General features: G+C 62.4%; 51 protein-coding genes, 1 tRNA gene and 1 pseudogene (1 of these 53 running past the window's edge). 33 read left to right on the forward strand and 20 right to left on the reverse strand.

Annotation, left to right across the window (positions count from 1 at the left end; all coding sequences use genetic code 11):
- Window positions 1-309 precede the first annotated feature (309 nt).
- Window positions 310-1254, reverse strand: coding sequence for a LysR family transcriptional regulator (locus tag ASD03_RS32510; RefSeq protein WP_057218331.1), 945 nt, complete (start codon window positions 1252-1254; stop codon window positions 310-312).
- A gap of 236 nt (window positions 1255-1490) precedes the next feature.
- Between ASD03_RS32510 and ASD03_RS32515 the strand changes: the two genes are divergently transcribed.
- From ASD03_RS32515 to ASD03_RS32545, 7 genes are all read left to right on the forward strand, one after another.
- On the forward strand, window positions 1491-2696 hold the full coding sequence (locus tag ASD03_RS32515; protein ID WP_025424978.1) for an ABC transporter substrate-binding protein: 1206 nt from the start codon (window positions 1491-1493) through the stop codon (window positions 2694-2696).
- A 14-nt stretch (window positions 2697-2710) separates the two neighbouring features.
- Complete coding sequence (locus tag ASD03_RS32520) at window positions 2711-3493, forward strand: ABC transporter ATP-binding protein (protein WP_025424979.1); 783 nt, start codon at window positions 2711-2713, stop codon at window positions 3491-3493.
- Window position 3494: 1 nt separating this feature from the next.
- Entirely contained in the window at window positions 3495-4196 is a 702-nt protein-coding gene (locus ASD03_RS32525) for an ABC transporter ATP-binding protein (protein WP_025424980.1), read from the forward strand.
- Window positions 4197-4199: 3 nt separating this feature from the next.
- Entirely contained in the window at window positions 4200-5087 is an 888-nt protein-coding gene (locus tag ASD03_RS32530) for a branched-chain amino acid ABC transporter permease (RefSeq protein WP_025424981.1), read from the forward strand.
- On the forward strand, window positions 5080-6075 hold the full coding sequence (locus ASD03_RS32535) for a branched-chain amino acid ABC transporter permease (protein ID WP_025424982.1): 996 nt from the start codon (window positions 5080-5082) through the stop codon (window positions 6073-6075). Before ASD03_RS32530 ends, ASD03_RS32535 begins: the two co-directional genes overlap by 8 nt.
- A 161-nt stretch (window positions 6076-6236) precedes the next feature.
- Window positions 6237-7832 carry a GMC family oxidoreductase N-terminal domain-containing protein gene (locus ASD03_RS32540; RefSeq protein ID WP_057218333.1) on the forward strand — a complete coding sequence of 532 codons (1596 nt, stop codon included), beginning with the start codon at window positions 6237-6239 and terminating at the stop codon, window positions 7830-7832.
- A 147-nt stretch (window positions 7833-7979) separates the two neighbouring features.
- The gene (locus ASD03_RS32545; protein ID WP_144239159.1) at window positions 7980-9014 is read left to right on the forward strand and encodes a Tim44 domain-containing protein; all 1035 of its coding nucleotides are present in this window, start codon (window positions 7980-7982) and stop codon (window positions 9012-9014) included.
- Between the two features lie 153 nt (window positions 9015-9167).
- On the opposite strand, the gene ASD03_RS32550 is transcribed toward ASD03_RS32545, so the two are convergent.
- Complete coding sequence (locus tag ASD03_RS32550; protein ID WP_025424985.1) at window positions 9168-10085, reverse strand: LysR family transcriptional regulator; 918 nt, start codon at window positions 10083-10085, stop codon at window positions 9168-9170.
- Window positions 10086-10174: 89 nt separating this feature from the next.
- Between ASD03_RS32550 and ASD03_RS32555 the strand changes: the two are divergent.
- From ASD03_RS32555 to ASD03_RS32595, 9 genes and pseudogenes are all read left to right on the forward strand, one after another.
- Window positions 10175-10655: pseudogene (locus ASD03_RS32555) on the forward strand (DMT family transporter).
- 262 nt (window positions 10656-10917) lie between these two features.
- Window positions 10918-12123, forward strand: a complete 1206-nt coding sequence (locus ASD03_RS32560; RefSeq protein WP_057218335.1) for an MFS transporter — start codon at window positions 10918-10920, stop codon at window positions 12121-12123.
- A gap of 105 nt (window positions 12124-12228) precedes the next feature.
- Window positions 12229-13707 (forward strand): aldehyde dehydrogenase family protein, encoded by a 1479-nt coding sequence (locus tag ASD03_RS32565; RefSeq protein ID WP_025424987.1) that lies wholly within the window; start codon window positions 12229-12231, stop codon window positions 13705-13707.
- 135 nt (window positions 13708-13842) lie between these two features.
- A complete protein-coding gene (ppk2, locus tag ASD03_RS32570) occupies window positions 13843-14763 on the forward strand; it encodes a polyphosphate kinase 2 (protein ID WP_025424988.1) in 921 nt (306 codons plus the stop codon).
- Between the two features lie 109 nt (window positions 14764-14872).
- Entirely contained in the window at window positions 14873-15715 is an 843-nt protein-coding gene (locus ASD03_RS32575; RefSeq protein WP_025424989.1) for a MurR/RpiR family transcriptional regulator, read from the forward strand.
- Window positions 15716-16042: 327 nt separating this feature from the next.
- Window positions 16043-17506: an MFS transporter gene (locus tag ASD03_RS32580; RefSeq protein ID WP_057210807.1), complete on the forward strand. Its 1464-nt coding sequence runs from the start codon at window positions 16043-16045 to the stop codon at window positions 17504-17506.
- Window positions 17503-18162 (forward strand): aspartate/glutamate racemase family protein, encoded by a 660-nt coding sequence (locus ASD03_RS32585; protein ID WP_057210809.1) that lies wholly within the window; start codon window positions 17503-17505, stop codon window positions 18160-18162. The genes ASD03_RS32580 and ASD03_RS32585 overlap by 4 nt, the downstream gene beginning before the upstream one ends.
- Before the next feature lie 187 nt (window positions 18163-18349).
- Window positions 18350-18940: an ankyrin repeat domain-containing protein gene (locus tag ASD03_RS32590; protein ID WP_025424990.1), complete on the forward strand. Its 591-nt coding sequence runs from the start codon at window positions 18350-18352 to the stop codon at window positions 18938-18940.
- Between the two features lie 115 nt (window positions 18941-19055).
- Entirely contained in the window at window positions 19056-19487 is a 432-nt protein-coding gene (locus tag ASD03_RS32595; RefSeq protein ID WP_107027573.1) for a YHS domain-containing (seleno)protein, read from the forward strand.
- An 11-nt stretch (window positions 19488-19498) separates the two neighbouring features.
- On the opposite strand, the gene ASD03_RS32600 is transcribed toward ASD03_RS32595, so the two are convergent.
- Together ASD03_RS32600 and ASD03_RS41200 are read right to left on the reverse strand one after the other, a co-directional pair.
- A complete protein-coding gene (locus ASD03_RS32600) occupies window positions 19499-21715 on the reverse strand; it encodes an adenylate/guanylate cyclase domain-containing protein (RefSeq protein ID WP_057218337.1) in 2217 nt (738 codons plus the stop codon).
- A gap of 39 nt (window positions 21716-21754) precedes the next feature.
- Window positions 21755-21889, reverse strand: a complete 135-nt coding sequence (locus ASD03_RS41200) for a hypothetical protein (protein ID WP_255569867.1) — start codon at window positions 21887-21889, stop codon at window positions 21755-21757.
- 80 nt (window positions 21890-21969) lie between these two features.
- Here ASD03_RS41200 and ASD03_RS32605 point away from each other — a divergent pair, with 80 nt between their 5' ends.
- Together ASD03_RS32605 and ASD03_RS32610 are read left to right on the forward strand one after the other, a co-directional pair.
- A complete protein-coding gene (locus ASD03_RS32605) occupies window positions 21970-23364 on the forward strand; it encodes a DUF1254 domain-containing protein (protein WP_057210812.1) in 1395 nt (464 codons plus the stop codon).
- An 18-nt stretch (window positions 23365-23382) separates the two neighbouring features.
- A complete protein-coding gene (locus tag ASD03_RS32610; RefSeq protein ID WP_025424994.1) occupies window positions 23383-24408 on the forward strand; it encodes a DUF1254 domain-containing protein in 1026 nt (341 codons plus the stop codon).
- Between the two features lie 147 nt (window positions 24409-24555).
- Here ASD03_RS32610 and ASD03_RS32615 read toward each other — a convergent pair whose 3' ends face one another.
- The 8 genes from ASD03_RS32615 to ASD03_RS32650 all read right to left on the reverse strand — a co-directional run bounded on the left by ASD03_RS32615 (window position 24556) and on the right by ASD03_RS32650 (window position 32960).
- Window positions 24556-24780 carry a hypothetical protein gene (locus tag ASD03_RS32615; RefSeq protein WP_025424995.1) on the reverse strand — a complete coding sequence of 75 codons (225 nt, stop codon included), beginning with the start codon at window positions 24778-24780 and terminating at the stop codon, window positions 24556-24558.
- A gap of 57 nt (window positions 24781-24837) precedes the next feature.
- Complete coding sequence (rpsU, locus tag ASD03_RS32620) at window positions 24838-25074, reverse strand: 30S ribosomal protein S21 (protein ID WP_025424996.1); 237 nt, start codon at window positions 25072-25074, stop codon at window positions 24838-24840.
- A gap of 55 nt (window positions 25075-25129) precedes the next feature.
- Window positions 25130-25414, reverse strand: a complete 285-nt coding sequence (locus ASD03_RS32625; RefSeq protein WP_025424997.1) for a hypothetical protein — start codon at window positions 25412-25414, stop codon at window positions 25130-25132.
- Window positions 25415-25538: 124 nt separating this feature from the next.
- A complete protein-coding gene (locus ASD03_RS32630; protein ID WP_025424998.1) occupies window positions 25539-25748 on the reverse strand; it encodes a cold-shock protein in 210 nt (69 codons plus the stop codon).
- A gap of 518 nt (window positions 25749-26266) precedes the next feature.
- Entirely contained in the window at window positions 26267-30040 is a 3774-nt protein-coding gene (metH, locus tag ASD03_RS32635) for a methionine synthase (RefSeq protein WP_025424999.1), read from the reverse strand.
- Window positions 30041-30389: 349 nt separating this feature from the next.
- Complete coding sequence (locus tag ASD03_RS32640) at window positions 30390-31553, reverse strand: AGE family epimerase/isomerase (protein ID WP_025425000.1); 1164 nt, start codon at window positions 31551-31553, stop codon at window positions 30390-30392.
- A gap of 4 nt (window positions 31554-31557) precedes the next feature.
- On the reverse strand, window positions 31558-32052 hold the full coding sequence (locus ASD03_RS32645) for a heme-degrading domain-containing protein (protein ID WP_025425001.1): 495 nt from the start codon (window positions 32050-32052) through the stop codon (window positions 31558-31560).
- 11 nt (window positions 32053-32063) lie between these two features.
- Window positions 32064-32960, reverse strand: coding sequence for an ROK family protein (locus ASD03_RS32650; RefSeq protein ID WP_025425002.1), 897 nt, complete (start codon window positions 32958-32960; stop codon window positions 32064-32066).
- Between the two features lie 264 nt (window positions 32961-33224).
- On the opposite strand from ASD03_RS32650, the gene ASD03_RS32655 reads away from it, so the two are divergent.
- From ASD03_RS32655 to ASD03_RS32690, 8 genes are all read left to right on the forward strand, one after another.
- Window positions 33225-33301 (forward strand) — tRNA-Arg (locus ASD03_RS32655).
- 91 nt (window positions 33302-33392) lie between these two features.
- Window positions 33393-33893, forward strand: a complete 501-nt coding sequence (locus ASD03_RS32660) for a GNAT family N-acetyltransferase (RefSeq protein WP_025425003.1) — start codon at window positions 33393-33395, stop codon at window positions 33891-33893.
- Window positions 33894-33996: 103 nt separating this feature from the next.
- Window positions 33997-34416, forward strand: a complete 420-nt coding sequence (locus ASD03_RS32665) for a BA14K family protein (protein WP_038576546.1) — start codon at window positions 33997-33999, stop codon at window positions 34414-34416.
- Window positions 34417-34744: 328 nt separating this feature from the next.
- Entirely contained in the window at window positions 34745-36274 is a 1530-nt protein-coding gene (locus tag ASD03_RS32670; protein ID WP_025425005.1) for an ABC transporter substrate-binding protein, read from the forward strand.
- 114 nt (window positions 36275-36388) lie between these two features.
- On the forward strand, window positions 36389-37330 hold the full coding sequence (locus ASD03_RS32675) for an ABC transporter permease (RefSeq protein WP_025425006.1): 942 nt from the start codon (window positions 36389-36391) through the stop codon (window positions 37328-37330).
- Window positions 37330-38199: an ABC transporter permease gene (locus ASD03_RS32680; RefSeq protein ID WP_025425007.1), complete on the forward strand. Its 870-nt coding sequence runs from the start codon at window positions 37330-37332 to the stop codon at window positions 38197-38199. Before ASD03_RS32675 ends, ASD03_RS32680 begins: the two co-directional genes overlap by 1 nt.
- 3 nt (window positions 38200-38202) lie before the next feature.
- Complete coding sequence (locus tag ASD03_RS32685) at window positions 38203-39414, forward strand: amidohydrolase/deacetylase family metallohydrolase (RefSeq protein ID WP_025425008.1); 1212 nt, start codon at window positions 38203-38205, stop codon at window positions 39412-39414.
- A gap of 44 nt (window positions 39415-39458) precedes the next feature.
- Entirely contained in the window at window positions 39459-39950 is a 492-nt protein-coding gene (locus ASD03_RS32690; protein ID WP_025425009.1) for a RidA family protein, read from the forward strand.
- A 19-nt stretch (window positions 39951-39969) separates the two neighbouring features.
- Here the strand turns inward: ASD03_RS32690 and ASD03_RS32695 are convergent, their stop codons facing one another.
- Complete coding sequence (locus ASD03_RS32695) at window positions 39970-40749, reverse strand: IclR family transcriptional regulator (protein ID WP_051509186.1); 780 nt, start codon at window positions 40747-40749, stop codon at window positions 39970-39972.
- 230 nt (window positions 40750-40979) lie between these two features.
- Here ASD03_RS32695 and ASD03_RS32700 point away from each other — a divergent pair, with 230 nt between their 5' ends.
- Window positions 40980-42179, forward strand: a complete 1200-nt coding sequence (locus ASD03_RS32700) for an aminotransferase class V-fold PLP-dependent enzyme (protein WP_025425011.1) — start codon at window positions 40980-40982, stop codon at window positions 42177-42179.
- 44 nt (window positions 42180-42223) lie between these two features.
- Window positions 42224-44053 (forward strand): ABC transporter ATP-binding protein, encoded by a 1830-nt coding sequence (locus tag ASD03_RS32705; RefSeq protein ID WP_025425012.1) that lies wholly within the window; start codon window positions 42224-42226, stop codon window positions 44051-44053.
- 25 nt (window positions 44054-44078) lie between these two features.
- Here ASD03_RS32705 and ASD03_RS32710 read toward each other — a convergent pair whose 3' ends face one another.
- The 3 genes from ASD03_RS32710 to ASD03_RS32715 all read right to left on the reverse strand — a co-directional run bounded on the left by ASD03_RS32710 (window position 44079) and on the right by ASD03_RS32715 (window position 45720).
- On the reverse strand, window positions 44079-44447 hold the full coding sequence (locus tag ASD03_RS32710) for a VOC family protein (protein ID WP_025425013.1): 369 nt from the start codon (window positions 44445-44447) through the stop codon (window positions 44079-44081).
- Window positions 44448-44605: 158 nt separating this feature from the next.
- Window positions 44606-44767: a Thivi_2564 family membrane protein gene (locus ASD03_RS40095; RefSeq protein WP_107027568.1), complete on the reverse strand. Its 162-nt coding sequence runs from the start codon at window positions 44765-44767 to the stop codon at window positions 44606-44608.
- 227 nt (window positions 44768-44994) lie between these two features.
- Window positions 44995-45720, reverse strand: coding sequence for an META domain-containing protein (locus ASD03_RS32715; RefSeq protein ID WP_025425014.1), 726 nt, complete (start codon window positions 45718-45720; stop codon window positions 44995-44997).
- A 252-nt stretch (window positions 45721-45972) separates the two neighbouring features.
- On the opposite strand from ASD03_RS32715, the gene dxr reads away from it, so the two are divergent.
- A complete protein-coding gene (gene dxr / locus ASD03_RS32720; protein WP_025425015.1) occupies window positions 45973-47148 on the forward strand; it encodes a 1-deoxy-D-xylulose-5-phosphate reductoisomerase in 1176 nt (391 codons plus the stop codon).
- A gap of 102 nt (window positions 47149-47250) precedes the next feature.
- Here the strand turns inward: dxr and hemA are convergent, their stop codons facing one another.
- The 4 genes from hemA to ASD03_RS32740 form a co-directional block, all read right to left on the reverse strand.
- A complete protein-coding gene (gene hemA / locus ASD03_RS32725; RefSeq protein WP_025425016.1) occupies window positions 47251-48465 on the reverse strand; it encodes a 5-aminolevulinate synthase in 1215 nt (404 codons plus the stop codon).
- 225 nt (window positions 48466-48690) lie between these two features.
- A complete protein-coding gene (locus tag ASD03_RS32730; protein ID WP_025425017.1) occupies window positions 48691-49488 on the reverse strand; it encodes a xanthine dehydrogenase family protein subunit M in 798 nt (265 codons plus the stop codon).
- 15 nt (window positions 49489-49503) lie between these two features.
- Window positions 49504-51852 carry a xanthine dehydrogenase family protein molybdopterin-binding subunit gene (locus tag ASD03_RS32735; protein WP_025425018.1) on the reverse strand — a complete coding sequence of 783 codons (2349 nt, stop codon included), beginning with the start codon at window positions 51850-51852 and terminating at the stop codon, window positions 49504-49506.
- 83 nt (window positions 51853-51935) lie between these two features.
- Window positions 51936-52424 (reverse strand): (2Fe-2S)-binding protein, encoded by a 489-nt coding sequence (locus ASD03_RS32740; protein WP_025425019.1) that lies wholly within the window; start codon window positions 52422-52424, stop codon window positions 51936-51938.
- 432 nt (window positions 52425-52856) lie between these two features.
- Between ASD03_RS32740 and ASD03_RS32745 the strand changes: the two genes are divergently transcribed.
- From ASD03_RS32745 to ASD03_RS32760, 4 genes are all read left to right on the forward strand, one after another.
- The gene (locus tag ASD03_RS32745; RefSeq protein ID WP_025425020.1) at window positions 52857-53114 is read left to right on the forward strand and encodes a glycine zipper domain-containing protein; all 258 of its coding nucleotides are present in this window, start codon (window positions 52857-52859) and stop codon (window positions 53112-53114) included.
- Window positions 53115-53350: 236 nt separating this feature from the next.
- Window positions 53351-54580 (forward strand): MFS transporter, encoded by a 1230-nt coding sequence (locus tag ASD03_RS32750; RefSeq protein WP_025425021.1) that lies wholly within the window; start codon window positions 53351-53353, stop codon window positions 54578-54580.
- A gap of 278 nt (window positions 54581-54858) precedes the next feature.
- Window positions 54859-56772, forward strand: coding sequence for an autotransporter assembly complex family protein (locus tag ASD03_RS32755; RefSeq protein WP_057218339.1), 1914 nt, complete (start codon window positions 54859-54861; stop codon window positions 56770-56772).
- Between the two features lie 113 nt (window positions 56773-56885).
- Window positions 56886-57671, forward strand: partial view of a translocation/assembly module TamB domain-containing protein gene (locus ASD03_RS32760; RefSeq protein WP_025425023.1) — the 5' end (the start) only. 3390 nt of this gene lie beyond the right edge of the window; the window shows 786 of its 4176 coding nt (coding positions 1-786); its start codon is at window positions 56886-56888; its stop codon lies beyond the right edge, outside the window.

The following is a 57671-nucleotide window of genomic DNA, read 5'->3' on the forward strand; positions in this document are numbered from 1 at the left end:
TCCCGACCAATCAGCATCCGCCAATCAAGGAAACCTTAAAACGAAGGACATCGTCGCCAGCAGCGCCGCCGCCCTCGTTCAGTGATCGGGCTTATAGACCCCACTCACCGAACACGTCAACAGGCATTCGCAAAAAATCGACAAGATCGAACAACACATTGAAAATACAAACGAATTGGAAGCGAGAGTTATCAACAGCCCGCTCCGCATCACCAGACCAGCAAAACCAAAACCAGAATCATTGGCCAATCGGTCAAAAAGCGTTGCCAAGAGCCAGGGAACCGCGGAAGGGATCTGGCCGGCAGCCGATTATGGCCGCAGCGCCAGACCACCTGGCACCACCGCCAACACTCGCTCGCGGCTGAAACACCCCCGGTTCTCCCGCACGATCTGCGTCAGAAACTCGCGCACCGCCCTCACCCGCGGCACGGCAATCAAGTCGCGGTGGCAGATCATCCAATAGGTCCGCTTCAACTCGATCTCGTCGGGCAGCACGATCTCAATGTCCTTTTCGTCGCGCGCCATAAAATGCGGCAGCACACAGAGGCCAAGCCCTTGGCGTACGGCCTTCAGCTGCGTGAGGATGCTGGAACTCTGAAAATGCGCCCTGAGGCCCGGCTGGATCTCGCCGAGATAATCGAGCCCGGGCGCGAAGATCATGTCTTCGATGTAACCCACGAAACGATGGGCAGCGAGATCGTTGCGGCTCCTGATCGGCGGATGACTGGCGAGATAGCTGCGGGAACCATAGACATGCAGCGTATAGGGTGTCAGCACCTCTGAATGGTAAGGGCCGGCCTTTGGCGCCGTCAGCGCCACCGACAGATCCGCCTCCTTGCGCGACAGCGACATGATCTGCTGGATCGCCACCAGCTCCAGCGAAATGTTGGGGTAGGTCGCGGCGAAGCTCGAAAGCCTGTCCGACAGGAAGAAGTTACCGAAACCTTCGAGTGTGCTCAGCTTGACGACGCCGCGCTGCGCCGTCAGGCCGTCGCTGATATCGAGCTGCAGCTGCTCGGTCTCGCGCTCGATGCGCTCGGCGGTCTCGACGAACCGCTGGCCGATCGCCGTCAGCACGTAGCCGCGCGGATTGCGCTCGAACAGCTTGACCTTGAGCGCAAATTCCAGCCGGTCGATCCGACGGGAAACCGTCGCGTGGCTGGTGCGCAACCGCCTTGCCGCGGTCGACAATTGCCCGGTGCGGGCGACCGCCAGAAAGAACTGCAGGTCGTCCCAGGTGAAGTTCGGATTCATCTCGCTGCCCCCATCTGTTCGAAAATGAACAGACCCTGTTTGCAATTTACGGGCAGCAGCGCTTGCGTCCAAGCGAATTTTTCCGGATTGTATCGTCGGAGCCGACATCTGAGGAGCATGTCTGGCCAAATTTGAACAGAACGGGACCGATGGTCCGGCAACGCCATGCGCTTGCCGGAGCCGAGCGGGATTTCGCATGGTTTGTGCCGGACTGATGACCCTTGGAGGAGGACACGATGACGAAGAAACTGCTTACCGCATTTGCCATGATGCTTGCCAGCAGCACCGCGGCGCTCGCCGATGCATCCGACGGCAAGGTCAAGATCGGCATCTTGAACGACCAGTCCGGCGTCTATGCCGATTTCGGCGGCAAATCCTCCTACGAGGCAGCGCTGATGGCGGTCGAGGATTTCGGCGGCAAGGTTCTGGGTGTGCCGGTGGAAGTGATTACCGCCGACCACCAGAACAAGGCCGACATCGCCTCCAACATCGCCCGGCAATGGTACGACACCGAGCAGGTCGACAGCATCATGGAGCTGACGAGTTCTTCGGTCGGCCTCGCCGTCCAGGCACTGTCGAAGGAAAAGAAGAAGATCACCATCAATACCGGCGCTGCCACCACAGAGCTTACCGGCAAGCAATGCTCGCCCTATGGTTTCCACTGGGCCTATGACACCCATGCGCTTGCGGTCGGCACCGGTGGCGCGCTGGTCAAGCAGGGCGGCGACAGCTGGTTCTTCCTGACCGCCGACTACGCCTTCGGTTACTCGCTCGAGGAAAACACCGGCAACTACGTCAAGGAAAACGGCGGCACCGTCGTCGGCTCGGTTCGCCATCCGCTGGCGACCACCGACTTCTCATCCTTCCTGTTGCAGGCGCAGTCTTCCGGCGCCAAGGTCATCGGCCTCGCCAATGCCGGCCTCGATACCTCCAACGCCATCAAGCAGGCCGCCGAATTCGGCATCGTCCAGGGCGGCCAGCGCCTGGCGGCCTTGCTCTTCACGCTCGCGGAAGTCCATGGCCTCGGCCTTGAAGCGGCACAGGGGTTGACGCTGACCGAAGGCTTCTACTGGAACCGCAACGAGGAAACGGCAAAATTCGGCAAGCGCTTCATGGAGCGCACCGGCAAGATGCCGAACATGGTCCATGCCGGCACCTATTCCGCCGTGCTTTCCTATCTGAAGGCGATCGAAAAGGCCGGCAGCGATGACGGCGATGCCGTTTCGAAGGAACTGCGTGCGCTGCCCGTCAACGACGTCTTTGCCGAAAACGGCAAGGTCGCCGAGAACGGCCGCATGATCCACGACATGTATCTCTTGGAAGTGAAAAAGCCGGACGAAAGCAAGGAGCCCTGGGACTATTTCAAAGTGCTCGCCACCATCCCCGGTTCCGACGCCTTCATCGATCCGGCCAAGAGCGGCTGCGACCTCGTGAAGTCGTGAGCGGTCGGATCGCGATGACCGCTGTCTTGCCAGAACAGAATGGAGCGCCGCGGGTGGTTTTGTCCGCCCGCGGTCTCCGTCGCGATTTCGGCGGTTTCACCGCCGTCAACAACGTCAACCTCGACGTCCACGATGCACGGGTCCACGCACTGATCGGTCCGAACGGCGCCGGCAAGACGACCGTCTTCAACCTTCTGACCAAGTTCCTGCAGCCGACCGACGGCACGATCACGCTGCTCGGCGAAGACATCACCCGCATGGCGCCGGACAAGGTGGCGCGCATGGGGCTGGTGCGCTCGTTCCAGATCTCGGCGGTGTTTCCGCATATGAGCGTGCTCGAAAATGTGCGGGTGGCGCTGCAGCGGCCGAACGGACTTGCCACCCAGTTCTGGAAGCCGATGTCGGCGCTCGACGGGCTGACGGCAAAGGCCGATCATCTCATCCGCTCCGTTGGTCTCGATAAGGAAAGAAACGCGGTTGCCGCCGATCTTTCCTATGGCCGCAAGCGGGTGCTGGAGATCGCCACCACGCTGGCGCTCGACCCGAAGGTTCTCTTGCTCGACGAGCCGATGGCCGGCATGGGCCACGAGGATGTCGGCATGGTGGCCGAGATCATCCGCGAGGTGGCGCGCGAACGCGCCGTGCTGATGGTCGAGCACAATCTTTCCGTCGTCTCGACCCTTTGCCACCACGTCACCGTGCTGCAGCGGGGAGAAATCCTCGCCGAGGGCGACTATGCAGAAGTGTCGGCCGACCCGCGGGTGCGCACCGCCTACATGGGCACCGAGGAGGCTTGAGATGAAACCGCTGCTGAAAGTCTCCGGCCTCAACGCCTGGTACGGCGAAAGCCACATCCTGCACGGCGTCGACATGACGGTCGGCGAAGGCGAGATGGTCACCCTGCTCGGGCGCAACGGCGTCGGCAAGACCACCACCCTGCGCTCGATCATGGGAATCGTGCGCAATCGCAAGGGCGCGATCGATTTTTCTGGCGAGGACCTGATCAAGGTTCCGCTGCACCGGGTCGCCCATCGCGGCCTCGGCTTCATCCCCGAGGAGCGCGGCATCTTCTCGACGCTCTCGGTCTATGAAAACCTGCTGCTGCCGCCGGCCGTGGCCAAGGGCGGCATGACGGTCGACGAAATCTTCGAGCTTTTTCCCAATCTGCACGAGCGCCGCAACAGCCCGGGCACCAAGCTTTCCGGCGGCGAACAGCAGATGCTGGCGATTGCCCGGATCTTGAGAACCGGCGTGCGCATGATGCTGCTCGACGAACCGACCGAGGGACTCGCCCCGGTCATCGTCCAGCGCATCGGCGACGTGCTCAAGACATTGAAGGAGCGCGGCATGACCGTTCTTCTGGTCGAACAGAACTTCCGCTTCGCCAGCAAGGTTGCCGACCGTTTCTACCTGATGGATCATGGCCGCATGGTCGGCGAGTTTCCGGTCTCGGAGCTCTCCGATCGCATGGGCATGCTGCATGACGTGCTGGGGGTCTGAGCCATGACCATGATCTTTGGAATTCCACTGCAAGCCTTCCTCGGCCAACTGCTGATCGGCCTGATCAACGGCTCGTTCTATGCACTCCTGAGCCTCGGCCTTGCGATCATCTTCGGCCTCTTGCGCGTCATCAACTTCGCTCACGGCGCGCAATACATGCTCGGCGCCTTCTTCGCCTGGATGCTGCTTTCCTATTTCGGCATCGGCTACTGGCCGGCGCTGATCGTGGCACCGCTTGCCGTCGGGCTTGTCGGCGCCGTCATCGAGCGCACGATGCTGAGAAGGCTCTACACGCTCGATCCGCTTTATGGCCTGCTCTTCACCTTCGGCCTGGCGCTGACGATCGAAGGCACCTTTCGCTATCTCTATGGCGCTTCGGGCCAGCCCTATGCCACGCCGGCAGCCCTTGCCGGCGGCACCAATCTCGGCTTCATGTTCCTGCCCGTCTATCGCGGCTGGGTGATCGCCTTCTCGCTCGTCGTCTGCATCGGCACCTGGCTGGTGATCGAAAAGACCAAGCTCGGCTCCTATCTGCGGGCGGCGACAGAAAACCCTATTCTCGTCCAGTCCTTCGGCATCAACGTGCCGTTCCTGTTGACGCTCACCTACGCGCTGGGGGCTGCACTTGCCGCCCTTGCCGGGGTGCTTGCGGCGCCGATCTACCAGGTCTCGCCGTTGATGGGATCGAACATCATTATCGTCGTCTTCGCCGTGGTGGTGGTCGGCGGTATGGGCTCGATCATGGGAGCAATCATCACCGGCTATCTGCTTGGCGTTGCCGAGGGGTTGACCAAGGTGTTCTACCCCGAAGCCTCCAACATCGTGATCTTCGTGATCATGGCCATCGTTCTCCTGATACGGCCGGCAGGCCTCTTCGGCCGGGATGTTTGATATGACACTGACACTCGATATCGATAAGCCCAGGGAAAAGAAGCCGGTCGTCGCACAAACGATCTTCCTGGCGGCGGGTCTTGCGCTGCTGGTGCTCGCCCCTCTGTTCTTCTATCCCGTATTCCTGATGAAGCTGCTGTGCTTCGCGCTCTTTGCCTGCGCCTTCAACCTGCTGCTCGGTTACACCGGCCTCTTGTCCTTCGGACACGCGGCCTTCTTCGGCGGCGCCGCCTATTTCACCGCCCATGCGGTGAAGGAATGGGGGCTGCCGCCGGAACTCGGCATTCTCGTCGGTGTCGCAGGAGCCGCGTTTCTTGGCGCGATCATCGGTTTCCTCGCTATCCGCAGGCAGGGCATCTACTTCGCCATGATCACGCTGGCGCTGGCGCAGATGTTCTATTTCTTCTGCCTGCAGGCCGAGTTTACCAAGGGCGAGGACGGCATCCAGTCCGTGCCGCGCGGCCATCTCTTCGGCTTCATCGATCTCAGCCAGTCGGCGAACATGTATTACTTCGTGCTCGGAGTCTTCATCATCGGCGTGGCGATCATCTGGCGGATCATTCACTCGCCCTTCGGCATGATCCTGAAATCGATCAGGGAGAACGAGACGCGCGCCGTGTCGCTCGGCTACTCCGTGCGCAACTACAAGCTTGCGGCCTTCGTCATGTCGGCGGCACTCACCGGCCTTGCCGGCGGCGTGAAGGCGCTGGTCTTCCAGTTCGCGACGCTGACCGACGTCAGCTGGCAGATGTCCGGTGAGGTCATCCTCATGACGCTGCTCGGCGGTATCGGCACGCTGATCGGACCGCTGTTCGGCGCCGGCCTGGTCGTGACCTTGCAGAACTATCTCGCGACCTCCGAATTCCCGGTCACCATCATTACCGGCCTGGTCTTCATGGTCTGCGTGCTGCTCTTCCGGCGCGGTATCGTCGGCGAGTTCTATAATTCGAGGCTCGGCCGCAAGCTCGGCTTTGAACATCGACACTGAGCATTTCCAGGAAAAGTGCGAAGCGGTTTTCCGTCAGGAAATGCGTAAAAACAGAGAGCTAGAGCGTTTCCGCGACGCCGTTTAACCGGAAACGCTCTCTAGACAGGTCGGAGACATTGGCTCACGGCCGGACCGGGCATCGACAAGAGAGTGATGAGCCCATGGACACGTTCGACTATATCGTCGTCGGAGCGGGTAGCGCCGGTTGCGTTCTGGCCAACCGCCTTTCCGAAAACCCGGATCGCCGCGTCCTGCTGCTCGAGGCCGGCGGCAGCGACAACTATCACTGGATCCACATTCCGGTCGGCTATCTCTATTGCATCAACAACCCCCGCACCGACTGGTGTTTCACCACAGCTGCAGAGGAAGGGTTGAACGGTCGTGCTCTCGGCTACCCGCGTGGCAAGGCGCTCGGCGGCTGCTCGTCGATCAACGGCATGATCTACATGCGTGGCCAGGCGCGCGACTACGATCACTGGCGCCAGCTCCGGTGCACCGGTTGGGGCTGGGATGACGTCCTTCCGCACTTCCGCAAATCGGAAGACCACTATCGCGGCGCCGACGAAATGCATGGCGCCGGCGGCGAGTGGCGGGTAGAGAAGGCGCGCGTTCGCTGGGCCGTGCTTGACGCTTTCCAGAAGGCAGCGACCGAGGCCGGCATCCCGGAAACGCCCGATTTCAACCGCGGCAATAATGAAGGCTCCGGCTATTTCGACGTCAACCAGCGTTCCGGCATCCGCTGGAACACGGCAAAGGCGTTTCTGCGGCCCGCACGCGGCCGGAGCAATCTCACCATTCTGACCAAGGCGCATGTCCGGCGGCTGGTGATCGAGGAAGGTCGCATCGCCGGCGTCGAATTCCAGCACGATGGTTTGGTCAAGCGTGTTCGTTGTCGCCGCGAAACCGTTCTTTCGGCGGGCGCCATCGGCTCGCCGCAGATCTTGGAGCTTTCCGGTGTTGGCCGGGGCAATGTCCTGAGGGATAATGGGATCGAGGTCCGGCACGAGTTGGCCGGCGTCGGCGAAAACCTGCAGGATCATCTGCAACTGCGCCTCGCCTACAAGGTGACCGGGGTGCCGACCCTGAACGAGAAGGCAAGCACGTTTCTCGGCAAGGCGGCGATCGGCCTCGAATATCTCGCCAGGCGCTCAGGCCCGATGGCCATGGCACCGAGCCAGCTCGGCATCTTCACCCGTTCCGGCCCCGAGAAGGAAACGCCGGACCTGCAATATCACGTCCAGCCGGTGACGCTCGAAAAGTTCGGCGAGCCGGTTCATCCCTTTCCGGCGATTACCGCCAGCGTCTGCAATCTTCGCCCCGAAAGCCGGGGGTCGGTGCATCTCAAAGGGCCCGATTTCGCCGCAGCACCCGACATTCGCCCGCGCTATCTGACGGCAGAGGCCGACCGCGATGTCGCGGTCCGTTCCATTCGCCTGACGCGTCGCATCGTCAGCCAGCCATCCTTCGCCCGTTTCAACCCGACCGAGTTCAAGCCGGGACCTTCCTATGAGAGCGACGAGGATCTGCGGCGTGCTGCCGGCGATATCGGCACGACGATCTTCCACCCGGTCGGCACCTGCCGGATGGGCGCGGATCCGGAAAGCGTCGTCGACCCGGAATTGCGGCTGCGTGGCCTGCAAGGCCTGCGGATTGCCGATGCCTCGATCATGCCGACAATCACCTCGGGCAACACCAATTCGCCGACGATCATGATCGCCGAAAAAGCGGCGACGATGATCCTGGAAGCCAACCGCTGAGGGCTTTTCCGGGCCGATTTCACCGTCGGGATTACGGTAAACCAGGCCAAAAGCGACTCGAAAACCTTAAATTCCGGGACCGGAACCTCTATATGAGCCCGTGAAGGCCTCATGGGCCCAAGCACAATACAAGGGGTTTGAATGGCAATGCAGCGTTTTGGACGAGCTCTGGCGATGATGGCGATCGGTCTCACTGTCGCGCTCACGGTTGTGGATGTCGCCGAGGCCCGGCGCTCGGGCGGCGGCTTCGGCAGCCGTGGCACGCGCACCTTTTCGCAGCCGCCAGCCACCCGCACCGCGCCGACAAACGCGGCACCGATCGACCGCACGATGACGCCGCGCCAGGACGCCGGCCCAACGACGACCAATCCCGGGGCAGCTCAGACGCGCCCCGCCGGCGCCAACACGCCCAACGCACGGCCCGGCTTCTTCAGCGGCTTCGGTGGTTCGCTCCTCGGTGGCCTCATGGTCGGCGGCCTGATCGGCATGCTGATGGGCGGCGGCTTCGGCGGTGCTGCCGGCTTCCTCGGCCTGATCGTGCAGATGCTGTTGATCGGTGGCGTGATCATGCTCGCTATGCGCTTCTTCGGCCGCAACCGCCAGCCGGCCTATGCCGGTCCGTCCGAGCGTTCGTCGGCCCACTCGCCTTCGACTGGCGTACCGTCGTTCAAGATCCCGAGCATCGGCGGTGGCCAGGCAGGCGGCCAATCGAATGCACGCCCGACCGTCGTACCGACACCAGCCCCCGTCACCGACGGCCCGGCCGATGAAATCGGTGTCGGCCAGTCCGATCTCGAACAGTTCGAGAAGATGCTGAAGGACGTTCAAGCAGCCTATGCGGCAGAGGACTACGGCACCCTGCGTCGTTTGACGACGCCGGAAGCCATGTCCTACCTGGCCGAAGAACTCAGCGACAACGCCACCAGCGGCGTCAAGAACGACGTCACCGAAGTCCATCTCGTCCAGGGCGATGTCGCCGAGGCCTGGTCGGAAAACGGCACCGACTTCGCGACCGTCGCCATGCGCTACGAGAGCATCGACGTCATGCGCGACCGTACGACCGGCAAGGTGATCAGCGGCGATCCGGACAACCTGACCGAAGCCGTCGAGCTTTGGACCTTCGTACGCAAGCCCGAAGGCGAATGGCAGGTGTCGGCGATCCAGGGCGTCGGGCACGCCTGATAGCGCCAACAATCCAAAACCTTTGAGACCCGGCCGGCCCATCCGACCGGGTCTTTTTTTGCGCTTGCGACACCGCCCGACTCTAGCGCGCGACGGGGTGAAGCGCAGGCCCACCTGGTTCGTGCAAGGACGCAGACGAGTGATAACTCCGCATCAGCCCGCAACCGGCTCCTCATCGCCGAGAAGGCGCTCGATCAGCGTCCGCAACCAGCGATGCCCCAGATCGCCGTCGCGACGACGATGCCAGATCTGCTCGAAGTCGAACAGCGGAATGGCAAAGGGCGGCTCGAAGACGACCAGCCCGTGACCGTCCCCCTGTGGAAGGATGCGGCGCGCCACGGTCAGGACAAGATCCGTGCCGCGCACCAAGCCCGGTGCGACGCTCCAATGCGGAACCGCAAGACAGATGCGGCGCGTCTTGCCGGTCGCCGCGAGCGCAAGATCGATCTCGTTGCCGGCGTCGCCACGCAATGACACCAGCACATGCGGTCGGGCGAGATAGTCACCAAGATCGATGGCCAGCGATCCGCCAAGCTGTGACGCGTCGGCAAGGCAGGCAAAGCTTTCCCGAAAGAGCAACGATGATCGGATGCCTCCGCCGTGCGTCGGGAACACGCCCAGCGCCAGATCGATCTCGCCGTCCACCACCTGCGACGCCATGACCTCGCGGCTCGCCTGGCTGACGATCAGATCGATATATGGTGCCTCGGCCCGCAGGGTCGCCATCAGCTTCGGCAGCAGAACGGCAGCCCCGTAATCCGACATTGCCAATCGGAACACATGCCGCTCCGTTGCGGGATCAAAACCTGCGGGCGCAAGCAACGACCGCACGCGACCCATGGCCTCCACGAGCCGTGGCGCGAGCTCAAGCGCCCGTATGGTCGGCTCCAGCCGCCCGCCGTGGCGCACCAGCAGGGGATCATCGAAGAGTTCGCGCAAGCGCGCCAGCGCATGGCTGACCGCAGGCTGGCTCTTGTTCAGACGGACTGCCGCACGCGAGACATGGCGCTCAGTCAGCAACGCATCGAGCACGACCAGCAGGTTCAGATCGATTCCAGTCAGATTATTCATTCAACGAATATAGATCGTGCGAACTGCGAATTTCCATTCTTCATTTGGATGATGAACCATCGGGCGGTCAAACAGATCGGAATATTGTCATGCCAAATGCCGGATCACTCCTCCTCATCCTCGCCGCTGTCTTCGCCGGAGCCGTCGTGCCGTTCCAGCCCGGCGCCAACGCCATGCTTGGCCGGTTAATCGGTCATCCCCTCTGGGCGACGGTCGTTTCGCTCGGCGCCAGCCTCGCCCTCATCATTCCCATCATGATCGCCGTTCGCGTACCGATGCCAACGCTCGGTGAGACACTGAAGGGTCCCTGGTGGATCTGGATCGGCGGCCGTCATCTACATCACTGCCGCACTGCTGCTCGCCCCAAAACTCGGCGCCGCCAGTTTCATTGTCGCGGTGATCGCCGGACAGATGGCGGTCTCTGTCGTCATCGATCATTTCGGCCTGATGGGCTTTCCGGAAAAGCCGGTCAGCCTCGCCCGCCTCGTCGGCGTTGCGCTGATCATCGGCGGTATGGTCATCACGCAAATTGCAAGCACCATGCCCGCGCTGGCAAGCCAGGCCCGGTGAGCATGCACGCCTCCAACCACAATTCTTGTCGCTGACCCCGCAAGCATGTTAACACACGGTCATGTCGACCGAACCACACCTGATGGCGTGACGAGCCCCGCAAGGCGGGGCTTGCAGCAGCGAGCCCAAAGTCGCCCGCGTCTCACGGGCTGGTCTTCGTTGATTCGATTGATCTCCTTCTCCTAGATCGACGGCACGGCCCAACGACAGGTCGCCACGATGATCGGGAGCGCGAGGCAATCGACTGCCATTCGGGCTCGTTATGACATCGCCATCCCCCTGGAAATCGGCCGACTTCCGGCGCGTCGGGTTCGCTCTCGCCTTTTATTCCTTCTGCTCGTGGATGCTGGTCGCAGCACTGCCACTTCTCGTCGCCCAACGGTTCGGCACCGGCACAGACCTTGTCGGCAGCCTTGCGCTGCGGCTCGCACCGCGCATCCTGTTTGCCCCGGCTGCCGCCAGCCTGATCCGCCGCGCGGGCTCTCGGCTGCCCGTTGGTGCGGGGCTGATCGTCACTGCATTGTGCCTCTTCGCCCTTGCCGGCGTCGAACACGCAGGCACGCTTCAGATGGTGGTTCTGACAATCGGCTTTGCAGACACGATTGTCGTTCCAGGCCTGCTGGCGTTGCGCGCCGCCGCCGTGCCTTCCGGCCGCAATATGGAAGCCAACACGACGTTTCAGACGATCGATCGTCTCGCCAAAATCTTTGGCCCGCCGACGGCAGGTCTCATGCTGACGGTTATATCCCCTGCCCTCACCTTCCTTGCGCTTGCAGCCGGCCACCTCGTGGCCGCGTTCGCCCTTTGCCGGGGCGTTGCAACACCGGAGCAGATGCGGGTCAAACGGGAGCCAGCCGCTCGATCCGGTCTTTTCCGAGAGGCCGCGGCGACCATGCGCGAGAACCCGGTTCTTTGGGTACTCGTCCTGCCTGCTCTCGGCTACATGATTTCTCTCGGCGCGCTGCAGCCCTTCCTGTTCTGGCTCAATCACGACCAGTTCGGGCTTGGCGCCGCCACGTGGACCGTGCTGCTTGCAGCGCAAGGGACGGGTGCCGTCATCGGCGCGCTGGTCTCAAACCGCCTGGCGCGAACGCTGATCGATACACACTCGCTGCTGATGGCCTATCTCGTCGCAAGCCTTCTCGAAGGCGTGACGACGCTTGCGCTGGTCTTCGCCCCGACCCATGCGTTGGCGACGGTGGTGCTGATCATCGGCGGCATACCGGAGATGGTGGCTTTTGCCGCCTATTTCACGCTGCTCCAGCAGCGGCTGAACCTTGAGCGCCAGGCCGTCTTCTATGCGCTGAGCCTGCCGTTGATGGATCTGTTCATGGTGGCGGGCGTCCTCGCCGGCACCTTGCACAGCGGCGGCTGGATGACGCTTCGGCAGTTCTGGTTCGTCGCCAGTGCCGGCGCTATCCTTCCCGTTCTTCCGTTTCTTGCCTTCAGACCTTGCCGAAGATCGTAAGGGCCTGAACCGAAAGCGACATGGCCCAGAAAAAGTATGGCCGGCGGCTGGCGCGATCGCCACCGTGCGGGTCATACTCTCCCGGGCTGAAATGAGGGCACGGGCATGCGAGACAAACTATTCATTGACGGAAAATGGGAGAAACCCCGCCGCGGCGGTATGCTCGACGTGATCGATCCGGCAACGGAGGAGGTCATCCACCGCGTGCCGGCCGCCACCTACGACGATATCGACCGCGCCGTCAAAGCTGCCCGCATCGCCTTCGACAGCGGCCCATGGCCGAAGCTTACCGGCACGGAGCGGGCCGTCTATCTCCGCGCGATTGCCGAGAAGATCGAGGAAAGACGCCATGCGCTGGCGCATCTCGAAGTCACCGATAACGGCAAGCCGCTGCCGGAAGCACTGTGGGATATCGACGATGCCGCCGGGTGCTTCCGCTACTATGCCGGGCTTGCCGAGGAACTCGACGCCAACCCGGAGGAAACGATCGCCGTCGGCGACACCAGGTTCAGAGCCCGTGCCATCCGCGAACCCCTCGGCATCGTCGGCGCGATCACGCCCTGGAACTATCCGTTGCTGATGGTTTCCTGGAAGGTGGCGCCGGCGCTTGCCGCCGGCTGCACCATGGTGCTGAAACCGTCCGAGCTGACGCCGCTGACGGCTCTGGAACTGGGCGCAATCGCCGAGGAGGTCGAGCTTCCGCCCGGCGTGCTCAACATCGTCACCGGCACCGGCCAGGATGCCGGCCAGCCGCTGACCGAGCACCCGCTGGTCGACAAACTCGCCTTTACCGGCTCGGTACCGACAGGGCGAAAGGTGATGATGGCCGGCGCCCAGGACATCAAGAACATCAGCCTCGAGCTTGGCGGCAAATCGCCCTTCGTGGTCTTTGCCGACAGCGATATCGAAAAGGCCGTCGAATGGATCATGTTCGGCATCTTTTGGAACCAGGGGCAGGTCTGCTCGGCAACCTCGCGCGTGCTCATCGAGGAACCGATCTACGATACCGTCGTCAAAAGGCTCTGCGAAGAGGCGGGCAAGATCACCATCGGCAACGGCCTCGACGAGGGCACATTGCTCGGGCCAATCGTTTCCAAGGGACAATATGACAAGATCCTGACCGCGATCGACCGCGCCCGCCAGGACGGCGCCACCATCGCGGCGGGCGGCGGCAGGCCCGCCGGTTTCAACAGCGGTTACTTCATCGAGCCGACCGTTTTGACCGACATGAGCGAAGACAGCTATGTCTGGCGCGAGGAGATCTTCGGGCCTGTCGTCTGCGTCAAGCCGTTCGCGGACGAGGCCGATGCGGTGCGCATGGCCAACGACAGCCGCTTCGGCCTTGCCGCGGCGGTCATGTCCGAGGACAAGGAGCGCTGCGAACGCGTCGCCCGGGCGCTACGCGCTGGCATCATCTGGATCAACTGCTCGCAACCGACCTTCCCCGAGGCGCCCTGGGGCGGCTACAAGCAATCGGGTATCGGTCGCGAACTCGGTCGCTGGGGCCTTTCCAACTATCTGGAGACCAAGCAGATCACCAGCTTCGATACCGACGAGCCGTGGGGCTGGTACATCAAGGCGTAGAGCGCCCCGCAGCACGGCGTCGGCCGCCAAGGACAGCGTCAAATTCCCTTCATGCGGCTATGGAATAAGCCAGATGACGGCAGCATCATGCCGCGGGGCTGCCGCATTGCGCGATTTGCGCGCTGGAGGGATGCGATGAACAGATCAACTGGCGACTTCGAAGGACAGGATTGGCTCGAGGCGGAACTCGCCGATACGCTCGATGAAGACTATGAACTCGAGCTTTCCGAGCCGGCGCTTTCGGAAGAGATCCGCAAGATCTACCGCAAGAGCCACCCGCCGTCGCTGCCACGCATCGACTATTTCCGCGCTCTGATCGCGCTGCAGTCCGAGCTGATCAAGCTGCAGGACTGGGTCGTGCACCACAAGGAAAAGGTCGTGGTGATCTTCGAGGGGCGCGATTCCGCCGGCAAGGGCGGCGTGATCAAGCGCATCACCCAGCGGCTCAATCCGCGTGTCGTCAGGGTCGCGGCCTTGCCCGCCCCATCGGACCGCGAAAAGACCCAGTGGTATTTCCAGCGCTACGTGCCGCATCTACCGGCCGGCGGCGAGATCGTGCTGTTCGACCGCTCCTGGTACAATCGCTCCGGCGTCGAGCGCGTCATGGGCTTTGCCAGCGAAGACCAGGTCGAGCAGTTCTTCAACGACGTGCCGGAGTTCGAGCGCATGCTGGTGCGCTCCGGCATCCGGCTGGTCAAATACTGGTTCTCGATCACCGACGAGGAGCAGCAGATGCGCTTCCTGGTGCGCATCCACGACCCGCTGAAGCAGTGGAAGCTGTCACCGATGGATCTGCAATCGCGCGTGCGCTGGGAGGCCTATACCAAGGCCAAGGAAGAGACCTTCGCCAGAACGAACATCCCCGAGGCGCCGTGGCACATCGTCGAAGGCAACGACAAGAAGCGGGCGCGGCTGAACTGTATGGACCACCTGCTGCAGCAGATCCCCTATGAGGATGTGCCGCACGAGGAGATCACCCTGCCGGAGCGGGTGTTCAACCCGGACTACGAACGCAAGGTGCTGCCGCCTGAACTCTACGTGCCGTCAAAATACTAAGGCGACGTCAACGCGAAATGGCGCAGGCCTGGCTTTCCGGGCCTGCGCACTTGCAAACACCCCGTGGAAATCGGACAGTCCGTGAAACGACAGTTTCATGGAATTGGCAATGAGTCCCAAAGAGCGATCCTTCCTCACTCGCGTTCGTCAGGTCCTGCCGGAACTCCATCCGGCAGAGCGACGCCTTGGAGACTTTCTCTGCGACTTTCCCGGCGAGGTCGCCAGCTATTCCGCCCAGGAGCTGGCGGCACTGGCGCATGTGTCGAAGGCCACCGTATCGCGTTTCATCCAGCGGCTCGGCTATGAAAACTACGAAGAGGCGCGCCGCCATGCGCGCGCCGACAAGCAGACGGGATCACGGCTCTTCCTGGCGACAAGCGCCGATACGGCCGGCGAGCAATCCGTTACCGCCCATGTGGCCCAAGGGGTCGCCAATATCGAGGCGACCTTCCTTGCGATATCGGAAACACAGATCAACGCTGCGTCGGCAGCGCTGTTGAAGGCACGCAAGGTCTGGGTCATCGGCTTTCGTGCCAGCCACTCCTTCGCCACCTATCTGCAATGGCAGCTGACGCAGGTGATCGAGAACATCTCGGCCATTCCCGGAGGCGGCCAGACGCTGGGCGAACATCTCGTCAGCTTCACGCCCGACGACGTCGTCATCGTCTTCGGCCTGCGCCGCCGCATCGCCCTGATGGATGCGCTCATCAACCAGGTGGAAAAATCCGGTGCCCGCCTGCTTTATATCACCGACGAGGGCGTGCCCTTCCTCAGCCAGGCCGAGTGGCATTTCCGCTGCCAGACGCTGGCACCCGGGCCGCTCTTCAACCACGTCTCGGTCATGGCGCTCTGCCATCTGCTGACGACGCGTTGCATCGAAACGGCAGGCATCAGCGGCCGCAACCGTCTGCGCGGCATCGAAGCGTTAAACGACGCGCTCGAAGAGCTGTGATCGTTGTTTGGGCATCTGCCTGAAACAGCAGTGCATTATTCGATCACAAGAAACCACAGTTTCAAGTCGTAGATACCGACCAACGGCGCTCCATATCTTTGATTGAAAAGGAGAAACTGTAGTTTCTAACCTTTTGGCATGAAACCTGCATTCCTCAATGGCGTTGTTTCGAAGGTGAATTGTGCTGTCCGGCAAGAGCGCCCGTCAGGCGCGAAACGTCCGGCTCATCCGTTTCGGAGCAAGATTCTTGTATGAAACTGTGATTTCTTGATATAGCATCATGAAACTAAGTTTTCACGCCAGTTAAGCCATAAAGGGGAACAAACCATGGCAGCGGAAAATATGGTGCCGTCCGGCAAGTCTTCGCCGGTCATTCGACAATTGGAATCAGCCTTCACCAAGATCGGCGTCACCGGCGCCCACAAACAGATCATCGCCCTGGTTCTGATCGGCTGCCTGTTCGACAGTTTCGAGCAGAACACCATCGGCGTCGCCGGCCCGATCCTCAAGGAACATTGGGGCCTGACCGGCACGGATATCGGCTTCCTCAACACCATCACCTTCGGCAGCGCCGCTCTCGGCCGGTTGCTGTCGGGCATTCTCGGCGATCGCTACGGCCGCCGCGTGATGCTGACGATCAACCTTCTGCTCTTCACCATCGGCTCGGCCGCCTGCGCACTCGCGCCGAATTTCGCAGCGCTGTGCTTTGCCCGCGCCATTGTCGGCTTCGGCGTCGGCGGCGAAATCTCGACCGCGGTGACGATGCTGTCGGAATTCTGCTCGCCGAAATTCCGCGGGACGGCGGCCGGCCTCGTCAATGTTGGCGCCGGCGGCTTCGGCAACTTCCTTGCCCCCGCCTTCGGCCTGTTGATCTTCACGCTCTTTCCCGGTGAAAACAGCTGGCGCTGGCTTTTCGCCTCGCTGGCATTGCCCGCGCTGCTCGTGGTCTTCTATCGCCGGTTTGTGCCGGAGACACCGCGCTTCCTTGCTTCGCAGGGAAAGATCGACGAGGCCAACAAGGTGCTGTCGATTCTGGCCTCCGGATCACTGCGGCCCCGCAATCTGAAGGTTCAGGAATACCTGACCAAGGATCATCTCCAGGACGAAGCACCTGCCAAGAGCGACTGGAAGGAGCTTTTCCGGGCACCGTTCATCGGCAGAACCATTCCCGTCGCAATCGCCATCCTGATGAGCTACGGCGCCCAGCTATCGGTGCTCACATTGATGCCGATCATCTTCGTGTCGATGGGCTACACCCTGCAGGGCAGCCTGCTCTACAGCATGATCATCCAGAGCGGCAGCGTGCTCGGCGCCATCGCCGCCTCGATGTTCGGCTATTATTTCCCGCGCAAGAAAGTGCTGACGTTCGGTGCGGTCTTCGCGTGCCTGGCGGCCATTTCGATCGCCTATCTCGGAACCAACATCTACCTCGTCCTGATGTTTGGAGCGATCTTCCAGTTCTTCGTGCTTTTGCTCAACACCTCGATCTGGATCTACGCGCCGGAGCTCTTCCCGACACGCATTCGCGCCTTCGGCGTAGCACTTATCCTGGCGACAGGGTCGGCCGCGGGCTCCTTCGTGCCAACGATCTCCGGCATGCTGTTCGACACCTATGGCATGGTCGGGGTGTTCGGGCTGGCAGCCGGCATGTACGCAGTCTTCGCATTCTGCATCCAGCTCGGTCCCGAGACCTATGGCATGTCGATGGAAGATCTGGACCAGCCGGCGGACGCCGACCTCGCCAAGGCTGAGCCCAAACAGGTCAATGTCGGCATGGAAGTCAGAACGTGACCGCACATATCCTGTTGATCAACCCGAACAGCTCGCAGGCAACAAGCAGCATGATGCTCGCCATCGCTGAGCGGGCTGTAACCGGACGCACGGCCGTGGCAGTCGCCACGGCCGTGCGGAACCCGCAGATGATCGTCACGCCGCAGCAGCTGACCGCTGCGGCCGGCGAGGTCATCGAGATCGGCGCGGCCCATGGCGCCGGTTGCCTCGGCATCATCGTCAGTGCCTTCGGCGATCCCGGCCTTGCTACCCTCAGGGACCGTGTCGACATCCCCGTCGTCGGCATCTGCGAGGCATCGATGATCGAAGCCGCGCTGAGCGGCCGCAAGTTCGGCGTCGCAACCACGACGCCGGACCTGATCGAGGCCATCGACGACCGCGCCCGCGACCTCGGCCTTGCCGGCCAATATACCGGCATCCGCTGTACGCCCGGCGATCCGCTCGCGCTTGCCGGCGACGAAAAGCTGCTGCGGGAAGCACTCGACGAGGCGGTGCGGCAATGCATCGAGCTTGATGGCGCCGAGGCCGTCATCATCGGCGGCGGCCCGCTCGGCCAGGCGGCCGAACAGTTGCAGCCGCATTTCACCACGCCGATCATCGCCCCCATCCCTTGTGCGGTGGAGCGCGTGCTCGATCTGATGCGGGTCAACGCCTGACCCGCATCAGATCGATATATCGACCGTCAGAACTGGAAAACCGCTTCGCGCTTTTCCTGGTAGTGCTCTAAGCAAACGCCTCGCCCCCCGCTCCTTGCCGGGCGATTGACCTTGTTGACGGCAAGGACTCTGTGATATTTTCGAACATTCTTACATGCAAAACCGAAGCTGGGGCGGAGGTGGCGCTATGAACTATGTTTGTGCTTCGGTCGCCGGGCTAGCGTTTTTCACCTCGGCGGCTTTTGCGGGTCCCTTGCATGACGCGGCAAGAGACGGCGACGTCAAGCGCGTCACGCTGTTGCTGGATCAGGGTACCGACATCACCGAGCCGGATACGGCCGGCGAGCCGGCATTGCTGGTCGCGTCCCTTGCCGGACGGCCGGATGTCGTCGCCCTGCTGCTCGATCGCGGCTGCGACATCGAGATCCGCAACAAGGGCGGGCTGACCGCCCTGCACGCCGCGGCCTATGGCGGCAATCTCGACACCGTCAAGCTGCTGCTCGCCAAGGGCGCCGACGTCAACGACACCAAGAACTTCTACAAGATGTCGCCGCTTCATGCCGCAGCCGAGGAGGGTCACGCCGATGTCGTGGCTGTGCTGCTTACCCAAAAGGCCGAGGTCGAGGCGAAGGAACGCAACGGCTACACGCCACTGACACAGGCCGGCTGGCGCTCGCACTGGGACGCCGCCGAGCTTCTGCTGAAAGCGGGCGCCACCTGCCAGAAGGCCGACCTCGTCGGCGACTGGCTTTATACCGAATGCACGAAGCGGAAGTGACGCCAGAGCGTGCGCCAGCCGCATCCGGAATCGGAGAAGAGGAATGTTTTACAATCGATACGCATGCGCCGTCGGCCTCGCTGCGACGGCGTTTCTGGCACTGTCCGGGCCGATAATGGCGGAAGACCTCGTCAACACCGGCTACTTCGGCGATGTCGCCATCAAGGGCTACGACCCGGTCGCCTATTTCACCGAGAGCAAGGCGCTCGAAGGCTCGCCGCAATTTTCCTACCGCTGGCTCGGAGCGAACTGGCAGTTTGCCAGCGCCGAGAACCGTGAGCTTTTCATCCGCGAACCCACCCGCTACGCCCCGCAATATGGCGGCTACTGCGCCGACGGTGTGTCGTTTGGCACGGTGACCACCAATATCGATCCGAAGGCCTGGCGCATCATCGAGGGCAAGCTGTTCCTGAGCTACGATCCGGGTGCGGCAGAAGGCTTCGAGAAGAACCCGAACAAGCTGGTCGATTCGAAGAAGCACTGGTCTGAAGTGGAGAACACGCTCATTTCGGAAAAGCTCGGCACGACCTGGCAGGCGGCGCGCTGACCGGATAGCGATCACTGCTCGATCGAGAAGAATTTTAGCGCCTGCGGCGTCACGTGGATGAAGTCTGCGCCGCTCTCGCCCTTGGCCGTGTTGCGATAGACATAGCCGCAGACCATGCGGTCGAGGAAATATCCGTCGAATTTCTCGCAGAGCTGGTTGCCCTTCACCTCGGCGCGCCCGGTGATGTTTGTGTTGGCGCTGCGATAGGCGGTGTTGCCGGCCTTATCGAAGAATTGCACGAAGCTCGTGCCATTCTTGTGCTGCCCGGCCCAGGTCTTGTCTTGGGTCAGCGTGCCAAGTTCCGCCGGCCCGAGCCTGTCCGCCGCCGCCCCGACGAAGCCGAAGGGCCACTCCGGAATGCCGGCAGTGCGCAGTCCGTAGAGGTGGCGATTGAGGTCCTCTTCGCGCCAGTAATCATAGAGGTAGCTGTAATAGGTGAGGTTGGTGTCGGGAAAGAGCTGAAGCAGCTTTGCGCCCTCTGCCACCGCGCGCGCCCGATCGCCGCGCTGGGCATAGGCCGAGGCCAGATACTCCCGTGCAGCCTCCGCATTCGGTAGGGCCTCGCCGGCTGCTTCGATCAGCGGGATCGCCCGGTCGGTGTCGCGTGCGGTGTAGTAGACGATGCCCGCCAGCAGCCGGAAACTCGGAGACGGTGACGGATCGAGCCTCAATGCCCGTTCCAGATCGGCGATTGCCTGTTCGTGTTCGCCGGTTTGCGCCAGGATCAGCGCCAGGTTGGCAAAGGCCTCTGGATCGCTCGGCTGCGCCGTGACCGCCCTGGCGGCAGATTCCCGCGCCTCCGTTTCGCGACCGTCGACGAGCTGCAGCAATGCCAGCACTGTGTGCGCGCGCGCATTGTTGGCGTCGAGCTTCAGGGCCTGGCCGGCAGCGTCATAAGCGATCTTGCGGGCAACGGCCGCCGACCAGAGATAATTGTAGTCATTGCGCCAGACGTCGACGGCGACCCGCGCGATCCCCGCATGGGCATCGGCGAAACGCGGATCGAGATCGATCGCCTTCTGATAGAAGGCCAGCGTCTGGCGATAGGTATCGACATCGCTATAGATGAGCCCCTGCTGCTCGGCCCGCATGTAGTAGTCGTAGGCTTCGAGATTGTCGGTCGGGATGCGCGCCAGCTGGTCGCGTTCGCCTTCGCTGAGTTTGACCTCCAGCGCCGCGATGATCTTGCCGATGACGTCGTCCTGGACCGCGAAGAGATCGGCATATTGCCGGTCATAGCGCTCCGCCCAGAGCGATAGACCGCTCATCGCATCGATCAGCTTGACGTTGATGCGCAGCCGCTGGTCGGCCCGTTGCAACGTGCCCTCCAGAATGTAGTGAACGCCAAGCTCCGCTGCCACGTCCTGGATCTTCGAAGCGTTGTCCTTCATCGCGAACACCGAATGGCGAGCGATTACGAACAGGCCGGACACCTTCGAAAGCTCGGTGATCAGGTCGTCGGTCAACCCTTCGGCCAGATGGTCATGATCCCGGTCGCCGCTGACATTGATGAACGGCAGGACTGCGACGGATGGCTGGTCCGGCAGGGGATAGGCAAAGCGCTCGGTCGGCGTCTCCGGCAGGATGAGCGTCCACGGCTGCCACCAGGCGGCGACAAATGCGAGGAGCAACATGAGGGCGCCGGCAATGAGCATGCTCCTTCGCGCAAAATGCTGCTGCGTATCCTTGACGATGGTCTTGCCAGCGTCATCAGGGTCGAGAAGCACGTGATAGACGCGGATCGGTTCGGCCATCCCCCGGACCGTCTGCTCGCCGAGCGAGGCGTAGCCGACACTAAGCTTCAATCGAACCTGGTCGTAGGCCGTACCCGATATCGCGATGCCACCGGGCTCGGCCAGCCCCTGCACCCGATCGGCGGTGTTGACGCCATCGCCGTGAATGTCGTCGCCTTCAACGATGATGTCGCCGAGATTGATGCCGATGCGGAAATCGAGCCGCCGGTCAGTTGTGACCTTGTCGGCCTGTTCGGCCTTGCGCTGTTGGATCTCCACCGCGCAGCGGAGTGCATCGACGACGCTGCGGAATTCCACCAGCAGCCCGTCACCCATGGTCTTGACCAGCCGGCCGTGATGTTCGGCAAACTGCGGCTCCAGAATGTCATGCAGGTCGCTCTGGAAATTGGCGCGCGTTCCCTCCTCGTCGAGCCGGCTCAGGCGACTGTATCCGGCGACGTCGGCGATCAGGACGGCTGCGAGGCGGCGCTCCATCGACGGTCTCTTCACGTGCGATGTATTCCAGCGACGATGTTACCGCAGGTCGTCAGGCGCCGCCATCGCGTCGGCAGCGAACGGCACCAGCACCGTAGTAACTGTTACGTACTTGCGGTTTTCCGCCCATCGCGCACCATCGAAGCATTGCTGGCCCCGCACGGCTTTGCGCATGCCGTCGGATTGTCCTTCGGTTATCTGCTTTGCGCGCTCATCCGGAGGATTTTGCCATGATTAAACGACGGACCATTCTGATGTACGGCGCGCTTGCTACCGCGCTTCCCCATGTGACAGCCTTGCCGTCCTTCGCCGCAGATGCGGCCCTCACGCCTGATGACGCGCGGGCGATCGCCAAGGAGGCAACGATCTACGGATTTCCGCTGGTCGACAATTACCGCGTGCAACATTCCTATTTCGTCGACGCCGGCGGGCCGGAGTTCAAGGCGCCGTGGAACACGCTGTTCAACAATGCCCGGGTCTATACGCCGGACGACAAGGCGATCCAGACGCCGAATTCAGACACGCCCTACTCCTATGTCGGCGCGGATCTCAGGGCCGAACCGTTGGTGTTCACCGTGCCGGCAATCGAGAAGGAACGGTACTACTCGCTTCAGTTCATCGAACAGTACACCTTCAACTTCGCCTATGTCGGCAGCCGCGCGACAGGCAACGATGCCGGCAGCTACCTGCTTGCCGGGCCGAACTGGAAGGGCGAAACCCCTCCCGGCATCAAGGACGTCATCCGCTCGGAAACGGAGTTTGCCTTCGTGCTCTACCGCACGCAGCTCTTCAATCCTGGCGATATCGAGAACGTCAAGAAGATCCAGGCCGGCTACAAGGTCGAGCCCTTGTCGGCATTTCTCGGAAAGCCGGCGCCTGCGCCCGCCCCCGCCGTCGACTTCTTCACGCCGCTCAGTGCGGAGGAGGAAAAGACGTCGCCCGAGGTCTTCAGCGAACTCAACTTCATTCTGCAGTTCTGCCCGACCGATCCTTCGGAAAAGGAGCTGATGGCACGCTTTTCCGAGCTCAACATCGGTGCTGGCAAGACATTCGACTTCACGGCCTTCCCGCCGGATATCCAGAAGGCGATCACCGACGGCATGGCCGACGGCTGGGCGGCCTTTAAGGAACACAAGGAAACCATGATCGATACCGGCAAGCTCTCGAGCGCCGACTGCTTCGGAACCCGAGCCTTCCTGAAGAACGACTACATGCAGCGCATGTCCGGTGCTGTGCTCGGCATCTACGGCAACTCCAAGGAAGAGGCGATCTATCCTGCCTATTTCATCGACGATCAGAAGCAACCGCTCTCCGGCGCGAGCAAATATGCGTTGCGCTTCGAACACGGCCAACTGCCCCCCGTCAATGCCTTCTGGTCGCTGACGCTCTACGAACTGCCGGCAAGCCTGCTCTACGCCAATCCGCTCAACCGTTATCTCATCAATTCGCCGATGCTCCCGAGCCTGAAGCAGGATGCCGACGGCGGCCTGACGCTTCATGTCCAGAACGAGAGCCCAGGCGCAGATCGGGAGAGCAATTGGCTACCGGCTCCCAAGGGCCCGTTCTTCGTGGTGATGCGCCTCTACTGGCCAAAACCCGATGCCCTCGACGGCAAATGGAAAGCCCCGCCACTGAAATCTGCGACATGAGCAGAGAGGATGACCAGCATGAATACATTTCGAACCACTGTTGCTCTCGCGGCGACCCTTGCCTTGATCGGCATCCTGCCGGCCACCGCCGCAGATCCTGTAATCGTCGGAGTCGACAATTTCATCCGCGCCGAGAGCGACATGTATGCCGCGGCCATGGTCAAGGACGGGGCGCTGGGCAAGTTCCTGCACCGCCGCGAGCCCGCCTCGATCGACAACCAGACGGTCATACGCCTCAACCGCGACACGCTCTATTCCTCGGCGGTGTTCGACCTTGATGCCGGTCCTGTCACCATCACGCTGCCCGATGCAGGAAAGCGCTTCATGTCGATGCAGGTGATCAACGAGGATCACTACGTGCCCGAGGTCGTCTACGATGCCGGAGAGCACACGCTGACGAAGGAGGGTGTCGGCACGCGCTATGTCGTCGTGGCAATTCGCACGCTCGTCGACCCGGCCGACGCCAAGGATATCGAAGCGGTCCATGCCTTGCAGGACGCGATCAAGGCCAGTCAGGCGAAGAGCGGCAGCTTCGAGGTCCCCGCCTGGGATCCGGCGAGCCAGAAGACGGTGCGCGAGGCATTGCTCGTGCTCGGCGCGACGATGCCCGACTTCAAGAAAGCCTTCGGGACCAAGGAGCAAGTCGATCCCGTTCGCCATCTGATCGGCACGGCGTCGGGCTGGGGCGGGAATCCGGATAAGGATGCGGTTTATCTCAACATCACGCCGACCAAAAATGACGGCGCGACTGTGTACAAGCTCGATGTGAAAGACGTGCCCGTCGACGCATTCTGGTCGGTGAGCGTCTACAATGCTGCCGGGTATTTCGAGAAGAACAAGTATGATGCCTACACGGTCAACGATATCACCGCGAAGAAGGGCGATGATGGCACGGTGGCGATCCAGTTCGGCGGTTGCGACGGCAAGATCGCCAACTGCCTGCCGACAACCAAGGGCTGGAACTACGCGGTGCGTCTCTATCGGCCGCGGCAGGAAATACTGGATGGAAAGTGGCAGTTTCCTGAGCCGAGCGCGGTCAACTAGCCCGGCGTTGGAACCAACTGCACAAACATTGCCTAGCCGCGCGTCGAGTGGGATGCGCGGCGGGCGGACGATCTATCAAGGAGGTTATGTCGGGCTTGGTTGGCAGAACATTGCCGGGCAATGGCTGCGCCCGGCCGATGAGCGCAATCAGGCGCTCGTGCGCTTGCGTGCCGGCTGGCGCTTGGGCGCCGGGGCCACGGGTTCGGCGTCAGCCTCCTGCAACAACCGCTGAGCCTTGAGCTTTTCGGTCTTCTTCTCGCGCGCCAGCTTTTCCGCCGCAACGATACCGCGGGCCGTATGGTCGGTCGCCGCAGCCTTGTCGGCTGCCGACAAACGCTCAGGCTTGAAAAGATCTTTCTTCGTCGACGTCATGCGTACCTCCTCGCTCGGGCGTGGACCGATGCCGAAATCGGCATCGGTACCTCAGATTTAGCGGGTGCGGACAGCCTTCTTCGGTGCCGGCAGCAGGCCTTCGCGCTGAAGCTTCTTGCGCGCGAGCTTGCGCTGGCGACGAACGGCTTCGGCCTTTTCGCGAACGCGCTTTTCCGACGGCTTTTCATAGGCGCTGCGCGCCTTGAATTCGCGGAACAGTCCCTCGCGCTGCATTTTCTTCTTCAGAATGCGGAGTGCCTGGTCGACGTTGTTGTCTCTGACGAGTACCTGCAAGATGTATCCTTCCCTTTGGTTGGGGCCGCACATCGGCGGACCGAGATTGCTGTAGCTATCTTCCGATCCGGATGCGCGACGGTTTCAGCCAGGGTTCACCCTTGGCAATGATGCGCGACGGTCCCTCTTCGATGGGAGAGGCCGCCTCAGTGGTCTCGACGTCGCTTGCAACGATGCGACGTTCGAAGTTCTCGCCGTCGAAACGGACGCGATATTGGGTCTCGCCGTGGTCGGCGGGCAGAACACCGATGATCCGGCACGTCCTGACGGCGGGTGCCAGCTTGGTGAAATCGGCCCTTACGGTCACCGTGTCGCCAACGGCACAAATTCTGCGGGTCATGATAGTTTCCTTCCCCGGAATGTGCAGGGTCCGGACGCAAAAAGGCCGGGCTTCACCCGACCTCTTCCCGTCAATCAAACGTCCCCAGCCAGTACATCCGTGGTCGGGGGAGGCAGATGACGATTCATTCCGCCCGGAGATTGTCGGCAGAGTTCTTGCCGGTCTTGCGGTCGCGGACGATGTCGTAGGTGACCTTCTGGCCTTCCGCCAGCGAGCCCATGCCTGCACGCTCTACAGCGGAAACATGAACAAACACGTCGGTCGTACCGTCATCCGGCTGGATGAAGCCAAAACCCTTGGTGCCATTGAACCACTTTACAGTGCCTGAATTCATAACGATCTCCTTTCAATCGTTGATTTCGCTCGACGGGTATTCGCCGAGCCGTGTCGATGTTGAGAGGAAATCTGACAACGCTTTTCAGCGCTTTGACAAAGGTCGCAAGCAATATTCGATTGCACCCATATAATTCTTTTTTCGGGATTTTCAATGTTTCATTTGGAATACGGCCCGAAATGCAGCGGCACTGCCGAAAAACAACGTTGAATCACGTTCGTTTCGATTGGAATCCTTTCGGAATTTCCATCCCATTATTTTTGGGCGCCTCAAGAAATATATTGGCGCTACCGACCATAAACGACGAATACAGAGCAATAGCCCAGTTCAGGAAAGCATAGAGGCTTCAAGAAATCGGCAAGTGCCGGCATCGCCAAGCGCTCGGCGCAGTTTCATCTTGGATTGAGGCAAGTGGGAAAGACGGTTTCGCCGCATGGCCGGCCTTGCAGACCGCCTCGCTTCAAGCGCGAGACTGACGGGCATGATTGCCCGCCAGCACTATTGTTGGATTCCCGAGATTACTCGGCTGCCTCTGCTTCGGGCATCGGCACGTAGTTGAGGATCGGGGACAGCCAGCGTTCGACCTCGCGCACCGGCATACGCTTGCGCCCCGCATAATCCTCCACCTGATCCCGCTCGACCTTGGCGACACCGAAATAATAGGCCTCGGGATGGCCGACATAGAGACCGGAGACGGACGAACCGGGCCACATCGCAAAGCTCTCGGTCAAGGTCACGCCGATCGCCTTTTCGGCGTCGAGCAACCGGAACAGCGTTTCCTTTTCCGTATGGTCGGGCTGAGCCGGATAGCCAGGTGCCGGGCGAATACCGGCATAGGGCTCACCGACCAGGTCCTGCGGCGAGAATGTCTCGTCCGCAGCATAACCCCAGAGTTCCTTGCGCACGTATTCATGCATGCGCTCGGCAAAGGCTTCGGCGAACCGGTCGGCCAGTGCTTTGACCATGATCGACGAATAGTCGTCGTTGGCGCGCTCGAAGCGCTCGGCGATCGCCACTTCCTCGATACCGGCCGTGACGACGAAGCCGCCGAGATAATCTCTGCTGCCGCTGTCGACAGGTGCGACGAAATCCGACAGCGCCACGTTCGGTCGCCCGTCGCGCTTGCTCAGCTGCTGACGCAGCGTGAAGAAGGTGCCGAGCGTCTCGCCGCGCGTTTCCTCGGTAAACAGCCGGATGTCGTCGCCGACGGTTCCGGCCGGCCAGAAGCCGACGACCGCCTTCGGGGCAAACCATTTCTCGGCGATGATCTTGGCAAGCATGGCCTGCGCATCCTCGAACAGCTGACGTGCGGCCTGCCCTTGCTTCTCGTCATCGAGGATTTTGGGATAGACGCCCTTCAGTTCCCAGGTCTGGAAGAACGGCGTCCAGTCGATGTAGCGCGCCAGCTCGTCCAGCTCCCACCCCTGAAACACCCGCGTACCGAGAAACGAGGGAGCCTTGGCCTGATAGCCGCTCCAGTCGATCTTGTGAGCATTGGCGCGCGCCTGCGATAGCGGCAGGCGGCGCTTTTCCGCCTCGTTGCGAGCATGGGCGTCGGCAACCTTGCGATATTCAGCGCGGATCGTCTCGACGTAAGAGCCCTTGGCTTCCGACGACAACAGGCTGGAGACGACCCCGACCGCACGGCTCGCATCGGTGACGTAGACCGTCTGGCCGCGGTCGTAGCGCGGATTGATCTTGACCGCCGTATGCACCCGGCTCGTCGTCGCGCCGCCGATCAACAGCGGGATATCAAAACCTTCGCGCTCGAGCTCCGAGGCAACATGCACCATCTCGTCGAGCGATGGCGTGATCAGGCCGGAAAGGCCGATGATGTCGACCTTCTGCGCCTTGGCCACCTCGAGGATCTTGGCGGATGGCACCATGACGCCGAGATCGATGATCTCGTAATTGTTGCAGGCAAGCACGACGCCGACGATGTTCTTGCCGATGTCGTGCACGTCGCCCTTGACCGTCGCCATCAGGATCTTGCCGGCGCTCTGGCGCTCGCCTTCGCCACCGGCGGCCAGCCGCTCGGCTTCCATGTGCGGAAGCAGAACGGCAACCGCCTGCTTCATCACGCGCGCCGATTTCACCACCTGCGGCAGGAACATCTTGCCCGAGCCGAAAAGATCGCCGACGACATTCATGCCGGCCATCAACGGACCTTCGATGACATGCAGCGGCCGGGCGCTCGAAAGCCGCGCCTCGTCGGTATCGGCCTCGATATATTCGGTGATGCCGTTGACCAGCGCGTGCTCGAGTCGCTTTTCGACCGGCCATTCACGCCAGGAAAGATCTTTCTCCTTGGCCTGGGCGCCGCCCTGTCCGCGATAGCGCTCGGCAATCTCCAGCATGCGTTCGGTCGAATCGGCGCGGCGGTTCAGGACCACGTCTTCGCAGGCCTCGCGCAGCTCGGCATCGATGCCGTCATAGACGGCAAGCTGGCCGGCATTGACGATGCCCATGTCCATGCCCGCCTGGATGGCATGGTAGAGGAACACGGCGTGCATCGCCTCGCGCACCGGTTCGTTGCCGCGGAAGGAGAACGACAGGTTGGAGACCCCGCCGGAGATGTGCACATGCGGCAGCGTCGCAATGATTTCGCGCGTTGCTTCGATGAAGTCGACGCCGTAGTTGTTGTGTTCCTCGATGCCGGTCGCGACGGCAAAGATGTTCGGGTCGAAGATGATGTCTTCGGGCGGGAAGCCGGCTTCTTCGGTCAGCAGTTTGTAGGCGCGGGTGCAGATCTCGACCTTGCGCGCCTTGGTATCTGCCTGCCCAACCTCGTCGAAGGCCATGATGACGACGGCAGCGCCATAGGCGCGGCAAAGCCTGGCGTGATGCAGAAACGCCTCTTCGCCTTCCTTCATCGAGATCGAGTTGACCAGCGGCTTGCCCTGGACACATTTCAATCCGGCCTCGATCACCTCCCACTTCGACGAATCGATCATGACGGGCACGCGGGCGATATCAGGTTCGGAAGCGATAAGGTTGAGGAACTCGACCATCGCCTGCTTCGAATCGATCAGGCCCTCGTCCATGTTGATGTCGATGATCTGCGCGCCGTTGGCGACCTGATCGCGGGCGACATCGAGCGCTGCGGAATAGTCGCCGGCGGTGATCAGCTTGCGGAACTTGGCCGAGCCGGTGACGTTGGTGCGCTCGCCGACATTGACGAAGGGAATGTCTGAGGTGAGCGTGAAGGGCTCGAGGCCCGAGAGCCGCATCAGCGGCGCGACATCGGGGATCAGGCGTGGCGGGTGTTTGGCAACCGCCTTGGCGATCGCGCTGATATGGGCGGGCGTCGAGCCGCAGCAGCCGCCGACGATGTTGAGGAGACCGTCGCGGGCAAAGGCTTCGACCTGGGCTGCCATCTGGTCCGGGGTCTCGTCATATCGCCCGAATTCGTTTGGCAGGCCGGCGTTCGGATAGGCGCAGACGAAGGTGTCGGCGACACTCGAAAGTTCGTCGATGTGCGCGCGCATGGCATTGGCGCCGAGCGCACAGTTGAGCCCGATGGTGAAAGGCTCGGCATGGCGCACGGAATGCCAGAACGCCGTCGGCGTCTGGCCCGACAGCGTACGGCCGGAAAGATCGGTGATCGTGCCGGAGATCATCACCGGCAGTTCGATACCCTTCTCTGCGAACACTTCCTTGGTGGCGAAGATCGCCGCCTTGGCGTTGAGCGTATCGAAGATCGTCTCGATCAGGATGATATCGGCGCCGCCGTCGATCAGGCCGCGGATCTGTTCGGCATAGGCGATCCTGAGATCGTCGAAGGTCACCGCCCGGTAGCCCGGATTGTTGACGTCAGGCGAAATCGACGCGGTCCTATTCGTCGGGCCGAGCGCTCCGGCGACGAACCGGCGACGGCCGTCATGCGCTTCGGCGCGCCTTGCCGCCCGGCGCGCCAGGCGGGCGCCGTCACGATTGAGGTCGTAGACCATGTCTTCCATGCCGTAGTCGGCCTGGGCAATGCGGGTCGAGGAGAACGTGTTCGTTTCCAGGATGTCGGCGCCGGCGATGGCGTAGGAATAGTGGATGTCCTCGATCGCCTTCGGCTGCGTCAGGGTCAACAGGTCGTTGTTGCCCTGCTGATGGCAGGCACAACCGCCGAAGCGATCGCCACGGAAGTGATCCTCGACGAAACCCAGCTGCTGGATTTCCGTGCCCATTGCACCATCCATGATCAGGATGCGCTCGCTGGCCGCCTGCTTCAGCGCCCGCATGACTTCGGAGCCATCCGGCTTGGAGGAAAGGTCGCCGAAAAGGGCGTCGATGGCGGACATGGGAAATCTCCCGTTCTGAAAACGACAAGCAATAGTCAAGTCAATCACATAAAGACATCTTTATGTCAACATATGAACGGATTTAATTTGCCGCAATGACGTTGGCTTGGTAGCCTTGGCGCATGCGGTTTCAGTCTGCGCACAGGAGCGACAGAAAGGCGATTCCGCCTTTTGGGTGAACGCCACGGCAAAGAAAATGGCCCGCCGCGACCGCAGCGAGCCATGCGAATGCCATCAGAAGACAAACTCAGAGCGTTTCTGGCTTAAATTGAGCCGCGGAAACGCTCTGTCGCTTCGTTTTTCCGCATTTCCTGACGGAAAACCGCTTCGCACTTTTCCTGGAAATGCTCTAAAGACGGCCGAGGCAATCCTGCGTTTCATAGATGGCGCAGAGAATATGGTAGAAACTGCTCGCCGGCACCGGTTCGTCGACGAAACTGCCATCTGGTTTCTGCTTGTCGCGCCACAGCCCGGCCACCGGTGTCTCCAGGAACAGGTTGAGTGCCGAAGCCGCCCGCGCCGCCGAGGCGAGATAGCGCTCACGCTCCGCGCCTTCTGTGAGGGCTGCAAAACGAACCGAAGCCTTCAGCCATTCCGTCTGCGGCCAAAGCCGTGCGATCGGGTCGGCGACCGAGAAATCGTCGAAGAGCGTCATGACCGCGACATTGCGGGTCGGGCAGATGCCGTGCGCCTCGCCGATCGCAAACAGCCGCCGCGCCTTGACGATCGCCTCGGCATTGCCGCGCCGCTCGGCCCAGCGCAGCAACAGCCACGCCCATTCGAACAGATGGCCGGGCTCGACGATACGCCCCTTGTCACCCGGGAACGGCGCCCAGTCGTGGTCGAAGAACTCCCGCAACGCGCCGGTACCGCCGTCGATGAAATGATCCATCGCCAGATGCGCGATCTCGTCTGCAAGGTTGAACCAGGCGACGCGATCAAAGCCGACGACCTCCTCGCTCGCCAGGCACGCTTCGAACAGATGCATGTGCGGATTGGAGCAGAGCGGCAGCCGCGACGGATCGTCCTCTTCAAAGCCGATGAGCGGGTGCTTGCAGTGGGCCTCGATGCGTTGGCGCAAACCGTTGCTGCGCTCGATCATTTCCGGCCTGCGCTCGGGGAAGACCTCGGCCAGATAGGCAAAGGCCAGCAACGCGAAAGCCTGATTGTAGAGGTCGAAGGCGGCATCGATGAGGTTGCCGTCGGCATCCGCAAGCGCGCCGTAAAAGCCCGTCGGCTGCAGATAGACCCGATCGAAATAGGCAAGCCCGCCCTCGGCGGCACTCTTCCAGTCGCCCGCCCAGCCGCGCCTGCCGGCCTCGGCGAAACAGTAGACCTGACGCGGCTGCACCCGCGCCCGGCGATTGGCCCGCGTTGGCTCGCCGGCCATGTCGATGGTTTCGGCGAAACCGCCGCCCGTGGCATCGACGCCCTTTTCGCGCCAGAGCGGCAGGGCCCTTTCGGCCAGCCACGCCGACAAGATAGCGGATTGCGAGAAAATATCCTGCGGCAACGGTTCAGCCCTCGAGCTTCAGTTCATCATGGTTCTTGCCGAGCAGCTCGGCCAGCGCCTCGACCACCATGTTGTGGTCCTCGCGCTGCGGCAGGCCGGACACGGTCACCGCACCGATGCAGCCCGTGCCCTTGACGACGATCGGGAAACTGCCGCCATGGGCCGCATATTCGGCATCCGGAAGCCCGAGCTTCGCCTGCAGATTGGTCTGCTGCTTCAACAGCCCGAGGCCGGTCGAGTAGCTGCTCTTGAAAAGGCGAAAAACGGTGTTGCGCTTGCGGCGCACCCAGTTCGGATTGTCAGGCGTCGCGCCCTCAAGCGCGGTATAAAACACCTGCATCGAAAACAGCGTGACATCGATGACGACGCCGAGCTTGCGTTCGGCGGCCATGCGGCGCAACGTCGTGCCCAGTTGCCATGCCATTTCCAGGTCGAAACTGTCGAATTGCAGCTCGCGCTCCTGTTGGCCGATGCGCTTGAGATCATTGTCGATATTCATGAAGCCTCCGCTCAATCCTTCCAGAGCCAAGCCGCGCCGCGCACGCCGGAACTGTCCCCGTGCATCGCCTTGCGAACAGGCGTTTCGAAACTGTCGCCAAAGAGGTAGTTGACCACCCGCGGCGGCACATCCTCATAGATCTCGTCGACATTCGACATGCCCCCGCCGAGCACGAAGACATCCGGGTCGACGATGTTGGTCAAAAGCGCAAGGCTGCGCGCCAGCCGGTCGACGAAACGATTGTAGACGCCTGTTGACGCCGGATCGCCGGCCCGCTTCGCCTCGATGATATCGCGACCACGCTTTTCGACGCCGGTGGTCAGGCGATAGTCGAGCTCGACCCCGGTGCCGCAGGCGTACATGTCGAGGCAGCCGTGTTTGCCGCACCAGCATTTGTGGCCGGGATACTCGTCCTTGGTCATCCATGGCAGCGGATAGTGGCCGATTTCGGCGGCGACGCCCTGGTAGCCGGCATGCACCTTCTTGCCGATCGCCAGCCCGCCGCCATGGCCGGTGCCGACAATCACGCCGAACACTGTCTGCGCGTCCTTGCCGGCACCGTCGACTGCCTCCGACACCGCCAGGCAATTGGCGTCGTTGGCGAGCCGCACCTTGCGGCCGAGCGCCTGTTCGAGGTCGCGCCCGAGCGGCTTGCCGTTGATCAGCACAGCGTTGGAGTTGCGCACGATACCGGTGCGCGGATTGGGACTGCCGGGAATGCCGATGCCGATCGATCCTTGTTCGCCCGCCGTCTTTTCGGCGGCGGCAACAAGGCCGTGAACGGCCAGAATGCAGTCGTCATAGCCGCTGGTCGGGGTCGCGACGCGGTGGCGGGCGCGCGTTTCACCATCGCGATCAAGCGCGATGACTTCCATTTTCGTGCCGCCCCAATCAATTCCGATGAACATGTCTGGATCAGGTCTCTGGGTGAAGGTCGCATGAAGGAGCGCCAGCCTCCTCAAGCCGGCGCTGATCACTGCTTAGCATCCGAAAGACGGGAAACACCAGCCCCCGATTTCGGCACGCCTCGGTAGAGGAGGAAACCGGATTGGACAGGCGCCTTCCGCAATCCCCTGCATTCCCGGCACCGCACGCCATGCCCTATTTCGCGAAGGCACCGCGCAAAAACACTTGGCGAAGAGGCCTTGCTTTTGTATGGGTGCTATCCGAGTGGTCCCGTAGCTCAGCAGGATAGAGCACCAGATTCCTAATCTGGGGGTCGCGCGTTCGAATCGCGCCGGGATCACCATCCTTCTCGTCAGCAGGACAAATCACAGGCGCGACGCTCCGCCGAGCCGGCTCTTGCGATGCCGATGCACCCGATGCCGATGTAAGCGATCATGGTTCAGCTGCTTGTGACCTACATGGAAATGCGCACTCGGCCGACTGGCGAGCCTTTGCTGCCGCCTGTCGAGGGCACGGCGTTTGCGCCTGAGCGCTTGGCAGCAGAGGAATTCCTCTCGCTCTACCGCGCAGTCGCCGAACCTTTGCGCTGGGATCAGCGACTGCGCATGCCTGCCGATGAGCTCGATGCCTTTTTGCGCAGCCCGTCGACCGCGCTCTATATCCTGCGGGTGGAAGGCAGTGCCGTCGGGCTCTGCGAATTCGAGCGCGCTGACACTTCCGATGTCGAACTCACCCATTTCGGCCTGATCCCGCAAGCGCAGGGAAGAAGGCTGGGGCCGTTTCTTCTCGATGGCTCACTGCGTGCCATCTGGGATCGGGCACCGGATCGCGTCTGGCTGCACACGGATACCTGGGATCACGCCAAGGCACAGGACACCTATCGCCGCGCCGGCTTCGGCATTTTCATGCAGAGGCTCGAAGAGTTCAGCGTCTAGCCAACCGATTGCCGCGCATTCACGAAGCCGTGAGTTTCTGCCCGTTCTCCGGCACAAAACATGCCCTCATCCATTTCCCCAATGAAAGGAAATGGTGAAGCCAATGAAAAAGCTGGCAATTGTTGCGCTTTCGCTGGCAACGGCCTTCTCCAGCGCAGCCCCGGTACAGGCATTCCCGTCGGTAACACCCATGAAGGCAGGCATCTCCGACGTCGAGACCGTGCAGTACTATCACCGCCGCTGGTATCGCGGATACGATGGCTACCGATGGCGGGGCGATCGGCGCTATTACCGTCACCGCCACTGGGATGACGACGACGACGATGACAATGTAGGCGCGATCATCGGCGGCCTTGCCGCCGGCGCCATCATCGGCGGGCTGATGGCCCAGCCGAGACGGTACTATGGCGGCAACGCCCATACGAGCTGGTGCTACAGTCGATACAGCTCCTACCGGGCATGGGACAATACCTTCCAGCCCTATTATGGCGCCCGCCGCGCCTGCTACTCGCCTTATCGGTAAACCTGCGATGAAGGCCCTGCCGCCCGTCTGGGCGGCGGGTGAAAGCATAACCTGATGTAAGGCAAGCACTTTCCTGAGCGCAGGACAGCCGATTTCGTCGTGTTCAAGCGTCGAGCAGCGCGCTCCGCTTGATCAATGCGTGCCCGCCCAAAGCGAAAAGTGCTCCCTCATCGATCCCTCCCCTGACTGATCAGCGTCGCCGGCCCCGCTGCCATGATGACCGTCGGTTTTGGCTGCGGCTTGACATTTCCGTAAGGCTGACCTTATCATTCCAATATAAAGTATCTTAGTACATAACTATGATATAACTATAAGAGAGGAACATAAGATGAAATCAGCAAGGATTGCACTGCTTCTGGGAACGGCACTCATCGCCTCCTCGTCCTTCGCCTTCGCGCAGGAAAAGGGCGGCGTCATCAACGTCGCCACGGTCGGCGAGCCGCCGACGCTCGACCCTATGGCTTCGACGGCCGACCTGGTCGGCATCGTCTCGCAGCATATGTTCGAGACGCTCTACACCTTCGACAAGGATTGGAAGCCGACGCCGCTTCTGGCTGTGGCCATGCCGGAAATCAGCGCCGACGGCAAAACCTACACGATCAAGCTGCGCTCCGGCGTCAAGTTCCATGACGGCACCGACATGGATGCGACCGACGTCGTCGCCTCGCTCGAGCGCTGGACGAAGACCGCCTCGCGCGGCAAGCAGACGGCAACGACGATCGCCGGCATCGAGGCCGTCGACCCGACCACGGTCAAGATCTCGCTCAACACCCCCTATGCGCCGCTGGTCTCGCTGCTCGCCTTCAACAATTCCGCGGCAATCGTACTGCCTTCGGAAAAGCAGGCTGAGCCGATGGTCGATTTCGTCGGCACCGGCCCCTACAAGCTCAAGGAGCGCAAGGCCGACCAGTACATCCAGCTTGAGCGTTACGACGGCTATGTCTCGCCCGAGGGCGAAAGCAACGGTTATGGCGGCGCGCGTCACCAGTATGCCGACGAGATCCGCTTCGTGCCGGTTCCCGACCCGAACACCCGTGTCGAGGCCGCCGTCTCCGGTCAGTACGACTACGTCGATTCGCTGCCGGTCGAATCCTTCGAACGGGTGAAAGGCTCGAGCGCTTCCGAACCTGTGATGCTGCAGCCTTTCGGCTGGCCTGTCTTTGTCCTCAACTCAGGCAACGGCATGACCAAGAATCTGGAACTGCGCAAGGCGATCCGCGCCGCACTCAGCATGGAAGACATGATGGCGGCCGCCTTCGGCAGCACCGACTTCTACGCGCTCGATGCCGCCCTCTACCCGGCGCAGTATGTCTGGCGCACCGAAGCCGGCACGGAAGGCGGCTACAATGTCGCCGATCCGGAAAAGGCAGGCGAACTCTTGAAGGCTACCGGCTACAAGGGTGAGCCGCTGCGCATCCTGACCAGCCGCCAGTACGAGTTCCACTACAAAATGGCACAGGTCGCCGCCGAGTATCTGAAGCTCGCGGGCTTCACCGTCGATCTGCAGGTGGTCGACTGGGCAACGCTCACCCAGCGCCGCGCCGACCCGACACTCTGGGATATCTATATCACCCACAGCCCGTTCCTGCCGGAACCGGCGCTGATCGGCATGATGTCGACCAAGGCGCCCGGAAACTGGGATACGCCGGCCCGCGCCAAGGCCGTCGATGCCTTCAACGCCGAATCGGATGCTGGCAAGCGCGTCACACTCTGGGCCGACGTCCAGAAGGTGATCTACGAGGAAGTGCCGTTCATCAAGATCGGCGACTTCAACGCCCTGTCGGCAAAGACCAAGACGCTTGACGGCGTCTCCCCCGCGCCGTGGCCCTACTTCTGGAACGCTTCGATCAAGAAGTAAGCTTTCATCCACTTGAAGCCTTCGGCGGGCGGTCTTTCCCTTCACGGATTGCTGCCCGCCGGATAGCCCGGCGCTGCCTTGCCAGTGCCCGTGCGGAAGAAGTTCGAGGCACCCATGATACGCTATATTCTCCAGCGCCTGTTCGGCATGATCGTAGTCATGGCGCTCGTCGTCACCATTGTCTTCGTCATCGTCCGCGTGACACCCGGCGATCCCGCCGCCGTCATGCTCGGACCGGAAGCGACGCAGCAAGACATCGCCGAATTGCGCACCAAGCTTGGTCTCGACCAGTCGCTCGGCCTGCAATATGTCTACTATATCGGGCAGCTGCTGCAGGGCGATCTCGGCCAGTCGATCTTCCTCAACCAGCCGGTCACTTCGGCGCTTGCCGAGCGTGCCGAGCCGACCTTCTTCCTGACCCTGTTCTCGATTCTGATCGCCAGCGGCATTGCGCTGCCGATCGGCATCTACGCCGCCTACCGCCGCGGCTCCTTCGTCGACCAGGCGGCCACCACGCTGGCGATGCTTGCCGCCAGCATTCCGAGCTTCTGGCTCGGCCTGATCCTCATCCAGTTCCTCGCGGTCCGCCTCGGCTGGTTCCCGGTTTCGGGTTACGGCGGGCCGGGTTCATCCTTCGCAGAGCGCATGTACCATCTGACCTTGCCGGCCATTGCGCTCGGGGTCGTCTCCTCGGCGCTGATCCTGCGCTTTACCCGCGCCTCGATGCTCGATGTGCTCGGCGACGACTTCATCCGCACCGCCCGCGCCAAGGGTCTCGGCGAACGCAAGGTGGTAATGAAACACGCGCTGAAGAATGCCCTCATCCCGATCCTGACCATCATCGGTCTCACCGCCGCGGTTCTGATCTCCGGCGCCGTCGTCACAGAAACCGTCTTCGGCCTTCCGGGCGTCGGCAATCTCGTCGTCTCCGCCGTGCTCAGGCGCGACTACCCTGTGATCCAGGGCGCGCTGCTCGTCATCGCCGCTCTTTACGTGCTGATCAATTTCGCGATCGACATGCTCTATCTCCTCGTTGATCCAAGGGTTCGCTACTGATGACCGCCACCGTATCAACCCCTGTCGCAAGCGAGCGTGCCAAGTTCCTGCGCCGCCTGCTCAAGCGCAAGACCGTTGCCTTCGGTCTCTTCGTTCTCGTCGTCTTCGTGCTCCTGGCCGTCTTCGCGCCGCTGATCGCGCCCTATGCGCCCGGCAAGCTGTCGATCGTCAACCGCCTGTCGCCGCCGAGCCTGCAATGGTTCTTCGGCACTGACGAATTCGGGCGCGACGTGTTTTCGCGCACGCTCTATGCCGGCCGGCTTTCGCTGCTCGTCGGCGCCGCCGTCGTCACGCTCGCAACGATCGTCGGTGTCGTCATGGGCCTCGTCGCCGGCTTCTTTCCGAAGCTCGACGCGCCGATCGCCCGCCTGATCGACGCGATGATGGCCTTTCCCGATATCCTGCTGGCGATCGCGCTCGTCGCCGCCCTCGGCCCGTCGCTGACGACGGTGATCGTCGCGCTCAGCGTCGTCTACGCGCCGCGGCTGGCGCGGGTGGTGCGCGCCTCGACGCTGGTGATCCGCGAGCTGCCCTATGTCGAGGCGGCTCGCGCGCTCGGCATCTCGACGCCGCACATCATGACGCGGCATGTGCTGCGCAACCTGCTCTCGCCGATCCTGGTGCAGGGCACGTTCCTGTTTGCCCATGCCATGCTGGCCGAAGCCGGGCTTTCCTTCCTCGGCGTCGGCGTCAGTCCTGAGATCCCGACCTGGGGCACGATGATCGCCTCGGGCCGGCAATATATCGGACAGGCCGATTGGGTGACGCTGTTTCCCGGCATCGCCATCGTGCTTTCGGTTCTGTCCCTGCAGATGGTTGGCGATGGTTTGCGCGACATGCTCGACCCCCGCCTCAGAAAGGACCTGTGATCCATGCCCACCGCAACCCGTAGCACCAGCCCCGTGCTGATCAGCAACGTGAAGCCCGTCGCCTTCGGCATGGCGGCACCGAGCGAAACCGTCGACATCCTGATCGGTGGCGACGGCACCATTGCCCGCATCGGCAGCCAGTTGTCGGCGCCTGAAGGCACCCAGCGCATCGACGGCAAGGGTGCCTGGATTTCGCCCGGCTGGATCGATCTGCACGCCCATGTCTGGCATGGCGGCACCGACATTTCGGTCCGGCCGCAACTCTGCGGCATGGAGCGCGGCGTCACCACCATCGTCGACGCCGGTTCGGCCGGCGAAGCCAACTTCCATGGTTTTCGCGAATACATCATCGAGCCGGCGCGCGAGCGCATCAAGGCCTTCCTCAATCTCGGCTCGATCGGCCTCGTCGCCTGCAACCGCGTCAGCGAGCTCAGCGACATCCGCTCGATTGACATCGACCGCATCATCGCCTGCTACCAGGAAAACCGCGAGCATATCGTCGGCCTGAAAGTGCGCGCCAGCCACGTGATCACCGGCTCCTGGGGCGTAACCCCGGTCAAGCTCGGCAAGAAGATCGCCAAGATCCTCAAGATCCCGATGATGGTGCATGTTGGCGAACCGCCGGCGCTCTATGACGAAGTGCTTGAAATCCTCGGCCCCGGCGACATCGTCACCCATTGCTTCAACGGCAAGGCCGGCAGTAGCATCATCGAGGACGAAGACCTGTTCGAGCTTGCCGAGCGCTGCGCCGGCGAAGGCATCCGGCTCGACATCGGCCATGGCGGCGCGTCGTTTTCGTTCCGCGTCGCGGAAGTCGCCATTGCCCGCGGCCTGCTGCCCTTCTCGATCTCCACCGATGTGCACCTGCGCAGCATGAACCAGTCAGTCTGGGACCTCGGCACCACCATGTCGAAGCTCTTGAGCGTCGGCATGCAGTTCGAAAAGGTCGTCGAGGCCGTGACGCAGGCTCCGGCCTCGGTCATTCGCCTGCCGATGGACGGGCTTCTGACCGTCGGCGCGCGCGCCGAGTTCACCCTCTTCGATCTCGTCGATTCCGAACTGCGCGTCTTCGATTCACTTGGAGCCGAAGCGCATCTCAACCGCCTCTTCGAGCCGCGATATGCGCTCATGGGCACGGACGTCGTGGCGGCAAACAGATACCAGCCGCAGCATGTCGAATGCCCCGACCACAGCCACGGCTTCAGCTACCGTTGAACCATCACAGAACACAGAAACTGGCAGGATATCGCGTGAACAGTTTGGACCATAAGACCAAGGGCCGTGTGCCGGCTTCGCCCTACCAGAGGCTTGCAGCCCTCGGCATCGACCTGCCCCCGGCACCGCCGCCGATCGCCAACTTCGTCACCCATGTTCAGGAGGGCAACATTCTCTACCTCTCCGGACAGGGCCCGCGCGAGGTCGACGGCCACCTGCATGCCGGCAAGGTCGGCGCCGACGTCGACGTTGAAAGCGCCTATGAGCACGCGCGGCTGACGGGCATCAATCTGCTGGCGGTGATGCATGATGCGCTCGGCGATCTCGGCCGCGTCAAGCGCATCGTCAAGCTCCTCGGCATGGTCAACGCCGTACCGGACTTCGCCGATCATCCGCAGGTGATCAATGGTTGCTCCGACCTGCTGATCGACGTCTTCGGCGAAGCGGGGCAGCATGCCCGCTCGGCCGTCGGTTTCGGATCGCTTCCCGGCAACATCACCGTCGAGATCGAAGCGATCGTCTCGCTTCACGAGTGACGGTTTAAGGGAGGTCGGATCAATGGCTGCGCCAGCCCATCATCTTCTCGATCCGCTCGGCGGAAACCCTGACGTGATCGGCGTAGAAGTTGCGATCGTCGACGATCTTCTGTTCGGGCAGAACGATGGAGATGGTCGCGACGCAACTGCCCTTGTCGTCGAGGATCGGGGCGGCGACGCAGGCGACCGCATAGTCGGATTCACCGGCCTGGATCGAAAGCTTGGCGGCAAGCGCCGTCTCGGCCTGGCTCGACAGTGCGGCCGGATCTACATCGGCCCGGCCCGTCGGCGATGTGCGGGCGCAACGGCGGAACAGCTCCAACCTCTCGTCGGAGGGCAGATGGCCGACCAGCAATCGTCCGGAGGCCGTCCAGTTAAGCGGCACCCGGGTGCCGACCCTGGATGTCACCTGGAAATGGCCGGGGCCGTCCGCCATGGCGAGCACCTGCATGTAGTCGCCGTCGCGACCGCAGAGCTGGATGGTTTCGGCAACCTCGCGACCGAGATCATGCATCTCCCGCGTCGCCACGCCGAGGAAATCGAGCGAGCGCGCATAGGCGAGACCGTAATGGTAGAGCCTGTCACCGAGCCAGACCTGGCCGTCGGCATCGCGGCTGAGCAGGTTCTTTTCCACCATGTCGTCGACGATGACATAGGCCGTCGACAGCGGCGCGCCGACCGCTTTGGCAATCGCGTAGACGCCGCTCGGAGAACCGGTCTCGTAGAGGAAGTCGAGCACCTGCAATGCCCGATCCATGCCGCTTACGCGCGAACGGCGGGTCTTGCCGGTCGGCTCCATGTCGTCGCCGGCTTCGGCGGCAATCGTCGTCTTGTCCAAGGGTCTACTCCCATGCAATTCGAAATTCGCATCAGATGGGCGGTCAGCAACGGCTTTCCGTCTCACCCGCGACAACGGCCGGTTCGGCGATCCGAAACGGCCCGTTCATATCTCATTACTATGGTAGATATTCCGCGAAAACGGAATAGCTTAACCTGTTCCGACTGCCAGAAAATCATATGGAGACCACCATGCCTGACCGCGACATCCGCGAAGCTCTCGGACTTCGGCCCGTTATCAACGTATCCGGCACGATGACCAGCCTCGGCGCATCGATCGTGGTTCCGGAAGCGATCGCCGCGATGACAGGCATACTGCCGCAATTCGTCGAGATCAACGACCTGCAGCGCAAGATCAGCCCGGTGATTGCCCGGCTGACGGGCGCCGAGGCCGGCTTCATCACCGCCTCCTGCTCCGCCGGCATCAGCCTTGCAGTCGCCGGCACCATGACCGGCAACGACCTCGCCGCGATCGAGCGCCTGCCCGATGCCACGGGCTTGAAGAACGAAGTCATCATCCAGATGGGCCATGTCGTCAGCTATGGTGCGCCGGTCGACCAGGCGATCCGCATTGCCGGCGGCAAGCCGGTGCTCGTCGGCCAGGCGACGTCGGCCTATCGCTATCACATCGAAGGCGCCATCAACGAGCGCACGGCGGCTGCCATCTATGTCGTCTCCCACCATGTGGTTCAGTACGGCCTTATCGGGCTCAAGGAATTCGCCGAGGCCTGCCATGCCAAGGGCGTGCCGGTCATCGTCGATGCCGCATCCGAATATGATCTGAAGATCTTCCTCGAACAGGGCGCGGACATCGTCCTCTATTCCGGTCACAAATTCCTGGGCGGCCCGACCTCCGGCATCGTCGCCGGCGAAAAGACGCTGGTGCGCAACGCCTTCCTGCAGAACCTCGGCATCGGCCGCGGCATGAAGGTCGGCAAGGAAAGCATGCTCGGCGTGATGGCAGCCCTCATCGCCTGGGAAACGCGCGACCACCAGGGGATCCGCGACCGCGAGGCCGGCTATCTCCATCTCTGGCGCGACACGCTCGACGGCCGCCCGGGCGTCAAGCACGTGATCGAAGCTGACCCGACCGGCAATCCGCTCGACCGCCTGCGCGTCACCATCGATCCGCAGGAAGCCCACATCACCGCCTGGGATCTCGCCGATGCGCTGGCGCGCGGTCAGCCGCCGATCATCGTGCGCGACCACGAGGTCGAGCACAATTACTTCTATCTCGACCCCTGCAACCTGCACCCCGGCCAGGAAACCATCGTGGCAGACCGCCTTTCCGAGGAGCTGACAAAGGCGCGCAGCTCCAACGAGATCATCGCCACGCCGCTTCATGAGCGCAATGCCCGCCGCTTCGCCGGCCTGTTGCGCTGGCCCGACTGAGACCGATCCGCCCACCCCGTGCAGAACGACAAGGAATGTGAGACATGACCCGCACCGACGCTGCCACCGATCCGTCGAAAGCTGTGCTTTCGGTCGAGAACCTGACAACCTCGTTTCTGGTCGACGGCGCCTGGAAGCCTGTGGTGCGGGACATCTCGTTCTCGGTCATGCCGGGAGAGACGGTGGCGATCGTCGGTGAATCCGGCTCGGGCAAGAGCGTGACGTCCCTTTCGATCATGCGCCTGCTGCAGAAGGACATGAGCCGAACCGAAGGGCGAGTCATGCTCGGCGGCTGCAACATCCTCGATCTGCCGGAAAGCGACATGCGTCGCGTGCGCGGCAACGAAGTGGCGATGATCTTCCAGGAGCCGATGACCAGCCTGAACCCGCTGTTCACCATCGGCGACCAGATTTCCGAAGCGCTGCTCTGCCATCGACCGATGAGCAAGGCGGAAGCGAAGGCCGAGACCATTCGCCTGCTCGACAAGGTCAGGATCCCGTCGGCCGCTTCCCGTTTCGACGAATACCCGCACCGCTTCTCCGGCGGCATGCGCCAGCGCGTCATGATCGCCATGGCGCTTGCCAGCCGTCCGAAGCTCCTGATCGCCGACGAGCCGACGACCGCCCTCGACGTGACGATCCAGGGACAGATCCTCGACCTCATCAAGGTGCTGCAGGAGGAGGAAGGAACGTCCGTCCTGTTCATCACCCACGACATGGGCGTGGTTGCGGAGATCGCCGACCGCACCGTGGTGATGTTCCGCGGCGAAGCGGTGGAAACCGGCCGGACGGACGACATCTTCCTGCGCGCCAAACATCCCTATACCCGCGCACTTCTCTCGGCCGTACCGATGCTCGGCTCGATGAAGGGCAAGCCGCAGCCGCTGCGTTTTCCTGTTATCGACAGCGTCACTGGCCTGCCGGATACGCCGGCCGAGGGAACGAGCACGGTCGCTCAGACCCGCCCGATCCTTGAGGTGAAAAACCTCGTCAAGCGCTTCGACATTCATGCCGGGCTGCTCGGCAAGCTGCAGGGCCGCGTGCACGCCATCGAAAACGTCTCCTTCAGCCTGCAGCCGGGCGAAACGCTGTCGCTCGTCGGCGAATCCGGCTGCGGCAAGTCGACCACCGGTCGCGCCATCATGCGGCTGATCGAACCGCAGAGCGGGTCGGTCGTTCTCAACGGCCAGGACGTGCTGGCCATGGATCGCAAACGCTTGCGCGAAATGCGCCGGACCATGCAGATGATCTTCCAGGATCCCTTCGCCAGCCTCAATCCTCGCATGACCGTGGGGGCTGCGATCGCCGAACCCTATCTCGAGCACAAGCTCGGCACCGCGAGCCAGGCCCGCGACAAGGTCGCCGACCTGCTGGAGCGCGTCGGCCTGCAGGCCGACATGGCCGCGCGCTACCCGCATGAATTCTCCGGCGGACAGCGCCAGCGTGTCTGCATTGCGCGGGCGCTGGCGCTCGATCCGAAGGTCATCGTTGCCGACGAATCGGTCTCGGCCCTCGACGTCTCGATCAAGGCGCAGGTCATCAACCTTCTGCTCGACCTGCAGGCGAGCCTCGGCCTTGCCTATCTCTTCATCTCGCACGACATGGCCGTCGTCGAACGCGTCAGCCACCGTGTCGCGGTAATGTATCTCGGCGAGATCGTCGAGATCGGCCCGCGCACCGATATCTTCGAAAACCCGCAGCACCCCTACACCCGCAAGCTGATGGCAGCCGTGCCGATCGCCGATCCGACCCGGCGGCACACCAGGCGCAATGTCGCCAGCGACGAGATCAAGAGCCCGATGCGCGCGCCCGACTATGTCGTGGGCGAGCGGCAGTACCGCCAGATTTCGGCGGAGCACTTCGTGCAAGTGTAGAAAGCGGGCGCTTAAAACCGCGCCGTCACTTGTCTGGCGTGCAGACGCGCAGGCGATGGCCATCGGGATCGAGCGCGACAAAGGTGCGGCCGAAGACGGCGGTCATCAGGTCCTGCTCGATCGGGATCCCAGCCTTGCGCCATTCCGCGTAAAGCCGCTCGACCTCGGCGTCGTCCTTGACCATGAAGGCGATCTCCATCCGGTGGCCCGAACCGGAGGAGACGAAGTTCGCGGCCTTGGTGGACCAGAGGCTGAAGTTCAGGCCGTTATCGAGGGCATAGGCGACGTAGGCCGGAAAGGCCGCAACCGGCCCACGGCCAAGCAGCCGTGTGTAGAAGGCGGCGCTCTGTTCAGGATCTTCCACGTAAAGCAGGATGAGGTTCGGGGTCAGCATCGTCGATCATCTCCGTTGTTCGATGGTCGCAAGCTAACGCGTGCCACTGTCAGCTTTTGTCAGCATCGAAATCATGCCCGGCGCAAAAAAGCCGCCGCTCCGAGGATGGAGCCGGCGGCCTTGTCGGACCATGCTAACCACTGAGGTCGGCGTCTGCGTCAGAAGACGGCCAGATATTTCAACAGCGAGATGATACCGATAACGAGCACGATAGCCTGCACGATCTGTTTCGCCCGGCCGTCCAGCGGCAGGCGCTGAACCAGATAAAGCACGAGCACGATGACGAGGAACGTGATCAGAATGCTGATAAGAAGCCCCATAGACAAACTCCCTTTTCAAGGCGACGCGAAGTCGTCTGAGTTGTAACTATGAGGCGAGCCGAAAAGTTCCAATACTGGCAAATACTTATTTAGATAAGGCTGGGTTCCGGCCTCCGTCCCTGCCGACTGGCAGCAGTTCCGCGCACACGAAATCAGAGCTCGCGGCGATCATGCCGCGCACGACTGGCTCATCAGCGTTGATTGCATGGAAGATCGGGAGAAGGGTGTCAGCCGGCCGCCTTGCAGGCGATCCCGGCATCATTCTCGCCCTTCGTCGCATCGTAGAGCGTTGCCTCGTCACCTTTCGTCCACCAGATATACTGGCCGCCGGCATACTTGGCACCCGATGCGGAAATCACGTTAGAGGCGACGGTGAAGTTGCCGTCGAGGGTGAAGGTCACCAATGAGGCCGGGCCGGCATTGATGTATTCGGCTTCGACCGTCTTGCCGCCGCAGTCATAGCGCGCCGACTGGCGATCGACGGTCTCTGCCCCCGGAACCGAAATCGTGACATCGACACTGCCCGATCCGCCCGCTGCCATCGACGCCAGCGTCAGCGCCGGCGCGCCGGCCGACTTGCCGAGGATCAGTTTCGACCCTTCGACATCCCAGGAAAGCTCGGTGCGCAGTGCCGCCAGGAATTTCTGTTCCTGATCCATCACCGCCGGCACGCACATCTTGCGGGTCGAGGCCGCCGGGCCGAAGGTGATCTTCGCACCGGAAAGGCTGAAAGTACCGGTAAAGTGGTTGCAGCCGGCCATGCCGCCATAGGTTCCATCGTCGCGGATCTCCAGCGTCGACTGAAGATTGTCGATCACCCCGCGGCCGGCGATATCTTCGGCAAGCCAGATGCCGACAAGCTGTTGCGGCACGTTTTCGGCAGCGACCGTCTGCATTGAGGCCATTTCGATCAGCACGCAGGCGCAGGAAAGGGCGGTGGCGACTTTCAGCATCGGGAACTCCTTCGCGCTTCGACTCGTCGTCCGATTCTTAGCCCGATCACACGCCGGATTGAAGACCGCGCCCTTGTTGCACGTCGATTTCGCCTGTAGAGCCTAGCGCATACAATGAAGATCGGCATCGGTTTTCGGCAAAACCAAAACGCGGCTTCCCTCTGTCGGAGCGAGCGTTAGGCGCTCGGCCGGGCGCTTGCGCCCCCGCCCCGCTGTAAGGCTGGAAGAACGAACAAGAACATGGGAATTGGCATGGCATCCCGCGAAAACGCGAAGCGCCGACTGACGATCCTGGGCTCGACCGGCTCCATCGGCACCAATACGCTCGATGTCGTCGAGCGGCTGGGCGGTCGCGACAGTTTCGAGATCGTCGCTCTGACCGGAAACGGCAACATTCCGCTGCTGGCGCAGCAGGCGATTGTCCACGGCGCAGAGCTTGCCGTTACCGCCGACGACAGCCATTACGCCAGCCTGAAGACAGCGCTCTCCGGCACCGGCATTGAGGTTGCGTCAGGCAGGAGCGGCCTGATCGAGGCGGCGGAGCGCGACGCCGGCTGGGTGATGGCGGCAATCGTCGGCAATGCCGGACTTGCCCCGACGCTGGCCGCCGCAAGCCGCGGCGCCGACATCGCGCTTGCCAACAAGGAATGCCTGGTTTCCGCCGGCAGCCTGTTCATCGAAGCGGTCAGGAAGGGCGGCGGCCGCCTCTTGCCGGTCGATAGCGAACACAACGCCATCTTCCAGGTGCTGGAAGAGCACCAGCGCCATGCCGTCGAGCGCATCATCCTCACAGCCTCCGGCGGCCCCTTCCGCACCAAGACACTCGAAGAGATGCGCCACGTGACGGCCGACGTCGCCCGCGCCCATCCGAACTGGTCGATGGGTCTGAAGATCTCGATCGACAGCGCCTCGATGTTCAACAAGGCGCTGGAGATGATCGAAGCCAAGCACCTGTTCGGCCTCAGGCCGGAGCAGATCGAGGTGATCGTGCATCCGCAGTCGGTCATCCACTCGATGGTCGGCTACACCGATGGCTCGGTGCTGGCGCAGCTCGGCTGCCCCGACATGCGCACCGCCATCGGCTATGCGCTCTCCTATCCCAGCCGCTGCGACCTGCCGATCGAACGGCTCGACTTCGCCAAGCTGTCGCGCCTCGATTTCGAAGCGCCCGATGAAATCAGGTTTCCGGCAATCCGCCTGGCGCGCCGCGCCATGGAACAGGGCGGCGTGCAGGGGGCCGTGCTGAACGGCGCCAAGGAGACGGCGCTGGAAGCCTTCATCGCCGGTCGGGCCGGGTTCCTGGACATGGCCGAAATTGTCGAGCAGGTAATGGACAAGCTCTCGGACCTGCCTGCGGCCGTCACCATGGACGATGTCTTTGCCGCCGACGAAAAAGCCCGACAACTGGCTGCCGGGCTGATCCGATAGTTTGCTGATCGGGCGTTCCCGCCCCTCATCCGGCTGCCGCCACTTTCTCCCCGCACGCGGAGAGAAGGTTAGGGGCAGATTTCTCGAAAGATAAGTGAAGCCTTACGCGACGGCCCGTGCCAGCGCGCAGCGCGACCACAGCGAATGCAGCGCGCCGACCAGATGGTCGATATCGGCATCCGAATGCAGCGGCGTCGGAGTGATGCGCAGGCGCTCGGTCTTCGTCGGCACCGTCGGGTAGTTGATCGGCTGCACATAGACGCCAAAATGGTCGAGCAGCAGGTCGGAGATCCACTTGCACTTGGCGGCGTCGCCGACCATGACCGGCACGATATGGCTCGGGTTCGGCATATGCGGAATGCCGCGCTGGTCGAGCAGCGAGCGCAGCCGGCGCACGCGCTCCTGATGGGCGAAGCGTTCGATCTGGCTTTCCTTCAGATGACGGATGGAGGCAAGCGCACCGGCCGCAAGCGTCGGTGGCAGCGCCGTCGTGAAGATGAAGCCCGAAGCAAAGGAGCGGATGAAATCGCAAAGCGCCGTCGAGCCGGTGATGTAGCCGCCCATGACGCCGAAGGCCTTGCCGAGCGTGCCTTCGATGACGGTGAGGCGATGCATCAGGCCTTCGCGCTCGGCGATACCGCCGCCACGCGGGCCGTATATGCCGACGGCGTGCACTTCGTCGAGATAGGTCATCGCGCCGTATTTGTCGGCGAGATCGCAGAGCTCCTTGATCGGGGCAATGTCGCCATCCATCGAATAGACGGATTCAAAGGCAATGATCTTCGGCGCGCGCGGATCGGCTGCGGCAAGCTTGGCTTCGAGGTCGGCCACCGAGTTGTGCTTGAAGATGACGCGTTCGCACTTGGAATGACGAATCCCCTCGATCATCGAAGCGTGGTTCCCGGCGTCTGAGAAGACGATGACACCGGGAATCTTCGAACAGAGCGTTCCAAGGGCGGCCCAGTTGGACACGTAACCCGAGGTGAACAGAAGCGCCGATTCCTTGCCATGCAGATCTGCGAGCTCGCGCTCGAGCAGCACATGGTAGTGGTTGGTTCCGGAAATGTTGCGGGTGCCGCCGGCACCGGCGCCGCATTCGTCGATGGCGCGTTTCATCGCCTCGGTGACGATGGTGTGCTGGCCCATGCCGAGATAGTCGTTGGAACACCAGACGGTGACTTCCTGAATGCCTTCAGCCGTGTGGCGCGCGGCCTTCGGAAAGTTGCCGCGATGGCGAGCGATATCGGCGAAAACCCGGTAGCGACCTTCCTGATGCAGCCCGTCCAGCTCGGTTTTAAAGAAATTCTCGAAATCCATCATCTTCTCCAGTGCCCTGCCGCTTTTTTTGATTCAAAGCGACCGGGGGTCAACCCCGCAATGCGACGCGGCCGCCGCCTGCGGCAAAAGGCCTCTAGTTTTGAACCGTTCCAAAGAAAGCCTTAGCGCATGTAAATCCCTCCAAGCTTGATCGAAGTCAAGCTTGGACGAAAAAAGGGCGGCCGAAACCGCCCTTTTTGACGCATCAAGACAGGCCCGCATTGCTCATGCTGCAGCCACCGCGCGTTTTGCCATCACCTTGACCAGATTGGCGCGATAGGCGGCATCCGCGTGGATGTCGGAAAGCAGGTCGGAAGCGTCGACCGGCACATTGGCAAGCGCATCCGGCGACCACTGCGACGAAAGCGCCGCCTCCATGTCCTTGTGCCGGAAGACGCCACTCGATCCGGCCCCCGTCACCGCGACGCGAACATCGCCATTGTCCCGGCGCACGACGAAGACGCCGGTCATGGCGTAGCGCGAGGCCGGGTTGGCGAACTTCTGGTAGGCTGCCTTTGCCGGAGCCTCGAAGGCGATCGCGGTCACCAGTTCGCCGTCTTCGAGCGCGGTCTCGAAAAGACCGGTGAAGAAATCGCCGGCGGCAATTTCCCGCCTATCGGTGACAATGGTCGCATCGAGCGCCAGCATCGCCGAAGGGTAGTCGGCAGCCGGATCGTTGTTGGCGATGGAGCCGCCGATCGTGCCCATGTGGCGCACATGCGGGTCGCCGATATGGCTGGCAAGCCCTGAGATCGCCGGGCACACGGCCGCCAGCTCGGCGGAGGACGCCACGTCGAAATGGGTGGCCGCAGCACCGATCCTCACGGTTCGCCCCGTCACCTTGATGCCCTTCATTTCCGCGACATGCCTGAGATCGATGAGGTCGGTCGGTGCGGCAAGCCGCTGCTTCATCGTCGGGATCAGCGTCATCCCGCCGGAGAGATATTTGCCCTCGCCTGCGGCCTGCTTGAGTTTGACGGCATCCTGGATAGAGGACGCCCGGTGATAATGGGTCTCGTACATGACACGTCCTCCCGCTCAGTTTGCGGCATGGGCGGCAGCCCACACCTTTTGCGGCGTCGCCGGCATCGTCAGCCGGTTGTTGCCGATGGCGTCGGTGATGGCGTTGATCAGCGCCGGCGGSGAGCCGATGGCGCCGGCCTCGCCGCAGCCCTTGATCCCGAGCGGATTGTTCGGGCAGGGCGTGTTCGAGGTCGAGACCGTGAATGACGGCAGGTCGTCGGCCCGCGGCATGGCATAATCCATGTAGCTTGCCGTCAAGAGCTGGCCGTTTGCCGGATCGTAGTGAACGCCCTCGAGCAGCGCCTGGCCGATGCCCTGCGCCAGGCCGCCATGCACCTGCCCCTCGACGATCATCGGGTTGATGATGTTGCCGAAATCGTCGGCGGCGACGAACTGGATGATCTTGGTCTGCCCCGTATCGGGATCGACCTCCACTTCGCAGATGTAGCAGCCGGCGGGGAAGGTGAAGTTGGCCGGATCGTAGAACGCGCCCTCTTTCAGCCCCGGCTCCATGCCCGGCGGCAGGTTGTGGGCGGTATAGGCGGCAAGCGCCATCTGGAACCACGGTACCGTCTTGTCGGTGCCGGCGACCTTGAGTTCGCCGTTCTCGATGACGATGTCGCTTTCATCCGCCTCCATCAGGTGGGCGGCGATCTTCTTCGCCTTGGCTTCAACCTTGTCGAGCGCCTTGACGACGGCCGACATGCCGACCGCCCCCGAGCGCGAGCCGTAGGTGCCCATGCCCATCTGCACCTTGTCGGTGTCGCCGTGGACGATGTTGACGCTGTCGATCGGCACGCCGAAGCGATCGGCGACCAGTTGGGCGAAGGTGGTTTCATGCCCCTGCCCGTGGCTGTGCGACCCGGTCAGAACCTCGATGGTGCCGACGGCATTGACTCGGACCTCGGCCGATTCCCAGAGACCGACGCCGGCACCGAGCGAGCCGACCGCCGCCGACGGCGCGATGCCGCAGGCCTCGATATAGCAGCTCATGCCAATGCCGCGCTTCATCCCGCGTTTAGCGGCTTCCGCCTTGCGGGCAGCAAACCCGTTCCAGTCGGAGGCCTGCATCGCGGCATTGAGCGAGGTTTCGTAATCGCCGGCATCGTAATTCATGATGACGGGCGTCTGGTGCGGGAAGGTGCGGATGAAGTTGATCCGCCGGAGTTCCGCCGGCGAAACTCCAAGCTCTCGCGCCGCCGTCTCCATGGTGCGCTCCAGGAGATAGGTCGCTTCCGGGCGGCCAGCGCCGCGATAGGCATCGACCGGGGCAGTGTTGGTGTAGACGGTGCGCACATTGGCGTGGATCGCCGGTATGTCGTACTGGCCCGACAGGAGCGTCGCATAGAGATAGGTCGGCACCGACGAGGAGAACAACGACATGTAGGCGCCGAGATTGGCAACCGTATCGACCTTCAGCCCGATGATCCGGTTGTTGGCATCGAACGCCATCTTCACCTTCGAGTGGTGGTCGCGGCCATGCGCATCGGTCAGGAAGGCTTCCGTGCGGTCGGAGGTCCATTTCACCGGCACGCCGGTACACTTGGAGGCCCAGAGACAGACGACCTCTTCCGGATAGATAAAGATCTTCGAGCCGAAGCCGCCGCCGACATCCGGCGCGATGACACGCAGCTTGTTTTCGGGCGCGACATTATAGAACGCGCTCATCACCAGCCGCGCCACATGCGGGTTCTGGCTGGTGGTGTAGCAGGTGTAGTGATCGTCGCCGCCATCATAGATCCCGAGCGTGGCGCGCGGCTCCATCGCGTTCGGCGACAGGCGGTTGTTGTGGATAGTGATCTCGGTCACATGCGCAGCCGAGGCGATCGCCTTGTCGGTGGCGGCGGCATCGCCGATCTGCCAGTCGAAGATCAAGTTGTTGGGTGCTTCCGGGTGAAGCTGCGGCTGCCCCTGCTCCAGCGCCTTGGTCGCATCGGTGACGACGGGCAGTTCCTGGTAATCGACGACGACGGCTTCGGCGGCATCCTTCGCTTCCGCAATGCTGTCGGCAACGACGATGGCGACGGCGTCACCGACGTAACGCACCGTCTCGTGCGCGAGCGGCCGCCAGGCGCCCATCTTCATCGGCGATCCGTCCTTGGAATGGATCATCCAGCCGCAGATGAGATTGCCGATACCGTCGGCGAGCAGTTGCTCGCCGTCGAGCACGCCGATCACGCCGGGCATGGCCTTGGCCGCCGCCGCGTCGATCGACTTGATCTTCGCATGCGCATAGGGACTGCGCACGAAGATCGCATATTTCATGCCCGGCACCGACATGTCGTCCGTATAGCGCCCCTTGCCGGTCAGGAACCGTTTGTCTTCCTTGCGCGCCACCCGCGCGCCAATACCTTCAACGCCCATTGCCGATCTCCTCCCGAGATATCCAGCGAAAGTCCTGCGGTGAAATGTGATCGCGGCGAAACGTCATCGCCGCGGGCCGGACTTCATTCGGCAGCGACGCGGGCGCCGCCCATCTCGGCTGCCGCCGCAAGGATCGCCTTGACGATGTTGTGGTAGCCGGTGCAACGACAGATATTGCCGTCGAGTTCGGCGCGCACGGTCGCCTCATCGAGCTGCCCGCCATGCCGGCGGATCATGTCGACCGCTGTCATCACCATGCCGGGTGTGCAGAAACCGCATTGCAGGCCATGATTGGCCTTGAAGGCGGCCTGCACCGGGTGCAGCTCGCCATTGGCGGCCAGTCCTTCGATGGTGGTGACCTGTGAGCCCGCCGCCTGCGCAGCGAGGGTGGAACAGCTCTTGACCGACATTCCGTCCATATGAACGACGCACGCGCCGCATTGCGACGTGTCGCAGCCGACATGGGTGCCGGACAGCCCAAGGTTCTCACGAATGAAATGCACCAGCAACGTCCGGTCATCACATTGACCGCTCACCTGACGGCCGTTGACCGTCATTGTAATTTTCGCCATTTCGCTCCTCCGGGTGGGTCAATGCCAACACGAGCGCGAACGGTAAGCCGGGTGATGATCTGTTCACGCGACCAGGTACGCGCCAACTGCTATCGATGCCCTTCGCCTCGATATCCCTCCTCCGGGTTCCCGCGGCTTGTTTGTATCATTGTCTTTTTTTGGAATGTCGCAACCGCCCAAGGGTCAGGCGCGATAAAAATTTTGCGTGATGGTTGTGTTAGCTGAAATCGGGCCTTCATGTCCCGTTCAGGAACGATATCATTATGTTGGCGGCGAAGAGAATCCGCCAGACCTCCTGTAGACTTTCACAGCGGCCGGTTTATTTTCTGAATTTGCAAGTTCAAGTGGAGAAAGACATCTCGTCTTTGCGCCAATCACTCAGGGACGGACGAGGCGACAGGCTGAAATCCGTAGAGATCGGAGAGAACAATAATGAAGAAAGCCATCGCACTTGTGCTGGTTGCGTTGTCGGTTGCGAGCTGCACCCAGACTGAAAAGGGTGCCGGCATCGGCGCCGTCTCGGGCGCGATCATCGGCGGCGCGATCACCGGTGACGTTCGTGGCGCAGCTGTGGGCGCTGCGATCGGCGGCGTTTCGGGCGCGGTCATCGGCCATGTCACCGAACAGCCGGGCCAGTGCTACTACCGCGACCGCTACGGCCGCCGCTACATCGACTCCTGCCCGCGCTAAGCCGCAAGGACGGTCGACAACATCGACACGACGTCCACCTGTCAAATGACGGACCGGACGAAACATCGCCCCTCATGGCCACCTGCCGTGAGGGGTTTTCGTTTTCCTGACTGTCTCGGCAATCTGCCGATCAGCCATCAGATCCCGGCAGCCGTATCGAGCGCGCAGGAATCGGGTGGCCCGCGACAACACAATCCTGTCAGCTGCCTCGAAATAGCTTGATCGAGGCCCACTCCATGCTGAAACCGCCTGCAACTACCTTGCCGCCAGCTTTCAAACACATCGCCTGGTCCAACCTGTTTGCGCAATTCTCCGAGCAAATCGCCTTGGCCGCAGCACCGCTTGCGGCAGTCCTTCTGCTTTCGGCTGGCCCCGCGGAATCGGGCTGGCTGCAGATGGCCCAGACGCTGCCGTTTCTGCTGCTCTCCATTCCGGCCGGCCTGCTCGTCGACCGCGCCTCGCGGCGAATGCTAATGGTCTTCTCGGAAATGCTGCGTGCCCTCTCCCTGGTCGCCACTCTGCTTTTGATTGCGAGCGGTATGCTCACCCTGCCGCTTCTGGCGATCATGGGTTTTGTCGGCGCAATCGGAACGGTCTGCTACAGTGTCGCCGCCCCGGCATTGATCCCGGCCATCGTTCCGCGCACGCAGCTCGCCGACGCCAATCGCTGGCTGGAGCTTGCCCGCAGCCTCGCCTATTCCGGTGGTCCGGCAATCGGCGGAGCAATCATCGCCTGGACCGGTGCCTCGCTCGCCTATGTTGCGGCCACCACGCTCTCCCTTCTCGCCGTCGTGCTGCTCGCCGGCCTTCGCGAACAGGAGCAAGCGGCCGGGCCGCAACGCAATCTGCTTGATGACCTGATCGAAGGCGCACGCTTCCTTGCCGGCCATGCACTCCTGCGGCCGATACTTGTCACCGCGGTCGTGTTCAACACATCCTGGTTCGTGCTGCAGGCGGTCTATGTCGCCTATGCTGTCCGCACACTCGGACTGACGGCAACGGGCGTCGGTGTCACGCTCGGCATCTATGGAGCCGGAATGATGATCGGAGCCTATGCCGCCCCGACACTTGCGCGCCGTATCCCCTTCGGCGTCATGATCGCGCTCGGTCCGCTCGGTGGTCTGCTCGCCGCCGTCGTCATGCTGCTGACGGTCTGGTTCCCCCTCGGCGCGCTTGCGGGAGTGAGCTTCTTTCTCTTCGGTGCGGGGCCGATTCTCTGGTCGATCGCCACCCTCACGCTCAGGCAGGCCATCACCCCAAACGCGATGCTGGGGCGGGTTTCAGCCTTCATTACCACGGCGACATTCGGCGCAAGGCCGATCGGCGCGGCGCTCGGCGCTCTCGTCGCCACCCACTTCGGCGTCAAGGCTTGCCTCGTGGTCGCGGCGACCGGGTTCCTCATCCAGTTCCTGGTGATCATCGCCTCCCAGGTTCCCCGTTTGCAGGGCCTGCCCGAACCGGCTTGACCCCATTCAACCGCATCAGCGCGACCATCTGACACCCCGCAAACGGCAATCCCGAGCACGGAGCCACCGCCGACGTTGTGGCGGCGGCGCCCGGTTTTTGTGCTGCGTTGACAACATTCCGGCTCTTTTTCAGGGAAATCGACCCGGAATCTGGGCCTCAGGGGTGGATGCGGCCGGCCGTCATCGTTAACAGATGGAAAACCTTAGGCATGCAATAGTGACCCCGCCGCATGAAGGCAGTTTGTATTGGGTCGCCTTAAGACGGGATGCGGAAGCGAATGTCCCCACCACGGTCGAGTATTGCGTACTGGAAGGCAGCGACTGCGCTCGCCGTTGCCGCCTCGTGCGCGCTCGGCCCGATGTCCGTCACCAAGGCCTATGCGTTCAAGATCTTCGGCATGAAGTTTTTCGAGGGTGACGAGGACGCGGCCCAGGTCATCGACCCCGTCAACTACACCCTCACCTTCGACGCCGGTACCGACGACAAGGAATTGAAAGAGGCGCTTGAGAACAGCTCGCAGCTGGTCCAGGGCCAGGAAAAACCGGTTTCAGGCAACCTTGGCCTTGCGATCCGCGCCCGCGACGACCGCGACCGCCTGCTGGCGGCACTCTATGAGAAGGCCCGATACGGCGGCACCGTCGCAATCCAGATCAATGGTCAGGACATCGACAGCCTGCCACCCGATCCATCTTTCCCTGACGGCAAGGCCATACCCGTCACCGTCAGGGTGACGCCGGGCCCGGTGTTTTCGCTAGGCTCGGTCAAGTTCGAAGGCGACGCCGCCGGCCTCAATCCCGCCGACTACGATCTCGCGCTCGGAACCCGGGCGGATTCGACGCGGATCATCACGGCCGGCGAAAAGGTCGTCAACGATCTGCGCGAGCAGGGACGGCCGCTTGCCAAGCTGACCGAGCGCAGCGTCGTTGCCGATCATGCAGATTCGACCGTCGACGTGGTGATATCAGCCGAAAGCGGGCCGGTGGCGCCCGTTGGCGAAGTCAGCGTTTCCGGAACCAAGACCGTCGATCCGGGGTTTGTTCGCGATTATTCGCGGCTCAACGAGGGCCGCCCCTATTCGCCCGAGGACATCCGCAAGGCGTCCGAGCGGCTGCGTCAACTCGGCGTGTTCTCGAGCGTGACCATCAAGGAAGCCAACACGCTTTCGCCCGACGGCTCGATCCCGATGAAGATCGAGGTGTCCGAGGGCAAGCACAAGTATTTCGGCTTCGGCGCCCAGGTCTCGACCACGGACGGTCTCGGGCTTTCCGGCTACTGGGGACACCGCAATCTGTTCGGCCGTGCGGAATCGCTGCGTGTCGAGGGCTCGATCGACCGTATCGGCGAGACCCAGGAACTCGATAAGCTCGACTATTCCGCGGGCATCCTCTTTGCCAAGCCCGGCGCCTTCGGTCCGGCCTCGACCTTCACCGCAAGCCTCAAGGCCAACATCCAGGATCCCGATGCCTATCGCGCCAAGATCCTGACCGGTGCGGCCGGCGCCACATTCGAACTGTCGCCGACCGACACCTTTTCCGGTGGCGGCGAGCTGAGCTGGGCGAATATCGACGACGCCTTCGGCTCCAATTCCTACCTGACAGCTGCCATTCCGCTCGAATATGTGCGCGACACCCGCGATGACAAGCTGAACGCGACCGAGGGCTACCGGGCGTTGGTCAACGCCAAACCAAGCTACGAGATCAAGGGCCAGACCTTCTTCTCGTCCTTCGAAGCAGCGGCATCGGGTTACCAAGCGCTCGGCGACGAGAAGCGTTTCGTTCTTGCCGGCAGGATCGGTGCGGGCGTTCTGGTCGGCGGCGACGGCCTTGCCGACATACCGGCAAACCGCCGCTTCTATCTTGGCGGAGGCGGCTCGGTGCGCGGTTATTCCTACCAGGAGATCAGCCCGCGCAACAGCAACAACGACGAGACCGGCGGACGCTCCTATGTCAACACTTCGGTCGAGGCGCGCATCGCCATCACCGACACGATCGGCATCGTGCCCTTCATCGACGCCGGCACCGTGTCTGCCAGCACCACGCCCGATTTCTCCGACATTCGCGCCGGCGCCGGCATCGGCCTTCGCTATCAGACGCCGTTCGGACCGATCCGTCTCGATGTGGCGATGCCGCTCAACAAATATCCCGGCGGCACCAGCTACGGCATCTATGCCGGTATCGGCCAATCCTTCTGATCCGCGCCGGTTCCAGCCGATTTCTGCGCCGCAGCCGGCAAATTTCGCACGAGCGCCCGGAGTTTCTGCCTGCAAAGATTCCGCAGCGACACAAGTTGCGTTATGGGTAGATCATGAATCACGTCGTCCGCTTCCTTCGCGCGACGCTGCGCTATTGCCTTTATGTGCTTGGCGCGCTTGCGGTCGCAGCTCTTCTCCTCGTCGCCTTCGTCGGCTTCACGACTCCCGGCGCCCGCCTTGTCGCCTGGGCGATCGAGAAATATGCGGCGACCCCGGACCAGATCGTGCGGATTGCCGACCCGAGCCCGCTTCTGACCGGCCAGTTCACCGCCGGCAGCGTGACGCTGTTCGATGGCGAGGGCATCTATGCGGAGGTTCGCGATCTCTCGCTCAACTGGTCGCCCGCGGCCCTCTTGTCCTTCCGCTTCGACGCCGCGGCGATTTCGGCAGGCTCCATCCGCGTCGAGCGCCTGCCGGTGCCTTCGACCGAAACCAAGGAAGTGCGCTCGACCTTCGCGCTTCCGGTCGACGTCAAGATCGATGCGATCGACCTCAAGGAAATCGTCATCGGCAAGGCAATCGCCGGCGAGGACCAGTTCCTGACGGCGAGCGGCAAGGTAAACGCCACCAACGAGAGCATCGCGCTCGCCATAACGGCGGCCCAGCGCGACCGGCCCGAGGCCCGTGCCGTTGCCGACATCGTCTTCAATCCGGCCGGCAACGAACTGAAACTTGAAGCGACCGTCAATGAGCCCGCCAACGGCGTTCTGGCGAAGCTCCTGCGCCTGCCGAACGAACCCGCCGTCAACATCAAGGTAACCGGCGAAGGACCGCTTTCGGACTGGGCCGGCGCCGGGACGGCTGCGCTTGACGGCACCGAGATCCTCAAGCTAGACGGC

It is taken from the genome of Ensifer sp. Root127 (assembly GCF_001425225.1).
GTDB lineage: Bacteria > Pseudomonadota > Alphaproteobacteria > Rhizobiales > Rhizobiaceae > Ensifer > Ensifer canadensis.

What these genes read in the sequence shown, in the direction of transcription:
- ASD03_RS41200 (WP_255569867.1), bottom strand. Translation starts at nt 21,889, where the DNA reads ATGCGCAAAGCCGTGCGGGGCCAGCAATGCTTCGATGGTGCGCGATGG.
- ASD03_RS32520 (WP_025424979.1), top strand. Translation starts at nt 2,711, where the DNA reads ATGACCGCTGTCTTGCCAGAACAGAATGGAGCGCCGCGGGTGGTTTTG.
- ASD03_RS32515 (WP_025424978.1), top strand. Translation starts at nt 1,491, where the DNA reads ATGACGAAGAAACTGCTTACCGCATTTGCCATGATGCTTGCCAGCAGC.
- ASD03_RS32715 (WP_025425014.1), bottom strand. Translation starts at nt 45,720, where the DNA reads ATGCTGAAAGTCGCCACCGCCCTTTCCTGCGCCTGCGTGCTGATCGAA.
- ASD03_RS32675 (WP_025425006.1), top strand. Translation starts at nt 36,389, where the DNA reads ATGATACGCTATATTCTCCAGCGCCTGTTCGGCATGATCGTAGTCATG.
- ASD03_RS32695 (WP_051509186.1), bottom strand. Translation starts at nt 40,749, where the DNA reads ATGGAGCCGACCGGCAAGACCCGCCGTTCGCGCGTAAGCGGCATGGAT.
- ASD03_RS32510 (WP_057218331.1), bottom strand. Translation starts at nt 1,254, where the DNA reads ATGAATCCGAACTTCACCTGGGACGACCTGCAGTTCTTTCTGGCGGTC.
- ASD03_RS32660 (WP_025425003.1), top strand. Translation starts at nt 33,393, where the DNA reads ATGGTTCAGCTGCTTGTGACCTACATGGAAATGCGCACTCGGCCGACT.
- ASD03_RS32710 (WP_025425013.1), bottom strand. Translation starts at nt 44,447, where the DNA reads ATGCTGACCCCGAACCTCATCCTGCTTTACGTGGAAGATCCTGAACAG.
- ASD03_RS32535 (WP_025424982.1), top strand. Translation starts at nt 5,080, where the DNA reads ATGTTTGATATGACACTGACACTCGATATCGATAAGCCCAGGGAAAAG.
- ASD03_RS32580 (WP_057210807.1), top strand. Translation starts at nt 16,043, where the DNA reads ATGGCAGCGGAAAATATGGTGCCGTCCGGCAAGTCTTCGCCGGTCATT.
- ASD03_RS32565 (WP_025424987.1), top strand. Translation starts at nt 12,229, where the DNA reads ATGCGAGACAAACTATTCATTGACGGAAAATGGGAGAAACCCCGCCGC.
- ASD03_RS32685 (WP_025425008.1), top strand. Translation starts at nt 38,203, where the DNA reads ATGCCCACCGCAACCCGTAGCACCAGCCCCGTGCTGATCAGCAACGTG.
- ASD03_RS32590 (WP_025424990.1), top strand. Translation starts at nt 18,350, where the DNA reads ATGAACTATGTTTGTGCTTCGGTCGCCGGGCTAGCGTTTTTCACCTCG.
- ASD03_RS32750 (WP_025425021.1), top strand. Translation starts at nt 53,351, where the DNA reads ATGCTGAAACCGCCTGCAACTACCTTGCCGCCAGCTTTCAAACACATC.
- ASD03_RS32560 (WP_057218335.1), top strand. Translation starts at nt 10,918, where the DNA reads ATGACATCGCCATCCCCCTGGAAATCGGCCGACTTCCGGCGCGTCGGG.
- ASD03_RS40095 (WP_107027568.1), bottom strand. Translation starts at nt 44,767, where the DNA reads ATGGGGCTTCTTATCAGCATTCTGATCACGTTCCTCGTCATCGTGCTC.
- ASD03_RS32665 (WP_038576546.1), top strand. Translation starts at nt 33,997, where the DNA reads ATGAAAAAGCTGGCAATTGTTGCGCTTTCGCTGGCAACGGCCTTCTCC.
- ASD03_RS32730 (WP_025425017.1), bottom strand. Translation starts at nt 49,488, where the DNA reads ATGTACGAGACCCATTATCACCGGGCGTCCTCTATCCAGGATGCCGTC.
- ASD03_RS32740 (WP_025425019.1), bottom strand. Translation starts at nt 52,424, where the DNA reads ATGGCGAAAATTACAATGACGGTCAACGGCCGTCAGGTGAGCGGTCAA.
- metH (WP_025424999.1), bottom strand. Translation starts at nt 30,040, where the DNA reads ATGTCCGCCATCGACGCCCTTTTCGGCGACCTTTCCTCCAAGCCGGAT.
- ASD03_RS32575 (WP_025424989.1), top strand. Translation starts at nt 14,873, where the DNA reads ATGAGTCCCAAAGAGCGATCCTTCCTCACTCGCGTTCGTCAGGTCCTG.
- ASD03_RS32645 (WP_025425001.1), bottom strand. Translation starts at nt 32,052, where the DNA reads ATGAATATCGACAATGATCTCAAGCGCATCGGCCAACAGGAGCGCGAG.
- ASD03_RS32605 (WP_057210812.1), top strand. Translation starts at nt 21,970, where the DNA reads ATGTACGGCGCGCTTGCTACCGCGCTTCCCCATGTGACAGCCTTGCCG.
- ASD03_RS32670 (WP_025425005.1), top strand. Translation starts at nt 34,745, where the DNA reads ATGAAATCAGCAAGGATTGCACTGCTTCTGGGAACGGCACTCATCGCC.
- ASD03_RS32705 (WP_025425012.1), top strand. Translation starts at nt 42,224, where the DNA reads ATGACCCGCACCGACGCTGCCACCGATCCGTCGAAAGCTGTGCTTTCG.
- ppk2 (WP_025424988.1), top strand. Translation starts at nt 13,843, where the DNA reads ATGAACAGATCAACTGGCGACTTCGAAGGACAGGATTGGCTCGAGGCG.
- ASD03_RS32745 (WP_025425020.1), top strand. Translation starts at nt 52,857, where the DNA reads ATGAAGAAAGCCATCGCACTTGTGCTGGTTGCGTTGTCGGTTGCGAGC.
- ASD03_RS32625 (WP_025424997.1), bottom strand. Translation starts at nt 25,414, where the DNA reads ATGACCCGCAGAATTTGTGCCGTTGGCGACACGGTGACCGTAAGGGCC.
- ASD03_RS32615 (WP_025424995.1), bottom strand. Translation starts at nt 24,780, where the DNA reads ATGACGTCGACGAAGAAAGATCTTTTCAAGCCTGAGCGTTTGTCGGCA.
- dxr (WP_025425015.1), top strand. Translation starts at nt 45,973, where the DNA reads ATGGCATCCCGCGAAAACGCGAAGCGCCGACTGACGATCCTGGGCTCG.
- ASD03_RS32630 (WP_025424998.1), bottom strand. Translation starts at nt 25,748, where the DNA reads ATGAATTCAGGCACTGTAAAGTGGTTCAATGGCACCAAGGGTTTTGGC.
- ASD03_RS32700 (WP_025425011.1), top strand. Translation starts at nt 40,980, where the DNA reads ATGCCTGACCGCGACATCCGCGAAGCTCTCGGACTTCGGCCCGTTATC.
- ASD03_RS32530 (WP_025424981.1), top strand. Translation starts at nt 4,200, where the DNA reads ATGACCATGATCTTTGGAATTCCACTGCAAGCCTTCCTCGGCCAACTG.
- ASD03_RS32755 (WP_057218339.1), top strand. Translation starts at nt 54,859, where the DNA reads ATGTCCCCACCACGGTCGAGTATTGCGTACTGGAAGGCAGCGACTGCG.
- hemA (WP_025425016.1), bottom strand. Translation starts at nt 48,465, where the DNA reads ATGGATTTCGAGAATTTCTTTAAAACCGAGCTGGACGGGCTGCATCAG.
- ASD03_RS32545 (WP_144239159.1), top strand. Translation starts at nt 7,980, where the DNA reads ATGCAGCGTTTTGGACGAGCTCTGGCGATGATGGCGATCGGTCTCACT.
- ASD03_RS32595 (WP_107027573.1), top strand. Translation starts at nt 19,056, where the DNA reads ATGGCGGAAGACCTCGTCAACACCGGCTACTTCGGCGATGTCGCCATC.
- ASD03_RS32550 (WP_025424985.1), bottom strand. Translation starts at nt 10,085, where the DNA reads ATGAATAATCTGACTGGAATCGATCTGAACCTGCTGGTCGTGCTCGAT.
- ASD03_RS32525 (WP_025424980.1), top strand. Translation starts at nt 3,495, where the DNA reads ATGAAACCGCTGCTGAAAGTCTCCGGCCTCAACGCCTGGTACGGCGAA.
- ASD03_RS32540 (WP_057218333.1), top strand. Translation starts at nt 6,237, where the DNA reads ATGGACACGTTCGACTATATCGTCGTCGGAGCGGGTAGCGCCGGTTGC.
- ASD03_RS32600 (WP_057218337.1), bottom strand. Translation starts at nt 21,715, where the DNA reads ATGGAGCGCCGCCTCGCAGCCGTCCTGATCGCCGACGTCGCCGGATAC.
- ASD03_RS32650 (WP_025425002.1), bottom strand. Translation starts at nt 32,960, where the DNA reads ATGTTCATCGGAATTGATTGGGGCGGCACGAAAATGGAAGTCATCGCG.
- ASD03_RS32610 (WP_025424994.1), top strand. Translation starts at nt 23,383, where the DNA reads ATGAATACATTTCGAACCACTGTTGCTCTCGCGGCGACCCTTGCCTTG.
- ASD03_RS32680 (WP_025425007.1), top strand. Translation starts at nt 37,330, where the DNA reads ATGACCGCCACCGTATCAACCCCTGTCGCAAGCGAGCGTGCCAAGTTC.